Source organism: Pseudomonas sp. TE12508, from assembly GCF_056279485.1.
In genome coordinates this window covers 172557-228610 of record NZ_JBWCCN010000001.1, presented here as the reverse complement: position 1 = coordinate 228610, position 56054 = coordinate 172557, and the positions used below count along the sequence as shown (strand labels likewise).

58 protein-coding genes and 2 tRNA genes (2 of these 60 cut by a window edge) are annotated in these 56054 nt (G+C 58.4%); 30 read left to right on the top strand and 30 right to left on the bottom strand.

Translation table 11 applies throughout. The annotated features are described in order from the left end of the window. Together glnL and ntrC are read left to right on the top strand one after the other, a co-directional pair. Positions 1–1022, top strand: the 3' portion of a protein-coding gene (gene glnL, locus ACZ9IM_RS01010) for a nitrogen regulation protein NR(II) (protein ID WP_427625404.1). Its footprint begins 64 nt before the window's first position; only the last 1022 of its 1086 coding nucleotides appear in the window; its start codon lies beyond the left edge, outside the window; the stop codon is at positions 1020–1022. Next, entirely contained in the window at positions 1019–2455 is a 1437-nt protein-coding gene (gene ntrC, locus ACZ9IM_RS01005) for a nitrogen regulation protein NR(I) (RefSeq protein WP_007897405.1), read from the top strand. The genes glnL and ntrC overlap by 4 nt, the downstream gene beginning before the upstream one ends. Positions 2456–3152: 697 nt before the next feature. Here the strand turns inward: ntrC and ACZ9IM_RS01000 are convergent. Continuing rightward, complete coding sequence (locus tag ACZ9IM_RS01000) at positions 3153–3593, bottom strand: hypothetical protein (protein WP_476223199.1); 441 nt, start codon at positions 3591–3593, stop codon at positions 3153–3155. Between ACZ9IM_RS01000 and ACZ9IM_RS00995 the strand changes: the two genes are divergently transcribed. Continuing rightward, positions 3592–4047 carry a tRNA (cytidine(34)-2'-O)-methyltransferase gene (locus ACZ9IM_RS00995; RefSeq protein WP_008068783.1) on the top strand — a complete coding sequence of 152 codons (456 nt, stop codon included), beginning with the start codon at positions 3592–3594 and terminating at the stop codon, positions 4045–4047. The two genes, ACZ9IM_RS01000 and ACZ9IM_RS00995, sit on opposite strands and share 2 nt — an antisense overlap. A 205-nt stretch (positions 4048–4252) precedes the next feature. On the opposite strand, the gene secB is transcribed toward ACZ9IM_RS00995, so the two are convergent. From secB to ACZ9IM_RS00980, 3 genes are read right to left on the bottom strand one after another with little or no spacing between them, the layout of a single operon-like run. Then, a complete protein-coding gene (gene secB / locus ACZ9IM_RS00990; protein ID WP_007897410.1) occupies positions 4253–4738 on the bottom strand; it encodes a protein-export chaperone SecB in 486 nt (161 codons plus the stop codon). Between the two features lie 55 nt (positions 4739–4793). Next, complete coding sequence (gene grxC / locus ACZ9IM_RS00985; RefSeq protein ID WP_007939440.1) at positions 4794–5048, bottom strand: glutaredoxin 3; 255 nt, start codon at positions 5046–5048, stop codon at positions 4794–4796. Position 5049: 1 nt separating this feature from the next. Further along, positions 5050–5463 carry a rhodanese-like domain-containing protein gene (locus ACZ9IM_RS00980; protein ID WP_007897412.1) on the bottom strand — a complete coding sequence of 138 codons (414 nt, stop codon included), beginning with the start codon at positions 5461–5463 and terminating at the stop codon, positions 5050–5052. A gap of 154 nt (positions 5464–5617) precedes the next feature. Between ACZ9IM_RS00980 and gpmI the strand changes: the two genes are divergently transcribed. The 5 genes from gpmI (at position 5618) to ACZ9IM_RS00955 (ending at position 12164) form a co-directional block, all read left to right on the top strand. Next, on the top strand, positions 5618–7147 hold the full coding sequence (gene gpmI, locus ACZ9IM_RS00975) for a 2,3-bisphosphoglycerate-independent phosphoglycerate mutase (protein WP_427625408.1): 1530 nt from the start codon (positions 5618–5620) through the stop codon (positions 7145–7147). Positions 7148–7375: 228 nt separating this feature from the next. After that, positions 7376–8668 carry a murein hydrolase activator EnvC family protein gene (locus tag ACZ9IM_RS00970; RefSeq protein ID WP_427625409.1) on the top strand — a complete coding sequence of 431 codons (1293 nt, stop codon included), beginning with the start codon at positions 7376–7378 and terminating at the stop codon, positions 8666–8668. A 34-nt stretch (positions 8669–8702) separates the two neighbouring features. After that, positions 8703–10022, top strand: coding sequence for a S41 family peptidase (locus tag ACZ9IM_RS00965; RefSeq protein ID WP_427625410.1), 1320 nt, complete (start codon positions 8703–8705; stop codon positions 10020–10022). A 1-nt stretch (position 10023) separates the two neighbouring features. Beyond that, the gene (locus tag ACZ9IM_RS00960; protein ID WP_427625411.1) at positions 10024–10821 is read left to right on the top strand and encodes a divergent polysaccharide deacetylase family protein; all 798 of its coding nucleotides are present in this window, start codon (positions 10024–10026) and stop codon (positions 10819–10821) included. 104 nt (positions 10822–10925) lie between these two features. Continuing rightward, positions 10926–12164, top strand: coding sequence for a trypsin-like serine peptidase (locus ACZ9IM_RS00955; protein ID WP_476223198.1), 1239 nt, complete (start codon positions 10926–10928; stop codon positions 12162–12164). Positions 12165–12167: 3 nt separating this feature from the next. Here the strand turns inward: ACZ9IM_RS00955 and ACZ9IM_RS00950 are convergent, their stop codons facing one another. From ACZ9IM_RS00950 to ACZ9IM_RS00920, 7 genes are all read right to left on the bottom strand, one after another. Beyond that, positions 12168–12923, bottom strand: a complete 756-nt coding sequence (locus ACZ9IM_RS00950) for a substrate-binding periplasmic protein (RefSeq protein WP_123500040.1) — start codon at positions 12921–12923, stop codon at positions 12168–12170. A gap of 68 nt (positions 12924–12991) precedes the next feature. Then, positions 12992–13762: an imidazole glycerol phosphate synthase subunit HisF gene (gene hisF, locus ACZ9IM_RS00945; protein WP_007897430.1), complete on the bottom strand. Its 771-nt coding sequence runs from the start codon at positions 13760–13762 to the stop codon at positions 12992–12994. Between the two features lie 9 nt (positions 13763–13771). After that, positions 13772–14509 (bottom strand): 1-(5-phosphoribosyl)-5-[(5-phosphoribosylamino)methylideneamino]imidazole-4-carboxamide isomerase, encoded by a 738-nt coding sequence (gene hisA / locus ACZ9IM_RS00940; RefSeq protein ID WP_007939449.1) that lies wholly within the window; start codon positions 14507–14509, stop codon positions 13772–13774. Between the two features lie 42 nt (positions 14510–14551). Continuing rightward, positions 14552–14809, bottom strand: a complete 258-nt coding sequence (locus ACZ9IM_RS00935) for a DUF2164 domain-containing protein (protein WP_046045558.1) — start codon at positions 14807–14809, stop codon at positions 14552–14554. Next, a complete protein-coding gene (gene hisH, locus ACZ9IM_RS00930) occupies positions 14810–15448 on the bottom strand; it encodes an imidazole glycerol phosphate synthase subunit HisH (protein ID WP_008068774.1) in 639 nt (212 codons plus the stop codon). Next, positions 15448–16041, bottom strand: a complete 594-nt coding sequence (gene hisB, locus ACZ9IM_RS00925) for an imidazoleglycerol-phosphate dehydratase HisB (RefSeq protein ID WP_007939452.1) — start codon at positions 16039–16041, stop codon at positions 15448–15450. The genes hisH and hisB overlap by 1 nt, the downstream gene beginning before the upstream one ends. A 272-nt stretch (positions 16042–16313) precedes the next feature. Further along, positions 16314–17975 carry an OFA family MFS transporter gene (locus ACZ9IM_RS00920; protein WP_427625416.1) on the bottom strand — a complete coding sequence of 554 codons (1662 nt, stop codon included), beginning with the start codon at positions 17973–17975 and terminating at the stop codon, positions 16314–16316. 258 nt (positions 17976–18233) lie between these two features. On the opposite strand from ACZ9IM_RS00920, the gene ACZ9IM_RS00915 reads away from it, so the two are divergent. The 5 genes from ACZ9IM_RS00915 (at position 18234) to ACZ9IM_RS00895 (ending at position 22462) form a co-directional block, all read left to right on the top strand. Then, a complete protein-coding gene (locus ACZ9IM_RS00915; RefSeq protein WP_427625418.1) occupies positions 18234–18638 on the top strand; it encodes an acetyl-CoA sensor PanZ family protein in 405 nt (134 codons plus the stop codon). A 77-nt stretch (positions 18639–18715) separates the two neighbouring features. Continuing rightward, a complete protein-coding gene (locus tag ACZ9IM_RS00910; protein WP_427625420.1) occupies positions 18716–20950 on the top strand; it encodes an AsmA family protein in 2235 nt (744 codons plus the stop codon). Beyond that, positions 20947–22014 carry an A/G-specific adenine glycosylase gene (gene mutY / locus ACZ9IM_RS00905; RefSeq protein ID WP_427625422.1) on the top strand — a complete coding sequence of 356 codons (1068 nt, stop codon included), beginning with the start codon at positions 20947–20949 and terminating at the stop codon, positions 22012–22014. Before ACZ9IM_RS00910 ends, mutY begins: the two co-directional genes overlap by 4 nt. Continuing rightward, the gene (locus tag ACZ9IM_RS00900) at positions 22011–22283 is read left to right on the top strand and encodes an oxidative damage protection protein (RefSeq protein WP_007897448.1); all 273 of its coding nucleotides are present in this window, start codon (positions 22011–22013) and stop codon (positions 22281–22283) included. Before mutY ends, ACZ9IM_RS00900 begins: the two co-directional genes overlap by 4 nt. 103 nt (positions 22284–22386) lie before the next feature. Continuing rightward, positions 22387–22462, top strand: a tRNA-Phe gene (locus tag ACZ9IM_RS00895). 84 nt (positions 22463–22546) lie between these two features. Here the strand turns inward: ACZ9IM_RS00895 and ACZ9IM_RS00890 are convergent. After that, positions 22547–22996 carry a carboxypeptidase regulatory-like domain-containing protein gene (locus ACZ9IM_RS00890; protein ID WP_427625424.1) on the bottom strand — a complete coding sequence of 150 codons (450 nt, stop codon included), beginning with the start codon at positions 22994–22996 and terminating at the stop codon, positions 22547–22549. A gap of 262 nt (positions 22997–23258) precedes the next feature. On the opposite strand from ACZ9IM_RS00890, the gene ACZ9IM_RS00885 reads away from it, so the two are divergent. The 5 genes from ACZ9IM_RS00885 to ACZ9IM_RS00865 all read left to right on the top strand — a co-directional run bounded on the left by ACZ9IM_RS00885 (position 23259) and on the right by ACZ9IM_RS00865 (position 27948). After that, a complete protein-coding gene (locus ACZ9IM_RS00885) occupies positions 23259–24317 on the top strand; it encodes a PDDEXK nuclease domain-containing protein (protein ID WP_427625425.1) in 1059 nt (352 codons plus the stop codon). Continuing rightward, positions 24314–25996 (top strand): RNA-binding domain-containing protein, encoded by a 1683-nt coding sequence (locus tag ACZ9IM_RS00880; RefSeq protein ID WP_476223197.1) that lies wholly within the window; start codon positions 24314–24316, stop codon positions 25994–25996. Before ACZ9IM_RS00885 ends, ACZ9IM_RS00880 begins: the two co-directional genes overlap by 4 nt. Before the next feature lie 90 nt (positions 25997–26086). Beyond that, positions 26087–27028, top strand: a complete 942-nt coding sequence (locus ACZ9IM_RS00875; protein WP_427625448.1) for an alpha/beta hydrolase family protein — start codon at positions 26087–26089, stop codon at positions 27026–27028. A gap of 38 nt (positions 27029–27066) precedes the next feature. Then, positions 27067–27483 carry a hypothetical protein gene (locus ACZ9IM_RS00870; RefSeq protein WP_253547116.1) on the top strand — a complete coding sequence of 139 codons (417 nt, stop codon included), beginning with the start codon at positions 27067–27069 and terminating at the stop codon, positions 27481–27483. Between the two features lie 6 nt (positions 27484–27489). Further along, complete coding sequence (locus ACZ9IM_RS00865; RefSeq protein ID WP_063341864.1) at positions 27490–27948, top strand: hypothetical protein; 459 nt, start codon at positions 27490–27492, stop codon at positions 27946–27948. Positions 27949–28032: 84 nt separating this feature from the next. Here ACZ9IM_RS00865 and ACZ9IM_RS00860 read toward each other — a convergent pair whose 3' ends face one another. Both ACZ9IM_RS00860 and gabP read right to left on the bottom strand, forming a co-directional pair. Beyond that, positions 28033–28359 (bottom strand): hypothetical protein, encoded by a 327-nt coding sequence (locus tag ACZ9IM_RS00860; RefSeq protein WP_427625427.1) that lies wholly within the window; start codon positions 28357–28359, stop codon positions 28033–28035. A 364-nt stretch (positions 28360–28723) separates the two neighbouring features. Beyond that, on the bottom strand, positions 28724–30118 hold the full coding sequence (gene gabP, locus ACZ9IM_RS00855; RefSeq protein WP_427625428.1) for a GABA permease: 1395 nt from the start codon (positions 30116–30118) through the stop codon (positions 28724–28726). A gap of 552 nt (positions 30119–30670) precedes the next feature. Between gabP and ACZ9IM_RS00850 the strand changes: the two genes are divergently transcribed. The 7 genes from ACZ9IM_RS00850 to ACZ9IM_RS00820 all read left to right on the top strand — a co-directional run bounded on the left by ACZ9IM_RS00850 (position 30671) and on the right by ACZ9IM_RS00820 (position 36196). Continuing rightward, on the top strand, positions 30671–31444 hold the full coding sequence (locus tag ACZ9IM_RS00850) for an ABC transporter ATP-binding protein (protein WP_007897462.1): 774 nt from the start codon (positions 30671–30673) through the stop codon (positions 31442–31444). Positions 31445–31457: 13 nt separating this feature from the next. Next, the gene (locus tag ACZ9IM_RS00845) at positions 31458–32204 is read left to right on the top strand and encodes an ABC transporter substrate-binding protein (RefSeq protein ID WP_427625430.1); all 747 of its coding nucleotides are present in this window, start codon (positions 31458–31460) and stop codon (positions 32202–32204) included. A 78-nt stretch (positions 32205–32282) separates the two neighbouring features. Beyond that, positions 32283–32978, top strand: coding sequence for an ABC transporter permease (locus ACZ9IM_RS00840; protein WP_008068748.1), 696 nt, complete (start codon positions 32283–32285; stop codon positions 32976–32978). After that, positions 32975–33664: an ABC transporter permease gene (locus tag ACZ9IM_RS00835; protein ID WP_123498398.1), complete on the top strand. Its 690-nt coding sequence runs from the start codon at positions 32975–32977 to the stop codon at positions 33662–33664. The genes ACZ9IM_RS00840 and ACZ9IM_RS00835 overlap by 4 nt, the downstream gene beginning before the upstream one ends. Further along, the gene (locus ACZ9IM_RS00830) at positions 33645–34874 is read left to right on the top strand and encodes a methyltransferase (protein ID WP_427625432.1); all 1230 of its coding nucleotides are present in this window, start codon (positions 33645–33647) and stop codon (positions 34872–34874) included. The genes ACZ9IM_RS00835 and ACZ9IM_RS00830 overlap by 20 nt, the downstream gene beginning before the upstream one ends. Positions 34875–35218: 344 nt before the next feature. Next, complete coding sequence (locus ACZ9IM_RS00825; RefSeq protein WP_427625433.1) at positions 35219–36043, top strand: FkbM family methyltransferase; 825 nt, start codon at positions 35219–35221, stop codon at positions 36041–36043. A 77-nt stretch (positions 36044–36120) separates the two neighbouring features. Further along, positions 36121–36196: transfer RNA gene (locus ACZ9IM_RS00820), tRNA-Thr, on the top strand. Between the two features lie 290 nt (positions 36197–36486). On the opposite strand, the gene ACZ9IM_RS00815 is transcribed toward ACZ9IM_RS00820, so the two are convergent. The 3 genes from ACZ9IM_RS00815 to ACZ9IM_RS00805 all read right to left on the bottom strand — a co-directional run bounded on the left by ACZ9IM_RS00815 (position 36487) and on the right by ACZ9IM_RS00805 (position 38206). Beyond that, entirely contained in the window at positions 36487–36843 is a 357-nt protein-coding gene (locus ACZ9IM_RS00815; RefSeq protein ID WP_427625435.1) for a hypothetical protein, read from the bottom strand. Continuing rightward, positions 36809–37207 carry a carboxymuconolactone decarboxylase family protein gene (locus ACZ9IM_RS00810; protein WP_007939479.1) on the bottom strand — a complete coding sequence of 133 codons (399 nt, stop codon included), beginning with the start codon at positions 37205–37207 and terminating at the stop codon, positions 36809–36811. The genes ACZ9IM_RS00815 and ACZ9IM_RS00810 overlap by 35 nt, the downstream gene beginning before the upstream one ends. Before the next feature lie 249 nt (positions 37208–37456). Next, a complete protein-coding gene (locus ACZ9IM_RS00805) occupies positions 37457–38206 on the bottom strand; it encodes a hydroxypyruvate isomerase family protein (RefSeq protein ID WP_427625436.1) in 750 nt (249 codons plus the stop codon). A gap of 295 nt (positions 38207–38501) precedes the next feature. On the opposite strand from ACZ9IM_RS00805, the gene ACZ9IM_RS00800 reads away from it, so the two are divergent. After that, on the top strand, positions 38502–38825 hold the full coding sequence (locus ACZ9IM_RS00800) for a hypothetical protein (protein ID WP_427625437.1): 324 nt from the start codon (positions 38502–38504) through the stop codon (positions 38823–38825). Between the two features lie 66 nt (positions 38826–38891). On the opposite strand, the gene ACZ9IM_RS00795 is transcribed toward ACZ9IM_RS00800, so the two are convergent. After that, positions 38892–39602, bottom strand: a complete 711-nt coding sequence (locus ACZ9IM_RS00795) for an SDR family NAD(P)-dependent oxidoreductase (protein ID WP_427625439.1) — start codon at positions 39600–39602, stop codon at positions 38892–38894. A 42-nt stretch (positions 39603–39644) separates the two neighbouring features. Continuing rightward, positions 39645–39866, bottom strand: a complete 222-nt coding sequence (locus tag ACZ9IM_RS00790) for a tautomerase family protein (protein WP_007897514.1) — start codon at positions 39864–39866, stop codon at positions 39645–39647. Positions 39867–40527: 661 nt separating this feature from the next. On the opposite strand from ACZ9IM_RS00790, the gene ACZ9IM_RS00785 reads away from it, so the two are divergent. Next, entirely contained in the window at positions 40528–41454 is a 927-nt protein-coding gene (locus tag ACZ9IM_RS00785) for a LysR family transcriptional regulator (protein WP_218396915.1), read from the top strand. On the opposite strand, the gene ACZ9IM_RS00780 is transcribed toward ACZ9IM_RS00785, so the two are convergent. The 11 genes from ACZ9IM_RS00780 to ACZ9IM_RS00730 all read right to left on the bottom strand — a co-directional run bounded on the left by ACZ9IM_RS00780 (position 41371) and on the right by ACZ9IM_RS00730 (position 52451). After that, positions 41371–41688, bottom strand: coding sequence for an AzlD domain-containing protein (locus tag ACZ9IM_RS00780; protein WP_008068739.1), 318 nt, complete (start codon positions 41686–41688; stop codon positions 41371–41373). The genes ACZ9IM_RS00785 and ACZ9IM_RS00780 overlap by 84 nt on opposite strands. Continuing rightward, a complete protein-coding gene (locus tag ACZ9IM_RS00775; RefSeq protein WP_008068738.1) occupies positions 41667–42383 on the bottom strand; it encodes an AzlC family ABC transporter permease in 717 nt (238 codons plus the stop codon). Before ACZ9IM_RS00775 ends, ACZ9IM_RS00780 begins: the two co-directional genes overlap by 22 nt. Continuing rightward, positions 42380–42817, bottom strand: coding sequence for a GNAT family N-acetyltransferase (locus ACZ9IM_RS00770; RefSeq protein ID WP_427625440.1), 438 nt, complete (start codon positions 42815–42817; stop codon positions 42380–42382). The genes ACZ9IM_RS00775 and ACZ9IM_RS00770 overlap by 4 nt, the downstream gene beginning before the upstream one ends. A gap of 22 nt (positions 42818–42839) precedes the next feature. Further along, positions 42840–43586 (bottom strand): 2OG-Fe dioxygenase family protein, encoded by a 747-nt coding sequence (locus ACZ9IM_RS00765; protein ID WP_427625441.1) that lies wholly within the window; start codon positions 43584–43586, stop codon positions 42840–42842. 232 nt (positions 43587–43818) lie between these two features. Continuing rightward, complete coding sequence (locus ACZ9IM_RS00760; protein WP_476223196.1) at positions 43819–45105, bottom strand: OprD family porin; 1287 nt, start codon at positions 45103–45105, stop codon at positions 43819–43821. Between the two features lie 235 nt (positions 45106–45340). Continuing rightward, a complete protein-coding gene (locus tag ACZ9IM_RS00755) occupies positions 45341–45736 on the bottom strand; it encodes a nuclear transport factor 2 family protein (protein ID WP_063341875.1) in 396 nt (131 codons plus the stop codon). A gap of 17 nt (positions 45737–45753) precedes the next feature. Further along, positions 45754–46425, bottom strand: a complete 672-nt coding sequence (locus tag ACZ9IM_RS00750) for a DsbA family protein (RefSeq protein ID WP_476223195.1) — start codon at positions 46423–46425, stop codon at positions 45754–45756. A gap of 355 nt (positions 46426–46780) precedes the next feature. Continuing rightward, positions 46781–46993: a hypothetical protein gene (locus ACZ9IM_RS00745; protein ID WP_008068732.1), complete on the bottom strand. Its 213-nt coding sequence runs from the start codon at positions 46991–46993 to the stop codon at positions 46781–46783. A 245-nt stretch (positions 46994–47238) separates the two neighbouring features. After that, entirely contained in the window at positions 47239–48345 is a 1107-nt protein-coding gene (aguA, locus tag ACZ9IM_RS00740; RefSeq protein ID WP_476223194.1) for an agmatine deiminase, read from the bottom strand. Positions 48346–48348: 3 nt separating this feature from the next. After that, positions 48349–49227 carry an N-carbamoylputrescine amidase gene (gene aguB / locus ACZ9IM_RS00735; protein ID WP_008068730.1) on the bottom strand — a complete coding sequence of 293 codons (879 nt, stop codon included), beginning with the start codon at positions 49225–49227 and terminating at the stop codon, positions 48349–48351. Between the two features lie 311 nt (positions 49228–49538). Continuing rightward, complete coding sequence (locus tag ACZ9IM_RS00730; protein WP_476223193.1) at positions 49539–52451, bottom strand: aminotransferase; 2913 nt, start codon at positions 52449–52451, stop codon at positions 49539–49541. 178 nt (positions 52452–52629) lie between these two features. Here ACZ9IM_RS00730 and rfbC point away from each other — a divergent pair, with 178 nt between their 5' ends. From rfbC to ACZ9IM_RS00715, 3 genes are all read left to right on the top strand, one after another. Continuing rightward, complete coding sequence (rfbC, locus tag ACZ9IM_RS00725) at positions 52630–53175, top strand: dTDP-4-dehydrorhamnose 3,5-epimerase (protein ID WP_427624240.1); 546 nt, start codon at positions 52630–52632, stop codon at positions 53173–53175. Positions 53176–53281: 106 nt separating this feature from the next. Next, complete coding sequence (locus ACZ9IM_RS00720; RefSeq protein WP_427624239.1) at positions 53282–55090, top strand: sensor histidine kinase; 1809 nt, start codon at positions 53282–53284, stop codon at positions 55088–55090. Then, a protein-coding gene (locus ACZ9IM_RS00715; protein WP_427624238.1) for a sigma-54-dependent transcriptional regulator crosses the window boundary here: on the top strand, positions 55087–56054 show its 5' portion. The gene runs 427 nt beyond the window's last position; only the first 968 of its 1395 coding nucleotides appear in the window; its start codon is at positions 55087–55089; its stop codon lies beyond the right edge, outside the window. The genes ACZ9IM_RS00720 and ACZ9IM_RS00715 overlap by 4 nt, the downstream gene beginning before the upstream one ends.

Sequence of the window (56054 nt, the reverse complement as noted above, 5' to 3'; positions counted from 1 at the left end):
TCGACGCCGAACTGCGCCTTGAGTACATGAACCCGGCGGCGGAGATGCTGCTGGCCATCAGCGGCCAGCGTAGCCATGGGCAGTTCATCAGTGAGTTGTTCACCGAATCCACCGAAGCGCTGAACTCCCTGCGCCAGGCAGTCGAGCAGGCGCACCCGTTCACCAAGCGCGAAGCGATGCTCACCGCCCTCACCGGCCAGACCCTGACCGTCGACTACGCCGTGACACCGATCCTGAGCAATGGCAATACGCTGCTGTTGCTGGAGGTTCACCCGCGTGACCGCTTGTTGCGGATCACCAAGGAAGAGGCGCAGCTGTCGAAGCAGGAGACCAGCAAGATGCTGGTACGCGGCCTCGCCCATGAAATCAAAAACCCGCTCGGCGGGATTCGTGGCGCGGCTCAATTGCTCGCCCGTGAATTGCCGGAAGAGAGCCTGCGCGATTACACCAACGTCATCATTGAAGAAGCCGATCGCCTGCGCAATCTGGTGGATCGCATGCTCGGCTCCAACAAACTGCCGTCACTGGCCATGTGCAATGTCCATGAAGTGCTGGAACGCGTAGGTCAGCTGGTAGAGGCCGAAAGTCAGGGATGCATCACTTTGGTGCGTGACTACGACCCAAGCATTCCGGATGTGTTGATCGATCGCGAACAGATGATTCAGGCCGTCCTGAACATCGTGCGAAACGCGATGCAGGCTATCAGCAGCCAGAACGAGCTGCGCCTTGGCCGCATCAGCTTGCGTACCCGCGCCATGCGCCAGTTCACCATCGGCCACGTGCGCCACCGCCTGGTGACCAAGATCGAAATCATCGACAACGGCCCGGGGATCCCCGCCGAGCTGCAGGAAACCATCTTTTTTCCCATGGTCAGCGGTCGCCCGGACGGTACCGGGCTGGGCCTGGCCATTACCCAGAACATCATCAGCCAGCACCAGGGCCTGATCGAATGTGAAAGCCATCCAGGCCACACCACGTTCTCGATCTTTCTGCCACTGGAACAAGGAGCCACATCGACATGAGCCGTAGTGAAACCGTGTGGATCGTCGATGACGACCGTTCTATCCGTTGGGTCCTGGAAAAAGCCTTGCAGCAGGAAGGCATGACCACGCAAAGCTTCGACAGCGCCGACGGCGTGATGAGCCGCCTGGCGCGCCAGCAGCCGGACGTGATCATCTCCGACATTCGCATGCCGGGTGCCAGCGGTCTGGACCTTCTGGCGCGGATTCGCGAACAACACCCTCGGCTGCCGGTCATCATCATGACCGCTCACTCCGATCTGGACAGCGCTGTCGCGTCCTATCAGGGCGGCGCGTTTGAATACCTGCCCAAGCCGTTCGATGTCGACGAAGCGGTGTCGCTGGTCAAACGCGCGAACCAGCACGCTCAGGAACAGCAAGGCCTGGAAGTCCCGGTCGCCCTGACCCGTACGCCAGAAATCATCGGCGAAGCGCCGGCGATGCAGGAAGTGTTTCGCGCCATCGGGCGCTTGAGTCACTCCAACATCACCGTGCTGATCAATGGCGAATCCGGTACCGGTAAAGAACTGGTGGCCCACGCCCTGCACCGTCACAGCCCACGGGCGGCCTCGCCGTTCATTGCGCTGAACATGGCGGCGATCCCCAAGGATCTGATGGAGTCCGAGCTGTTCGGCCATGAAAAAGGCGCCTTTACCGGCGCGGCCAACTTGCGTCGCGGGCGTTTTGAACAGGCTGACGGCGGCACGCTGTTCCTCGATGAAATCGGCGACATGCCAGCGGACACTCAGACGCGCTTGCTGCGGGTATTGGCGGACGGCGAGTTCTACCGTGTCGGCGGTCATGTGCCGGTGAAGGTCGACGTGCGCATCATCGCCGCGACTCACCAGAATCTGGAAACCCTGGTGCATGCCGGAAAATTCCGTGAGGACTTGTTCCACCGCCTCAACGTAATCCGCATCCACATTCCACGACTGTCGGACCGTCGCGAAGACATCCCGACCCTGGCCAAGCACTTCCTCAGCCGCGCCGCGCAAGAACTGGCGGTGGAACCGAAGCTGCTGAAAAGCGAAACCGAGGAATACCTGAAGAATCTGCCGTGGCCAGGCAACGTGCGTCAGCTGGAGAACACCTGCCGCTGGATCACGGTGATGGCTTCGGGTCGCGAAGTGCACATCAGCGATCTGCCGCCAGAGCTGCTGAGCCTGCCGCAGGATTCGGCACCGGTGACCAATTGGGAGCAAGCACTGCGTCAATGGGCTGATCAGGCGTTGGCTCGCGGTCAGTCGAGTCTTCTGGACAGTGCCGTGCCAGCCTTCGAGCGGATCATGATCGAAACAGCCCTCAAACACACCGCCGGCCGCCGCCGCGATGCCGCCGTGTTGCTGGGTTGGGGCCGCAATACCCTGACGCGCAAGATCAAGGAATTGGGGATGAAGGTTGATGGTGGGGATGATGATGAAGGGGATGAGGGTTAAGCAGCCTTGATCGTTCCCACGCTCTGCGTGGGAATGCAGCCCGGGACGCTCTGCGTCCCTGCCGAAGCGGACGCAGAGCGTCCATTGAGGCATTCCCACGCAGAGCGTGGGAACGATCCTCACAGTGGGTTTTCAGTGTGTTCACTATTCTGTGAACACCATTGAACCCTGTGGGAGCGAGCCTGCTCGCGATGCTTTTGGAGCCATAGTGCACCGACTGAATGCACCATGAACCGCAATCGAGCACGACAACCGATCCAAAACCCCGTCTCCATCTGCAAGAAAAACCATATCGCAGAAATACAAAAGCCCCGAATTACGGGGCTTTCAGCGCTGCTGGGCGGCTTTCTGTTGCAACTTGTTAAAAACTGGCACGCCCCCTGCAATAGTCCATTCAGTGATTCGATTCACTACCCAGTTTCGGGGACCTTGGTACAGGCAGGCCGGGGATTCCCCTCTTTACACCGGGCTCATACCGCAATTGCGACGAGCCCATCCCGTTTTGGGGTCCTTGGTACAGGCAGGCCGGGGATTCCCTCTTTACACCGGGCTCACGCCGCAATGCGCGAGCCCTCCCGTTTTGGGAACCTTGGTACAGGCAGGCCGGGGATTCCCTCTTTACACCGGGCCCACGCCGCAATGCGCGAACCCTCCCGTTTTGGGAACCTTGGTACAGGCAGGCCGGGGATTCCCTCTTTTATTGCTCTCGGAGATGGATCTCCATCCGCCAGCGGTCATCGACCTCGCTACCGGCCCACTCGCCCTGCAGCGGCCGGGCCGCCACCACCGTCAGCAACAGTCCCCCGTCACTCAAACGCGTTCGCCAGTTCACGTCCTTGCCGTTGAGCTTGAGCTGACCTTTCTGTGCCTTGCCTTCAGCCTCGAACAACAGCGCCACGCTGCCGTCGACCAGCTCGCCGTGGGTTTTGGGTTCGTTGTTGAACCACACCACCAGCCCATCGTTCGTCACCTCGACTTGCTCTAAAACACTGGGGTCGGGCGCGGTCAGGCGACCGATCATCAGGCCCACCATCACCCCGACAATCGCCAGCGAAGCCATCACCCTTGGGAATAGTTTCGAACGAGGGTCCTTTGGCGGCGTAGAATGCCCGTCATCTTTACCTTCGGAGCCGTGCATGTTTCACGTCATCCTTTTCCAACCAGAAATTCCGCCGAATACCGGCAACGTTATCAGGCTGTGCGCCAACAGTGGCTGCCACCTGCATTTGATCGAACCGCTGGGCTTCGAGATGGACGACAAGCGTCTGCGCCGGGCCGGCCTCGATTACCATGAGTATGCCACCCTGCAACGCCACGCAGACCTCGCCAGCTGTCTGGAAAGCCTCGGCCATCCCCGGCTGTTCGCCTTTACCACCAAGGGCTCGCGGCCCTTTCACGACGCCAGCTTCGCCGAGGGCGATGCCTTCCTGTTCGGCCCGGAAAGCCGCGGCTTGCCGGCCGAAGTGCTCGATGCCCTGCCCAGCGAACAACGCTTGCGCCTGCCGATGCGCGAAGGCTGTCGCAGCCTGAACCTGTCCAACACCGTGGCCGTCGCCGTTTACGAAGGCTGGCGTCAGCTGGGGTTCAAATAACCCCGCGACTGATCGTTCCCACGCTCTGCGTGGGAATGCCTCAAGGGACGCTCCGCGTTCCAGCAGCACCACAGGCGTCGAGCCTGGCACCAGTGTGACGCGGAGCGTCACGGGCTGCATTCCCACGCAGAGCGTGGGAACGATCATCTCCCGCCCAAGAAAAAAGCGCCTGTTACGGCGCTTTTTTCGTTACTGCATCGAACGCTTACTGAACGGTTGGAGTCTCGCCAGCCGCCTGCATGCGCTGCAGTTCTTGTGCGTACAGCGCGTCGAAGTTCACCGGGGCCAGCATCAGGGCCGGGAACGAACCGCGGGTCACGAGGCTGTCCAGGGTTTCGCGAGCGTACGGGAACAGGATATTCGGGCAGAACGCACCGAGGGTGTGGCTCATCGAAGCATCGTCCAGGTTCTTGATCAGGAAGATCCCGGCCTGTTGCACTTCAGCGATGAACGCCACTTCCTCACCGTTTTTCACGGTGACCGACAGAGTCAGCACGACTTCGTGGAAGTCACCTTCCAGAGCCTTCTGACGGGTGTTCAGATCCAGACCGACACTCGGCTCCCACTGCTGGCGAAAGATCGCCGGGCTTTTCGGGGCTTCGAAGGACAAGTCGCGTACGTAGATGCGCTGCAAGGAGAATTGCGGTGCGGTTTCTTCTTCGCTAGCTGCAGTGTTCTGTTGGTCAGTCATCTCAGATCCTTTCTGATCTCGGGTCTTGTAGGGTTGGCTATTTCAAGTAAGGCAGTCAGGCCTTGAGCATGGCGTCGAGCTTGCCGGCGCGCTCCAGGGCAAACAAATCATCACAGCCGCCAACGTGGGTGCTGCCGATCCAGATCTGCGGCACGGACGTACGCCCGGCCTTCTGAGCCATCGCGGCACGCACCTGCGGCTTGCCATCGACCTTGATCTCTTCGAAGGCTACGCCTTTGTTCTCGAGCAGGTACTTGGCTCGCGAGCAATAAGGGCAGTAATCGCTGGAATAGACGACGACGTTGTTCATATCACTTCACCAGCGGCAGATTGTCGGCTTTCCAGCTGGAAATACCGCCGGACAGCTTGGCGGCGGTGAAGCCGGCTTTCATCAGTTCGCGGGCATGAGTGCCGGCAGTCTGGCCCATGGCGTCGACCAGGATAATGGTCTTGGCCTTGTGCTTTTCCAGTTCGCCGACGCGAGCGGTCAGTTTGTCGTGAGGAATATTCAACGCGCCAACAATGTGACCAGCGGTGAAATCCTTGGTCGAACGAATGTCGATTACCACGCCTGCATCTTTGTTGACCAGCCCGGTCAGTTCACCGGTGCTCAGGCTGCGGCCGCCGCCTTGCATCTGATAAGCGATCAGCAACGCCAGCAGTACGACGAAGATACCGACAAGCAAATAGTGGTTAGTGGCAAATTCAATCAGGTGAGCAACCATCGAAGGAGGTTCCAGGGCGTTAAAATGTCGGCCAGTATACACAGCCACTATGGTGGGCCAAACCCCGTCTGGCGGTGACGGCGCCGGAACTTCGCTTTAAACTGCCACTCCCTTTTCCATCGCCCTCTTTATAACTCAGCCACGAGTGGAATCCATGACTACCACGCCTAAACCTTTGGTCCTGATTATTCTCGACGGCTTCGGTCACAGCGAGAGCCCTGAATCCAACGCCATCTTTGCAGCGAAGAAGCCCGTACTGGACCGCCTGTGGGCTACCGTACCGAACGGCCTGATCTCGGGCAGCGGCATGGACGTCGGCTTGCCGGACGGCCAGATGGGCAACTCCGAAGTCGGCCACATGAACCTTGGCGCCGGCCGCGTGGTGTACCAGGACTTCACGCGCGTGACCAAAGCGATCCGCGACGGCGAGTTCTTCGAGAACCCGACCATCTGCGCCGCAGTGGATAAAGCCGTTGCTGCCGGCAAAGCCGTGCACTTCATGGGCCTGCTGTCCGATGGCGGCGTTCACAGCCACCAGGATCACCTGGTCGCCATGGCTGAACTGGCCTACAAGCGCGGCGCCGAAAAAATCTACCTGCACGCCTTCCTTGATGGCCGTGATACGCCACCGAAAAGCGCCCAGTCGTCGATCGAGTTGCTGGACGCGACCTTCGAAGCCCTCGGCAAAGGCCGGATCGCCAGCATCATAGGTCGCTACTACGCCATGGACCGCGACAACCGTTGGGATCGCGTGTCCCAGGCCTACAACCTGATTGTCGATGGCGCCAGCGAATTCAACGCCGCCACCGCACAGGAAGGCCTGCAAGCCGCTTACGAACGTGGCGAAAGCGACGAATTCGTCAAAGCCACCAGCATCGGTGAGCCGGTGAAGGTCGAGGACGGCGACGCCGTGATCTTCATGAACTTCCGCGCCGACCGCGCTCGCGAGCTGACCCGCGTGTTCGTCGAAGACGATTTCAAGGAATTCGATCGCGCTCGCCAGCCAAAACTGGCCGGTTTCGTCATGCTGACCCAATACGCCGCCAGCATCCCCGCGCCATCGGCCTTCGCCGCGAGCAGCCTGGACAACGTGCTGGGCGATTACCTGGCGAAAAATGGCAAGACGCAGCTGCGCATCGCCGAAACAGAGAAGTACGCCCACGTGACTTTCTTCTTCTCCGGCGGTCGCGAAGAGCCGTTCCCGGGCGAAGAACGCATCCTGATCCCGTCGCCGAAAGTCGCCACCTATGACTTGCAGCCCGAGATGAGTGCCCCGGAAGTCACCGACCGCATCGTCGATGCCATTGAAAACCAGCGTTATGACGTGATCGTGGTCAACTACGCCAACGGCGACATGGTCGGCCATAGCGGTGTATTCGACGCGGCAGTCAAAGCGGTCGAGTGCCTGGACCTGTGCGTCGGCCGCATCGTCGATGCGCTGGAGAAAGTCGGCGGCGAAGCCCTGATTACCGCCGACCATGGCAACGTTGAGCAAATGTCCGACGAAACCACCGGCCAAGCCCACACGGCCCACACCACCGAGCCGGTACCGTTCATCTATGTCGGCAAGCGTGATCTCAAGGTGCGTGATGGCGGCGTGCTGGCGGATGTCGCGCCGACCATGCTGATGTTGCTGGGGCTGGAAAAACCGGCGGAAATGACCGGGACATCGATTCTGGTGTAATCCGGCAGTCAAACGCAGCAAAACCCTGTGGGAGCGAGCCTGCTCGCGATAGCAATCTGACAGCCAACATCTGTGTTGAATGTACTGATGCCATCGCGAGCAGGCTCGCTCCCACATTGGTTTTCAGTGTTTTTCTGTCCAGTTATCACACAACCCCAATTGGGCATTTTTTTTGCTGCGCTTGGCGGGCATACTAGGCCGTCCCTTTCCCTGGTGTCGCCCGCCTCTATGCTTCGCGTCCTGATAGCCCTTGCCCTGACTTGCCTGCTTCAACCGGCCTTTGCCGACGAGCGCACGCAAACCCAACAACAGTTGGACGCCACGCGTCAGGACATTGCCGAGCTGAAAAAATTGCTGGGCAAACTCCAGGAAGAAAAATCCGGGGTGCAGAAAGACCTCAAGGGCACCGAAACCGAGATGGGCAAGCTCGAGAAGCAGGTCGAAGCCCTGCAAAAAGAGCTGAAGAAAAGCGAATCCGAGCTGCAGCGACTCGATGCCGAGAAAAAAAAACTCCAGAGCGCGCGCATTGAACAGCAACGACTGATCGCCATCCAGGCCCGCGCGGCTTATCAGAATGGCCGTCAGGAATACCTCAAGCTGCTGCTCAACCAGCAGAACCCGGAAAAATTCGCTCGCACCCTCACCTATTACGACTATCTGAGCCAGGCCCGCCTGGAGCAGCTGAAGAATTTCAACGAAACCCTGCGCCAACTGGCCAATGTCGAAAAAGACATCGGCCTGCAGCAGGCGCAATTGCTGGTGCAGAAAAGCAGCCTCGACAGCCAGCGCGACGAACTCGACAAGGTCCGCAAGGAGCGCCAGCAAGTCCTGGCCAAACTCAGCGACGACGTGAAGGCCCGCGATCAGAAACTGGCGGCGCGCGAGCAGGATCAGGCAGATCTGTCTAAAGTCCTTAAAACCATCGAAGAAACCCTGGCCCGTCAGGCCCGAGAGGCAGAAGAGGCGCGGCAAAAAGCGCTGATCGCCCAGCAGGAAGCCGAAAAAAAGCGTTTACGTGAGGCTCAGGCTGAAGCAGATGCCACTGACGCCCCACGCAAAACCGTTAAATCGACACCCGGCGCACTGGTTTCAAGTTCAGGCGAAACCTTTGGCGGCCCCTTTGCCTCCTCCCGCGGCAAACTTCCATGGCCGGTTGATGGTCGACTGCTGGCGCGCTTCGGTGAAAGCCGTGGCGACGATGCCCGTACCAAATGGGACGGCGTAATGATCAGCGCCTCCGCCGGCAGCCAGGTGCATGCCGTTCACGGCGGCCGCGTGGTGTTTGCCGATTGGTTACGAGGCGCCGGGTTGCTGGTGATCCTCGACCACGGCAACGGTTTTTTGAGTCTTTACGGTCACAACCAGACGCTGCTCAAGTCTGCGGGTGACGTGGTAAAAGCCGGTGAGTCCATCTCCACTGTCGGTAACAGTGGCGGACAGGACACACCAGCACTGTATTTCGCTATTCGTCAGCAGGGTCACCCGAGTGATCCGGCGCAATGGTGTCGCGCGCAAGGATAGGCGTTGAGTCACCTACATTAGGAGTTCGTTCGACATGCTGTATTTGTCCCGCCTTACCTCGCTGGCCCTGACGATTGCCCTGGTGATCGGCACACCGTTAGCGTTTGCCGCTGAGCCTGCCCCGGTGGTAGCACCTGCAGGCACTGCTGCGACCACCAAGGCGCCATTGCCGCTGGACGAGTTGCGCACTTTTGCCGAAGTCATGGACCGGATCAAGGCAGCCTATGTGGAACCGGTGGACGACAAGACCCTGCTCGAAAACGCCATCAAAGGCATGCTCAGCAACCTCGACCCGCACTCCGCGTACCTGGGCCCTGAAGACTTCGCTGAATTGCAGGAAAGCACCAGCGGCGAATTCGGCGGCCTGGGCATCGAAGTCGGCGCCGAAGACGGTTTCATCAAAGTGGTTTCGCCCATCGATGACACCCCGGCCTCCAAGGCGGGCATTCAGGCCGGCGACTTCATCGTCAAGATCAACGGCCAGCCGACTCGCGGCCAAAGCATGACCGAAGCCATCGACAAGATGCGCGGCAAGATCGGCCAGAAGATCACACTGACCCTGGTACGCGACGGCGGTGCGCCGTTCGACGTGACCCTGGTCCGCGCCATCATTCAAGTGAAGAGCGTGAAGAGCCAACTGCTGGAGTCCGGCTACGGCTACATCCGCATCACCCAGTTCCAGGTCAAGACCGGCGAAGAGGTCTCCAAGGCCTTGGTCAAGCTGCGCAAGGACAACGGCAAGAAGCTCAGCGGCATCGTCCTCGACCTGCGTAACAACCCGGGCGGCGTGCTGCAATCGGCGGTGGAAGTGGTCGACCACTTCATCACCAAAGGCCTGATCGTCTACACCAAGGGCCGTATCGCCAACTCCGAATTGCGCTTCTCCGCCACCGGCAAGGACGAAAGCGAAGCCGTGCCAATGGTCGTGCTGATCAACGGCGGCAGCGCCTCGGCCTCGGAAATTGTCGCCGGCGCCCTGCAGGATCAGAAACGCGCCGTGGTCATGGGCACCACCAGTTTCGGCAAAGGCTCGGTGCAGACCGTGTTGCCGCTGAACAACGAGCGCGCACTGAAAATCACCACGGCGCTGTACTACACGCCGAACGGCCGCTCGATCCAGGCTCAGGGCATCGTCCCGGACATCGAAGTGCGCAAGGCCAAGATCACCAACGAGCAGGACGGCGAATACTTCAAGGAAGCCGATCTGCAAGGTCACTTGGGCAATGGCAACGGCGGCGCCGATAAACCGACCGGTTCCGGTGGCAAAGCCAAGGCTATGCCGCAGGATGACGATTACCAATTGGCCCAGGCCCTGAGCCTGCTCAAAGGACTGAGCATCACCTCCGGCCGCTGAGATGCGCTTGCGGTTGCTCCTCGGTCTGCTGTGCTGTCTGGCGGGTGTCGCTCACGCGGCGCCTGCCACGACGGCGGCCACACCGGCGAAGGCTTATCTGAGCCTGATCATCGATGACCTGGGGCAGAACCTGCTTCAGGATCGCCGCGTGCTGGCGCTGCCCGGCCCGGTCACTGTGGCGATCATGCCCGACACCCCCCACGCCACCGAGTTCGCCCGCGAAGCCCATCGCGCCGGCAAGATCGTCATCCTGCACATGCCCATGGCCCCGGCCACCGGGCCGTTCGCCTGGCATCCCGAGTTGCCCATCGAAGAACTCGAGAAGCGCTTGAACGCGGCGTTCAAGGCTGTGCCGTATACCGCTGGTATCAACAACCACATGGGCAGCCGCATGACCTCCCAGCAACCGGCCATGGCCTGGCTGATGGCCGACTTGCAGCGTCGACACAAGCTCTTCGTCGACAGCCGCACCAGTGCACAAACCGTGGCCGCCGCCGAGGCGCAGAAAATCGGTTTGGCGAGCGTTTCGCGGGATGTGTTCCTCGATGACGAGCCCACTGAAACCGCGATTTTCACTCAGCTACAAACGGCTATCAGCCTGGCGCGCAAGCAGGGTTCTGCGGTGATGATCGGGCATCCGTATCCGCAGACATTGGCGGTGCTTGAACGTGAATTGCCCAAGCTCAAGGCTCAGGGCATTGACTGGATCGATATCCAACAAATGATCAGCGTGCGCGGCAATCGCGCGACGGCGGCACATGGCAAGGATGGCCAGTACCGCCTCCCGACCGCCCGGTAATTGCTCGCAGCCCACTCCATTTCGCGATAACTATTTATACCTGTCGGCACACAGACGCGTGCCACGATAGCGCTCACCCCGAATTTCATCACCAAGGAATGGACATGAAATATCTCAGCTTGTTTTGCTTCACCGGCCTGATTGGCCTGCTGGCTATTTCCGCCGGGCAGGCCCGCGACTTGGGCGAAGGTGCTGTCAACGACTCACCGTCAAGGGCACTGCAAAACAGCAAACATTTTTATGAAATCTGGAGCGGCGTGGGACGACTCAGTCTCCACTCGGGCGAGACTTGCAGCGCCGTTCTACTGGATACGCGAAACAGGCAAGGCCGAGCCACTGGCCCTGCTTACCTGCTCACCAGCGGTCATTGCGTATTCTTTGAGTACGGTTCGGCGCGGACCAATCTGCCTTTGAAAGCCAGCGTCACCTTCCGCTACTTTCATGACGTACCACAGCGTAAGCGCCAATACACCATCCGAACTGCCCGATGGAGCAGTCTGGTCGGGACCGATCTTGCAGTACTGGAGGTAGACGCAACATTGGCGTCGCTGATACAGGCCGGGATCAACCCGCTCAAGCTGGCCTCCCATCAAACCTACGAAAGTCAGGATGCGCTTAACGTTGGCGCGCCGGGCGGCTTTACCGAACAGGGGCTTCGATTGAGCGCCTGTGCTGAACAAACCGCCGGAACGTTTATCGATCACCCTGGGGTTTTCCCTTTGGCCATGAAAAACAGCTGCGATCTTCACGCTGGCAGCTCCGGTAGCCCGATGCTGAACCGCCGCACCAATGAAATCACCGGCATCGTCAGTAAAGTCGTGATCTCGCGCAATACCCCAGCGCCGCCCGATTGTGAGCACTCGACGTCTTGCAAGGCCGCCCGTTTCAACTACAGCTACTCGGCCAACTTCCTGCACAAGTGCTTTATTGATGGTGTCTTTACCCGCGATGGGGCGGAGTGTTCGTTGGAGCCGGTCGAACTGACTGTCATGGAGCCCTGGAAGCTCAAGTCATACGTTTATAGAACGCAAAATGCGGATGAGCAGATCGTATTGCCTACGTGGGACTTCAGGTTCTCCCTCGAGGCGCCCTTCTACCGCTACAAAACGGTCCACAACGCTCGGGATTGTCAGGCGCCACGCAACTATAGCGCCGCCATCCGCGCTGAAGATGCTTACATCAATACTGAAATCGGGCCACAAAGCGGCGCCTATGCGCTCTGTATTATCGGTGTCGCCTCACGGGAACAGCAGCTGACAAGGGCGACATTGAATAACGTGTTTACAAGTGCCATGTACTTGAGCGCGACGCCGGACGCTGCGTTTCAGACCCCATCGAGGTAATGGCTACAGATAGCGCCCCATGATGTCATCAACAATGCCTTCCTTGCGCAGTTGATCCAGCGCGGCTTGCAGCTTGGCGACAGTTTCGTCCGGCACGTCTTTGTTCAGCGCCAGGTAGAGCTCGGCGCTGTTGAAGCGCAGCACGGTCTTGAGCCCGTTCACGCCTTCCTGGCGCGCCAGGTAGCGGCCTGCCGGGTCACCCGTGGCCCACAGATCAATCTGGCCGTTGACCAGTTTTTTTGCATTATCTTGATCGCGCAGCACAACAATCGGTTTCAATCCTTGCTTGGCCAGTGTCTCGGCAATCGCATCGCCCTTGTAGGCGCCGATCTTGTATTTGCGTGCCTGCTCCAGCGACTCGAGGGTGATCTTGCTATCGGCCTTGGCCAGCAGGATCCAGTCGTCCGGGCCGATAGGGCCAACCCACTTGAAGAGTTTCTCGCGGTCCGGCAACCGTGCCATCACGAACACGCCATAACCAGGTTTTTCCAGGGCGAGTTTGTAGATTCGCTCCCAAGGGAAACGCAGTGTCAGGCTGTAAGTAATGTCGGCGCGTTTGAACATCTCGCGGACGATATCCACGGCGATGCCATTGATATTCTCGTCCTGAGCAAAATTCTTGCCGTTCTTCGCCATGTTGTACGGCGGGAAGTTTTCCGTCAGCAACACCAGACCGGTGCCGGGATTTTCTTCGGCGTGAACTCCGTTGATGAACAACAGGGAAGCACTGGCGAGGACAAGAAGAAGACGTTTAAGCATGTCGGGCTACCGGAATCCATGGCGTGCCCAAGAGTGCCTTGAGCCCGCCATACTGTCCACTGGCCTGTTTAACGCATCACGATGCCGCGATGAGCCATGTAAGCCTTGGCTTCCTGCACGGTGTATTCGCCGAAGTGGAAAATACTCGCCGCCAGCACCGCGCTGGCGTGGCCTTCGAGGATGCCGTCGGCCAAGTGCTGCAAGTTGCCAACACCGCCGGACGCGATCACCGGAATCCCCAGCGCATCACTGATGGCGCGGGTGACACCCAGGTCGAAGCCGTTTTTCATGCCGTCCTGGTCCATGCTGGTCAGCAGGATTTCGCCGGCCCCCAAGCCTTCCATCTTCTTCGCCCACTCAACGGCGTCGAGGCCGGTTGGCTTGCGACCGCCATGGGTGAAGATTTCCCAGCGCGGGGTTTCACCCGGACCGGACACTTTCTTCGCGTCGATGGCGACGACGATGCACTGCGAGCCGAAATGCTGGGCTGCTTCGCCGACGAATTCCGGGTTGAACACTGCTGCGGTGTTGATCGAGACCTTGTCCGCACCGGCATTGAGCAAGTTACGGATGTCCTGCACGGTACGCACGCCGCCGCCAACGGTCAGCGGGATGAACACCTGGCTGGCCATGCGTTCGACGGTATGCAGCGTGGTGTCGCGACCGTCGACGCTGGCGGTGATGTCGAGAAAGGTAATCTCGTCGGCACCTTGCTCGTCGTAACGACGGGCGATTTCCACCGGGTCGCCGGCGTCGCGAATATTCTCGAACTTGACGCCCTTGACCACCCGGCCGTTATCCACGTCCAGGCAAGGGATGATGCGTTTGGCCAGCGCCATGGTGAGTCCTCAGCCTTTGTACGAATCGCAGAAAGCTTGCGCTTCAGCGACATCGAGGGTGCCTTCGTAGATCGCCCGGCCGGTGATGGCGCCGATGATGCCTGGCGCCTTGGCGTCGAGCAGCGACTTGATGTCACCCAGATTGTGGATACCGCCGGAAGCGATCACCGGAATCTTCGTCGCCGCGGCCAAAGCGGCGGTGTACGAAACGTTGCAGCCCTGCATCATGCCGTCTTTGGCGATGTCGGTATAAACGATCGCGGACACGCCGTCGGCCTCGAATTGCCTGGCCAGGTCGATCACCTGAACGGTGCTGATTTCAGCCCAGCCGTCGGTGGCGACAAAACCGTCTTTGGCATCCAGACCGACGATCACTTTGCCTGGGAACGCGCGGCAGGCCTCGGCAACGAAAGCCGGATCTTTCACGGCTTTGGTGCCGATGATCACGTAGCTCACGCCCGCTTTCACGTAGTGTTCGATGGTTTCCAGGGAGCGGATACCGCCGCCGATCTGAATCGGCAGGTTCGGGTAGCGCTTGGCGATGGCGGTGACTACTTCGCCGTTGACCGGCTGGCCTTCGAAAGCACCGTTGAGGTCGACCAGATGCAGACGGCGGCAACCGCCTTCCACCCACTTGGCAGCCATGCTCACCGGGTCATCGGAGAACACCGTGGAATCTTCCATGCGGCCCTGGCGCAGACGAACACAGGCACCGTCTTTGAGATCGATAGCGGGAATAATCAGCATCTGGCAAACCTTCAAATTCGAGTGTTCAGCTTGGCTCGGAAATCAGTTTTTCTCGAGCGCCCACAGGTCGCTTTCGATGCTTTCGAACCTCTCTTTGAGGTGCGTCTGCACATCGAAAATCGCCCTGTTGTAATAGTGCGGAGCAATTTCGCGGGTAAACAGCTCAAGGATTTCAGCCGCCTCGAACGAACCCAGGTCCAGTTCGAAGCGGTCTTCCATGAAGCGTTTGATCTTGTGATTGGCCTCGTTCTCCTGCTCGGGAGTGAGGGTCAGGATCGGCGGCTTCTTTTTGGCAGCCATTTACCAGCGACCATCCCACGCAGCGAAGTTCTGCAGCAATTGCAGGCCATGGGTGTGGCTCTTCTCCGGGTGGAACTGCACGGCGAAACGCGAGCCATCGGCCAGCGCCGCGGCGAAATCGACACCGTAGTGACCGCTACCCACCACCTGCCGCGCATTGCCGGCAGCGATGTAGTAGCTGTGCACGAAGTAGAAACGCGCCAGGTCCGGAATGTTGTGCCACAGCGGGTGTTCTACCGTCTGCTTCACTTCGTTCCAGCCCATGTGTGGCACTTTCAAGTGTTCGCCGTCTTCGTGCAAATCCTTGCCGAAGAACTTCACCTGACCCGGGAACAGGCCAATGCAGTCCACGCCGTTGTTCTCTTCGCTGCTGTCGAGCAAGGCTTGCATGCCCACGCAGATGCCAAGGAACGGGCGGTCCTGGCTGACTTCACGCACCAGCGAGTCGAAGCCCAGGCGACGGATCTCCGCCATGCAATCGCGAATCGCACCAACGCCGGGGAAAACCACCCGGTCGGCTTCGCGAATCACATCGGCATCGCTGGTGATCAGCACCTTGCCGGCACCGACGTGCTCGAGGGCCTTGGCCACCGAGTGCAGGTTGCCCATGCCGTAATCGATAACCGCGACCGTCTGCATTACAGAACGCCTTTGGTCGACGGCATTTGCCCGGCCATGCGGTCATCCAGCTCCACAGCCATGCGCAGGGCGCGGCCGAAAGCCTTGAACACGGTTTCGATCTGGTGGTGGGTGTTGTGCCCACGCAGATTGTCGATGTGCAGGGTGACGTTGGCGTGGTTGACGAAGCCCTGGAAAAATTCCTGGAACAGGTCAACGTCGAAACCGCCGACGGTCGCGCGGGTATAAGGAACATGCATCTGCAGGCCAGGACGGCCGGAGAAGTCGATCACCACACGCGACAGCGCTTCATCGAGCGGCACGTAGGCGTGGCCGTAGCGACGAATGCCTTTCTTGTCGCCGATGGCTTTGGTGAAGGCTTGACCCAGGGTGATACCGACGTCTTCCACCGTGTGGTGGTCGTCGATATGCAGGTCGCCCTTGCTGACAATATCCAGGTCGATCAGCCCGTGACGGGCGATCTGGTCCAGCATGTGCTCAAGAAAAGGTACACCGATATCAAATCGGGCCTTTCCGGTGCCATCCAGGTTGATCGAGGCTTTGATCTGGGTTTCCAGAGTGTCGCGCTCGACAGACGCCATACGTTCGGCCATCACCAGCTCCGCAAAAATCATTGGGGCGAAAAAGGCAGCCATTATAGGGTCGCGGGCGCTAAACAGAAACACGAGAGGTGATATGACTGACGGAGTGAATCCAGTGCTACCAGCGATGTACATGTCAGTACAAGCATCCCAAGACCACTGATCGCTCCCACGCTCTGCGTGGGAGTGCAGCCCTGGACGCTCCGCGTCCGCTCTGACTGTGACGCGGAGCGTCACGGGAGGCATTCCCACGCAGAGCGTGGGAACGATCAGAGTCAGGGGATTTAGTGGAACAGTACTGCCGTTTTCTGCAGCGTCACCCAAACACCCCATGCCAACGGAATGCCCACAACCAGCCATGCAGCCACTGCCAAAGGCTTGGTACCCGCATCCGCTTTCCACTCCAGCACAGTGCTGGCGTCAGCACCTTTGTCGTGGCCCAGCGCTTGTTCGGCGGCCAGTTCGGCCTCGGTCATGAAGTACTTGTCGGCCACCGGACGCACCAGCAGGTTGCAGATGAAACCCAGTACCAGCAGGCCCGCGAGGATGTACAGGGTGATGTCGTATGCCGCTGCGCGTTCAACGCCGATGCTCAGCTGATATTCACGCAGGTAGTTCACCAACACCGGCCCCAACACACCTGCCGCCGCCCACGCCGTCAGCAGACGACCGTGGATCGCGCCGACCATTTGCGTACCGAACAAGTCAGCCAGGTAAGCCGGCACCGTCGCAAAACCACCGCCGTACATCGACAGGATGATGCAGAACGCCGCCACGAACAGCGCGACGTTGCCCAGGTGACCGAGGTTCGGGATCAGCGCGTACAGCGCGAAACCGAGGGCGAAGAACACGAAATAAGTGTTTTTGCGACCCAGGTAGTCCGAGAACGAGGCCCAGAAGAACCGGCCACCGATGTTGAACAGGCTCAGCAAACCGGTGAAACCGGCCGCAATCGCTGCGATCGAGGCCAGTTGCCCGGCGTCCAGCTGACCAAACGTCTGATCGGTGCCGAGCAATTTACCGGCGAAGACTTCCTGCAACAGCGGCGAAGCCATGCCGAGGATGCCGATACCCGCAGAAACGTTCAGGCACAACACCAGCCACACCAGACGGAACTGGGGGGTCTTCCAGGCCACATTCACGTGCACGTGACGGTGAGTGATCATCGCGTTCGAGGCTTTTTTTGCCGGAGCAGTCCAGCCTTCAGGCTTCCAGCCGGTTGGCGGAACGCGGTAGGACAGCGCGCCACCGATCATGAACACGAAGTAGATCGCGGCCATTACCAGGAAGCTCTGCCATACGCCCACGCTGGTTGGCGAAGCGAAGTGCCCCATCAGCGCTGCAGCCAGTGGAGCACCAACCATCGCGCCGCCACCGAAGCCCATGATCGCCATGCCTGTTGCCATGCCGCGCTTGTCCGGGAACCACTTGATCAGGGTCGAGACCGGCGAGATGTAACCCAGCCCCAGGCCGATACCACCAATGACCCCGGAGCCGATCCACATCAGCCAGATCTGGTGGGTATAGACCCCCAGCGCCGAAATCAGCAGACCACCACACCAGCACAGTGCCGATACCACACCGGCCTTGCGAGGACCTGCGTGTTCCAGCCAGCCACCCCAGATCGCTGCCGAGCAGCCAAGGAAGATGAAGAACAAGGTGTAGATCCAGCCGAGCATCGAGATCGGCCAGTCGCATTGAGACGAAAAGACCTGAGCGATGAAGCTCATGTCTGGCGCGCAAGTCACGGCCTTGGTGACGCCCAGGGCTTTGGACAACGGCAACCAGAACACCGAAAAGCCGTAGGCCATGCCGATGCACAGGTGGATGGCCAGAGCGGCCGGTGGTACCAGCCAACGGTTGAAACCGGGCCTGGCGATGATGCGCTCCTTGGACAGGAACGCGGGCTGGTCGGCAAAGTCGTCCGCCGTGATGCTCGTAGTCATGGTGTTTCCCCCAATTATTAGTATTGTTCGCCAGCCGTACTTCACCCCCAGCCTTAATGCACGCAGGCATGACCTTTTTTAGGTGAAGCTCCATTTTGGTGCGACATCACGTCGCAGAAGGGACGGACGAACGGGCAGAGGTTACCATTTGCAGGTGACAGAAAAACCAAACTGATATCACCTTTTTGTATGTCGTCTGTTCTCGTACAACCCAAGAAAATACATTTTCACGCGGATTAACTTTTCAAAGGAGGCGCCATGCCGATCATTGTCGAGCTGCTGAACCAAGCCACTTACCAGGATCAGCAAGATCTGCAGAAGATCTACCGCGATGCTCCGGACTGGTTGTTTACCCCATTCACCGGGGATTTGCAGCTGATCGAAAGCTGCCTGCTGGACGGCTCGCTGATCGCTGGCCGCTTCAATGATCGACTGTTAGGAGCGGCACGCCTGCAACGGCACCAGGATGTCTGGCACCTGTCCCAACTATGTGTACGAAAAATCACCCGTCGCCGTGGCGTTGCCGAGCGTCTGGTGAACGAAGCGCAGAAAATGGCGTCGCAATCAGGCGCGACATTACGGCTGTTGGCGCCTGCCGGGCACCTCGAAGCTCAAGCGCTGGCGGCTAAGCTGAAGGTGCCGCTGGATGAGCTCCCGACGTGATCGCTGACCGGTCGGCCACTTCGGAGCGCTATACTCCCCGGCTAAATTTCGAATTCGACTAATACAAGGACTCGCCCATGAAAGCGTTCGGCAAAATCCTGGGTCTGGTACTTCTCGGGCTGTTGCTGATCATTGTGGCGCTGGGCTTTGCCCTGACCCACCTCTTCGATCCCAACGACTATAAAGACGAGATTCGCCAGATTGCCCGCGACAAGGCCCACATCGAGCTGACGCTCAATGGCGATATCGGCTGGAGCCTGTTTCCCTGGCTGGGCCTGGAATTGCACGAAGCCAGTGTTGCGACCCTGGCCAAGCCTACTGAACCGTTCGCCGACTTGCAGATGCTCGGCCTGTCGGTCCGCGTGATTCCGCTGCTGCGCCGCGAAGTGCAGATGAGCGATGTGCGCGTCGAAGGCTTGAACCTGCGCCTGAACCGCGACAAGGATGGCCACGGCAACTGGGAAGACATCGGCAAGGTCCCGGCGCCTGCCACCCCGAGTACCTCGGCCACGCCGCCCGCCGCCACCGGCGAACCCGCGCCAACGACTACCGCTCAAGCAGAAAAACCGGCCCAGCCGATCCGCCTGGACATCGACAGCCTGACCGTTAACAACGCCCGCGTTGAATACAGCGATGAGAAAACCGGCAAGCAGTTCAGCGCCGAAAGCATCCAGCTGAGCACCGGCCCCGTGCACGACTCGACCAACATCCCGGTCAAACTCACCGCATTTCTCGGTACCAACCAACCGGTTCTGCGGGTGCGGACCGAGCTGGCCGGCGAGTTACGTTTCGAGCGGGCGCTGCAGCGCTACAAATTCGAAGACATGAAACTCTCCGGTGAAGTCGCAGGCGATCCGCTGCAAGGCAAGACCATGACCTTCGCCGCTCAAGGTCAGTTGCTGCTGGATAAGGCCGCCAACGTCGCCGAATGGACCGGCATCAAAATCTCCGCCAACCAGCTGCGCGCCTTGGGTGAACTGAAGGCCAACGACTTGGACAAGACCCCGCAAATCAGCGGTGGCCTGTCGATTGCCCAGTTCGATCTGGCGAAATTCGTCGACAGCATCGGCCAGAAACTCCCGGCGATGGCCGAAGGCAGCCTGAGCAAAGTCGAACTGGCCAGCCAGGTTGCCGGCACACCGACCAGTTTGTCCCTCGACAGCCTCAACCTGAAACTCGACGACAGCACTTTCAGCGGCCGCATCGCTGTCGAGGACTTCGCCAAGCAATCGCTGCGACTGAACCTCAAGGCTGACACCTTCAACGTCGATCGTTACTTGCCGCCAAAATCCGCCGAAGCCGACAGCGCGAAACAGGTGCGTCAGGCCGAAGTAGCCAACACCGAGAACGAGGCCATGGCCGGCGCAGGCAGCTCACCGCTGCCACCCTCACCGACCAAAGGCCCGTGGAGCACCGAACGTCTGTTGCCGGTGGAGCGTCTGAGCAAACTCGATGTGAACGCCGACCTGACCTTCGGCCAGCTGACCCTCGACAAAATGCCGATTCAGAATGCAGCACTCAAGGCCACAGGCCTTGGCGGCCTGCTGACGCTGGAGAACCTGCGCGGCGACCTGTACGACGGCAACTTCGAAGCCAAAGGTACCCTGGACGTGCGCCAGCAAGTGCCGGCGCTGAACATGCAGACGCGCATCAGCAAAGTGCCTGTAGAAAAAATCCTCGAAAGCCAGGGGAAAAATCCCCCGGTTCAAGGCCTGGTTACGCTCGATAGCGCGCTGACCAGCAGCGGCAATAGCCAGAGCGTGCTGATCGATAACCTCAACGGCAATGCCAGTTTCGTTATCAACAATGGCGTACTGCTCAATGCCAATCTTGAGCAGCAACTGTGCAAAGGCATCGCCACCCTGAATCGCAAAACCCTCACCGGCGAGCCACGAGGCAAGGACACACCGTTCGAAGAGCTCAAGGGCAACCTGATCTTCCACAACGGCGTGGCCAGTAACCAGGACCTGAAAGTGCGCATCCCGGGCATGACCGTCAACGGTAACGGCGACATCGACCTGCGGGTGCTGGGCATGGATTACCGCGTCGGCGTGATCGTCGAAGGCGACAAGAGCGACATGCCGGACCCGGCCTGCCAGGTCAGCGAGCGCTTCGTCGGCATCGAGTGGCCACTGCGCTGCCGTGGTCCGCTGGAACTGGGTGCCAAGGCTTGCCGTCTCGACAACGAACGCATGGGACAAGTCGCGAGCAAACTGGCCGGCGAGCGGATCAGCGAAAAAATCGACGAGAAGCTTGGCGATAAAGTCAGCCCGGAACTGAAAAACGCGCTCAAGGGGCTGTTCAAGCGATGAGAGCCGAGCAGTTTTCAACGGCGGTGCTGGATTGGTACGACCGCCACGGCCGCCACGATTTGCCTTGGCAGCAGGGCATCACCCCTTACCGGGTATGGGTCTCGGAAATCATGTTGCAGCAAACCCAGGTCAGCACTGTGCTGAACTACTTCGACCGTTTCATGGCGTCATTGCCGACGGTCGAAGCCCTGGCCGCCGCGCCGGAAGACGAAGTGCTGCACCTGTGGACCGGCCTCGGTTATTACACCCGCGCGCGCAACTTGCAGAAGACCGCGAAGATTGTCGTTGCCGAATACGGCGGAGAGTTTCCCCGTGATGTGGAAAAGCTCACCGATCTGCCGGGTATCGGCCTGTCCACGGCCGGCGCAATTGCCAGCCTGAGCATGGGCCTGCGGGCGCCGATCCTCGATGGCAACGTCAAACGGGTGCTGGCGCGCTTTACCGCGCAAGAGGGTTATCCGGGCGAGCCCAAGGTTGCCAAACAGCTGTGGGCCAACGCTGAGCGCTTTACGCCATACGATCGGGTCAACGCCTACACCCAGGCGATGATGGACCTGGGCGCCACGCTCTGCACCCGCAGCAAACCGAGTTGCCTGCTCTGCCCGCTGGAAAAGGGCTGCGAGGCGCACATGCTTGGCCTGGAAACCCGCTACCCGATCCCCAAGCCGCGCAAAGCCGTGCCACAGAAGCGCACGCTGATGCCGATGCTCGCCAACGGTGAAGGGGCAATTCTGCTTTACCGTCGCCCTTCCACGGGCCTGTGGGGCGGTCTCTGGAGCCTGCCGGAACTCGACGACCTCGACGACCTGCAACATCTGGCTTCGCAGCACTCGCTGGAACTGGGCAGCCAACAGGCACTGCCGAGCCTGGTGCACACCTTCAGCCACTTTCAGTTATCCATCGAACCCTGGCTGGTTCAGGTCCAGGAGGCCGGCCATCACGTGGCCGAGGCCGACTGGCTCTGGTATAACCTCGCCACCCCGCCGCGCCTGGGCCTTGCCGCCCCGGTCAAAACCTTGCTCGAACGCGCGGCCGTCGTATTGAACGCAGGAGAGTCGTCATGACCCGCACCATCATGTGCCGCAAGTACAAAGAAGAATTGCCCGCCCTGGAGCGCGCCCCGTTCCCAGGCGCAAAAGGCCAGGATATTTTTGACCACGTCTCGGCCAAGGCGTGGGCCGACTGGCAGAAACACCAGACCCTGCTGATCAACGAAAAGCGCCTGAACATGATGAACGCCGAAGATCGCAAATATCTTCAAGGCGAGATGGACAAGTTCTTTTCCGGCGAGGAATACGCCAAGGCCGAAGGCTACGTTCCGCCGGCTGAATAACCCCGCTTTTTCGGGGGGTGGATCGTAAGCGACGGTAATAATTAAAATTTTTTTGAAAACTTTCTTGACGACCCCCTGAAAAACCAGTTTAATGCGCCCCGTTGCCCAGATAGCTCAGTCGGTAGAGCAGGGGATTGAAAATCCCCGTGTCGGCGGTTCGATTCCGTCTCTGGGCACCAAATACCGAAAACCCTGAATCGCAAGATTCAGGGTTTTTTTATGCCTGGGATTTGATCAGACATCGTGCAAGTCGTCCTTCCTTGCTAGTTTTCACCACCCCAGTGGAAAACCAGATTGCGAGCAGCACCGCTGCCTACATCCGCTGTATCACGCCGCACCTCTCCCTTATGTGTCGCGACAACGGTGTACTTGCCGGCAGGCAGCTGAACGTAAACCAGCGGCCCAGCCTCACTCAGCGTCAGCACGGGTTGCCCTGCGGCTTTTTGAATGACCACATCCACATCGGGAACGTATTCATCCTTAGGCCCGGTAGAAAAGGTCATGTGCAGGTTATAGCCCTGCGTTTGTTGGATAGCTTTAGCCTCATCCTCTCCAATACCGCCGGACAGGTAGGTAATCCCGTTTTGCTGTTGCTGCTGGACTTGCACGCCTGAGGGATCGATCGGTTCAAGACTGGCGGCGTTAAGCACGACTGGAAACATCAGTACGCCGACGGCGGCGATGGGCAGCATGAATGAATGGACGTTCTTCATGATGGCGACTCCCGGGTTACGCAGAACCCAATCGTTACTCTTTTTAGATTTGTTACCGAATGTTCAAGTTTTAGATCGATTCGCACTTGGGCTCACTGCGAATCGGACTACGTGATGCGCTCCTCCTGCATGGGTTTCCGTCGGCCCGGTCCTGCAAAACAAACTCGCCTTTCCTTCCGATTTACCAGCAACGCCCGGCATCGCGGACTATCACTCCCTTGCCATCCTCTTGCGCCTGTTTCCTTCAGCTGCGGAAAATGTCATGAGCCCTCTCAAACCCGATAACACTCAAGATTCACAGATCACTTCACTGCTCGGCAATCTTGGCGAATTGATCCGTGAAGCGCGTCAGAAGGTGCTGCGAGCGGTCGATACCGTTCAGGTGCAAACCTGTTGGCAAATCGGACGGCATATTGTGGAGTTCGAGCAGGAAGGCGCTCGGCGCGCGGTTTATGGCAAGCAACTGCTATCGACGCTGGCGAAAGTACTGACGTCGGAGTTTGGGAAAGGCTTCGACGCTTCCAACCTTCGCTACATGCGCCAGTTCTATCAAGCATTCCCAATTCGTGACGCACTGCGTCACGAATTGAGCTGGACCCACTACCGCAGACTGCTGCGAGTCGACAACGACAGCGCTCGCCACTGGTACATGAACGAATCAGCTCTGCAGAACTGGTCAAGTCGCGCCCTCGAGCGCCAGATCAATACCCTCTATTACGAACGCCTGCTGGCGAGTCGCGACCGGTCCGCCGTCAAACAGGAAGCCGACACCAACATCCAGCAAATGAACGCCAGCCCTCGGGAATTCATCCGGGACCCCGTGCTACTGGAGTTTCTCGGCCTGCCCAATGCGGGCTTGGTCCAGGAAAGCGAACTTGAACAAGCCTTGATCGATCAACTTCAGGGCTTCCTGCTCGAACTGGGCAAAGGCTTCGCCTTCATCGCTCGCCAGCAACGCATCAGTACCGAGAGCAAAGACTTCTACATCGACCTGGTGTTCTACAACTACCTGCTCAAGTGCTTCGTCATCTTCGACCTCAAGCGCGGCGTACTGACACACCAGGATGTCGGCCAGATGGACATGTACGTGCGCATGTACGACGACCTCAAGCGCGGACCGGAGGATAGCCCCACCGTCGGCCTCATTCTCTGCGCGCAGAAAGATGAATCGGTGGTGCGCTATTCAGTGCTGCAAGGTAACGAACAACTGTTCGCCAGTACCTACCGGCTGGTGCTGCCGAGCGAGGAGGAACTTCGCACAGAACTGGATCGGGAATGGGCGGTGCTTGAGGAGCGGTTGCGTGGCAGGGTAATCCGGTGAACGAGTTGGCCCTTCAAAACTACCTACGCAGCAAATACCCCAAGGAAAACACTGCCTGCGAGTGGAAGGAGTTCAAGAACCTTACTCATGCCGTGTCCGGACGCAAAGGTGCAGATATTGCGAGTTATCTATCCGCCATCGCAAATATGGCCGGAGGTCATTTGGTGATCGGCGTCCAGGATTGTTCGCTACACATTGTCGGAGTCCAGCAGTTTCATGACTACACACCTGAAAACATTCGCCAGCGTTTGCTCGGGCGTTGCTGCAATCTGAACTCGGAAGGTTTTTGCATCGAAAGTTTCACTACCAGCGATATCGGCAAGACCGTCTGGGTGTTTCATATTCCCAGGCATAGGCCGAGGCTGCCGGTTTATGCGCACGATAAAGCATGGCAGCGGTTGGACGATGTATTGATTGAGATGCGGCAGGAACGGCTAGAGGCTATTTTGAATGAGCCAATCGACATACAGGATTGGTCGGCTCAGACGGTATTAGGCGCGACCCACGCCGACCTTGATGAACAGGCGGTCGACGTAGCACGACAGAAGTTTGCGGAGAAACACCGCAATGCTTCATTTGCTGAAGACATTCAAACCTGGGATCTGGCGACTTTTCTGGACAAAGCGAAGCTGACTATTCAGGGGTGCATCACGCACTCCGCTTTGTTGTTGGTGGGCAAACGAGAAGCCAGTCATTTTCTGCCAACCCTGGCACAAATCACCTGGAAACTCGCAGGCGAAGAACAGGCATACGAACACTTTGGCCTACCGTTTTTACTGACGACGACTCAGGTGCTGCATCGCATACGTAATATTGACTACAAGCTTTTTCCACAAAACCAATTACTGGCCACCGAAGTCAGCAAATATGACACTCGCGTCATCCTGGAAGCCTTGCACAACTGCATTGCCCATCAGGACTATCAACTGCGCTCACGCATCATCGTCATCGAGCGCGTCGACAGATTGGTATTCGAAAATGCTGGAGGTTTCTATGAGGGTGAACCTGAGGACTACTTCAGCGGCGAGCATACGCCAAGCCGCTACCGTAACCCTTGGCTCACCCAAGCGATGGTCGGCTTGAACATGATCGACACCATGGGTTTCGGAATTTCCACCATGACTCTGTCCCAACGTAGCCGATACTTCCCACTGCCGGACTACAGCAAGTCCAAGGAAAACAAAGTTGTGCTGGAGATTTACGGGAACGTGATCGACGAAAACTACACCCGTCTACTGTTGGAAAATCAGGATCTGCCATTGAACACAGTCATGCTGCTGGACAGGGTGCAGAAAAGACAACCCATCACAGAAAATGCCGCGGCCTTGCTGCGCAAGCAAGGGCTTATCGAGGGGCGAAAACCGAATTATTACGCTGCCGCCCAAGTGGCGCGCAGCACGGGAAACCAAAGCGACTATATTCGCAACCGGGCTTTCAATGATGGCTACTACAAAGATCTGATTCTCGATTATTTGAGGCAATATGGGTCAGCATCACGCCTTGAGCTAGTCGCGCTAATCCTAGATAAACTATCGGATGCTTTAGACGAAAAACAAAAGCAGAACAAATTTCGCAATTTGCTGCACTCGATGTCGACACGTGACCAAAGTATTGAAAAATCGGGCAGTTTGCACAAAGGCCGCTGGATTCTCAGGCGTTTTACTGACGCCATACCGTAGACAAACTCTAGACAAACTTTCTCGCTCTGAATGGGCCCGGTTAGCAACGGAGCACCAATGAGACAACAAATCCTGCTCACGCAATTTCCAATGCTCCAATTCGGAAAACGCCCCTCCAATGCCGCCGGAGAGCCGTTCAACGAACCCGCCGCCGACGGCTTCATCCTTGGCGGCTTCACCTGGCGGCATGCGAATCAAGACCCAACCCGTCCTGTGGTGATTATCAACGCCGCTACTTCAGTCCGTTGCCGACACTACTCGCGCTTCGCCGATTACCTGTTCGCCAATGGCTTCGACGTGATCACCTATGACTACCGCGGCATCGGCGAGTCGCGCCCCGCGTCGTTGAAAGGACTTGAAGCCTCATGGTCCGACTGGGGCGCGCTGGATTTCGAGGCGATGCTGCAAAGAGCGCAACGCGAGTTTGCAGAACAACCCATCAATGTCGTCGGCCACAGCTTCGGCGGCTGTGCGGCAGGGTTGGGCGCCTCGGGGCATGTGATCCGACGCCTGGTGACGGTGGGTGCGCAGTTCGCTTACTGGCGCGACTATGCCCCCGCCCATCGCTGGCGAATGTTTGGGAAGTGGCACGTGACGATGCCATTGATGACCCTGCTTTATGGCTATTTTCCCGGCAAACGCCTCGGCTGGCTCGAAGACACCCCGGCCGGTGTAGTCCGCGACTGGAGCATGCCCACCGCCCGATACGAGAAACGCCCCAGCGGTCGTGTCATCCACGCCAAAAACGGTCAGCTCCCCTTCGCCAATGTCACCGCCCAAACCCTGGCGATCAGCCTCAGCGACGATCCCTATGGCACCATTGCGGCCATCGAACGCCTGCTCGGCTACTTCACTGGCAGTACAAACACCCACCTGCGAATCACCCCTGAAGATATCGGTGAAGAAGAAGTCGGACATTTCGCCTTTTTTCGTAGCGCATACCAAGCCACACTATGGCCCATTGCATTGTCCTGGCTGCGAACCGGCGAGCTGGCCCCCGATACACCCGGGCGGCGAGTGCCACGCAGTTGATGGATGCGCCCCCCTCAACGAATTACGGAACGACGCCCATGGCCTCCGCCAACAAGCAAAACAAACGCGCCTCCCGCGCCAAAGCCAAGGCCAAGCAGAACCGCACCCAGCGGGCCGCTGCGCCGGTCGAGCTGGACCCGAACGACGATCGCATCGACTTCGAATCGGTGGACCTGACCGAACTGTTCAAGAAAATGATCGACGCTGAAAAAACCAGTCAGCAAGCGATGTGTGCAGCCTTCCTCGAAGACCCGCTGCTGGAACTGGTGTACGAGCAGGAAGGCGAAGAAGGCGCAATGGACTTCATCCTCGCGGCACTGATCGAATACCGCCAATGGTCCACCGAGACCGACGAAGCCGGCGCCCTGGCGTGGATCGAATCTGCGGCCTTCCAGGCTGACTACGTGGCGGCGTCCGACGCCATCGCGGCCCAAACCCAACAGAAACCAGACTGAGTTCCCATGGCATCCCTGAACAAGCAACAGAAACGCGCCAAACGCGCCAAGATCAAAGCCAAGCAAATCAATATCCACGGCAGAAAACCCGCCGCGCTGGACGATGATCTGGGCGACATCGGTGAGCCGATCCCGGAATACACCCTGGCGATGTTCAGCAAAATGCGTGACGCCGAGGCTACCAGCCGCAACGACATGCTGCTGACCCTGCTGTCGAACCTCGCCGAAATCATCAGCGATCATCCAGAACTGCTGGACATGGAAAACGCCGACAACGAAGCCATGGCCGCCACACATTTGGCCGCCGACATGCTGATCGACTACCGCATGTGGGCCGACGGCATGGACCGCGACGCCGCCCAGGCCTGGCTGACCGACCCGCAATTCATCACCGACTTTGGCGATGCGCTGGACAGTTATCGTCAGTCGCTGGACGAAGGCGAGTCAAAGGGCGAATCAGTCTGAAAACTGAAACCCGGGCAAACAAAAAACGGGCGCAATCATCACTGATTGCGCCCGTTTTTTGTTTGCCACCCGAAAATTCAAATCTTAGCCAGCGACAGCTTCCAGACGTGGAATTTCCATGCCGATCTTCGCGCTCACATAGCTCAGGTCGCCGCTGGCGATGGATTGAGCTTTGTAGCCGGAACCGATCAGGTCACGCACGTAGAGTTTGTTGTAGATGAACATGAACACGATGTTGCTGAGGCCGAAGGTGAAGCAGGCCACAATGAACATGATCGCTGCCCATTTGATATCACCACGGAACAGTGGCGGAAAAAAGCCAAAGAAAAACACCGTCCACGAGAAGCCGATTGGCGCTTCTTTCATGGCACCGGTGTTAGGGTTTTTGAACACAACCGATGTAAACGCCATGCCTGTCTCCTTGATGCCCTAATGGGTTGGCTGAACGGCCGGGCTATCTCCATGCAGCGCTGACTCTGACCTGCCGTCATAAACAACAGGTACACGCAAATGCATCTGTGAACACTCTTCAGATGAGGGAGCAGGCAAGAAAGGCTCGGGGGGCTTTAGCCAGGAAGGCTGGGGGCATCGAACAATCCGTGTCCTGAAACTCCATCGCATCCCGGAAACACCGAAATGCACATTCGCCAAGAAGGCTACTATTTAGCCATCACTCTGTCCATGAGATAGCCAACCGAAAAAGCAAAAACGACCGTGATCATTTCTGATGACGGTCGTTCGGTGTTTCTACCGCGTTTACTTTGAGTCAGAACACTCAGCGCGCTATCGCTGCGGTCAACTTCTCGTTGCGACGACGTCGAGCTACCAGCAACCCCGCCGCCACCACGAGTGCGCTTAGCAAACCGGTCGCGAGAATCTCCACGCGATGGGCTTCCTGGAACAGCATGATGGTCAGGGCCGCGACAATGAATACGATCACGGCGTAGGTCAGGCCCGGGAACAGCCACATGCTGAAGGCGATTTTTTCACCGCGAGCCATACGCTGTTTGCGCATACGCAGTTGCGAAATCGCGATCACCAGGTACACCAGCAACGCGATGGCGCCCGAGCTGGCCAGCAGGAATTCGAATACAGCGGCCGGGGCCACGTAGTTAGCGAACACTGCAAGAAACGCAGCAGCGGTCGACAGCATCACAGCCCAGTAAGGTGTGCCGCTGCTGTTGGTGCGCTGGGAAACGGCCGGCGCATCGCCACGTTTGCCCAACGAGAACATCATGCGCGAAGCAGTGTAGAGCGCCGAGTTCAGGCAGCTGGTTACCGCAACCAGAACCACAATATCGACGATCAGCTTGGCATTCGGGATACCCATGCGCTCCAGCACGGTCTGGTAGGAACCGACACTGGCCAGAATCGGGTCATTCCATGGCACCAAGGCCACAACGATGAAGATGGAGACGAGGTAGAACAAGCCAATCCGCCAGATCACCGAGTTGGTAGCCTTGGAAATCTGCTGGCCAGGGTTCTTCGATTCCGCGGCCGCAATGGTCACGATCTCAGTGCCCATGAAGGAAAACATAGTGGTCAGGATGGCACCCAGCACCGCGCCCATGCCGTTTGGCAGGAAGCCTTGAGTGTCAAACAAATGCGACACGCCGCTGACCTGGCTGGTCGGCAGGAAGCCGAAGATTGCCAGAATGCCAAGACCGATAAAGCCGATGATCGCTACGACTTTGACCAGGGCGAACCAGAACTCGAACTCTCCGTAGTTCTTCACACTGAACAGGTTGGTCACGGTCAGCAGCAAGGTGATAACCAAGGTGAAGGCCCAGATCGCCACGTTCGGGAACCAGGCATGCAAAATGGTCGCGGCAGCGTTAGCCTCCAGCGGGATAACCAAAACCCAGAACCACCAGTAGAGCCAGCCGATGGTGAAACCGGCCCAGTGACCAATCGCGCGATCGGCGTACGTCGAGAAGGAACCTGTGTCTGGCGATGCAACGGCCATCTCGCCGAGCATTCGCATGACCAGAACCACTAGGGCACCGGCGGCCGCATAAGCCAACAGCACGGCCGGGCCAGCAGCGGCAATGGCGTGACCGGAGCCGACGAACAGGCCGGCGCCGATTACTCCGGCGATCGACAGCATGGTCACATGACGCGGTTTTAGCCCCTGTTCAAGGCCATTGGAGGAGCTTTGGCTACTGCTCATTAAAACTACCTTTGCAAGTAAAGCGATGACGTCGGCCCGGTCTGACATCCCTTCTCGTAAAAAGAATCCAACAGGGCGTTTCTTATTCTGCACGCAATAATTGCGCCAAAATGTTTCACGCGCCCGTTACACGGGGCCTGCACGCAGATCGAGCAGTTATCGCAAGTCATTGAGATTAATGGCATTTCGCCAGAGCGTTACCCTGCCACCCACTTCAGTAACGAATCTGCGCACCAAAAAGACATCAAGAAATACAGGCGCGCACAATAAAAGTGCAGTTCGGGTACGTTTGTCCGGTTAGCGCTTCCAACACCCCGCCAAAGCTGGCAACATCGCGCCTTTTTTTACGCGACAGCCACGTCCAAGCGTGTTCAAACGGCTGTTCGGTTGTTGATGGGGCGACAGTCTGCTGTGCCGATGCGACAACCTGCCACATGCCACCCGTTTACCGTCCGTAGCGCTGTTGGCTGCCATTCGAACGCTATGCTAGCTTGGCCGCCTCGCCAGGAAGGCCGCCAATAGCAGGAGCGCAAAACACTATGAGGAACGCACATGGCTGAGGCCACGCCCGCGCTTGAAATCCGCAACTTGCACAAACGCTACGGACAGCTTGAGGTGCTCAAAGGCATCTCGCTGACCGCCCGCGACGGCGATGTGATCTCGATCCTGGGTTCCTCCGGTTCCGGCAAGTCCACGTTCCTGCGTTGCATCAACCTGCTGGAAAACCCGCATCAGGGCCAGATCCTGGTAGCCGGCGAAGAACTCAAGCTCAAAGCCGCCAAGAACGGCGAATTGGTCGCTGCCGACGGCAAGCAGATCAATCGCCTGCGCAGCGAGATCGGTTTTGTATTTCAAAACTTTAATCTCTGGCCGCACATGAGCGTGCTCGACAACATCATCGAAGCCCCGCGCCGCGTACTCGGCCAAAGTAAGGCCGAAGCCATTGAAGTCGCCGAAGCCTTACTGGCCAAGGTCGGCATCGCTGACAAGCGCCACGCCTACCCGGCGCAACTCTCCGGCGGCCAGCAGCAACGCGCGGCCATCGCCCGCACCCTGGCGATGCAGCCCAAGGTCATTCTGTTCGACGAACCCACCTCCGCCCTTGACCCGGAAATGGTCCAGGAAGTACTTAATGTCATCCGCGCATTGGCCGAAGAAGGCCGCACCATGCTGCTCGTGACCCATGAAATGGGCTTCGCCCGTCAGGTTTCCAGCGAAGTGGTGTTCCTCCACCAAGGCCTGGTAGAAGAGCAAGGATCGCCACAGCAGGTGTTCGAAAACCCGCTTTCGGCGCGCTGCAAACAATTCATGTCCAGCAACCGCTAACGGAGCTACCCGCATGCAGAACTACAAAAAAATCTTCCTGGCCGCTGCCGTCACCCTGGCCTTCAGTGCCGGTGTCGCCGCCGAGACCTTGAAGATGGGCATCGAAGCGGCCTACCCGCCGTTCAACAACAAAGATGCCAGTGGCAATGTCGTCGGCTTCGACAAAGATATCGGCGATGCCCTGTGCGCCAAGATGAAAGTCGAGTGCACCGTGGTTACGTCCGACTGGGACGGCATCATCCCGGCGCTGAACGCCAAGAAGTTCGACTTCCTGATCTCCTCGATGTCGATCACTGACGAGCGTAAGCAAGCAGTGGACTTCACCGCCCCGTACTACTCCAACAAGCTGCAGTTCATCGCACCGAAAAACGTCGACTTCAAGACCGACAAGGCTTCGTTGCAAGGCAAGGTTATCGGCGCTCAACGCGCGACCCTGGCCGGTACCTGGCTGGAAGACAACATGGAAGGCGTCGAAATCAAACTCTACGACACCCAGGAAAACGCCTACCTGGACCTGACTTCGGGTCGTCTGGACGGCATCCTGGCCGACAAATACGTCAACTACGAGTGGCTGAAAAGCGACGCCGGCCGTGCTTACGAATTCAAGGGCGACCCAGTGGAAGAAAGCGACAAGATCGGTATCGCTGTGCGCAAGAACGACCCGATTCGCGAGAAGCTGGACGCTGCGCTGAAAGAAATCGTCGCTGACGGCACCTACAAAAAGATCAACGACAAGTACTTCCCGTTCAGCATCTACTGATTCTGAGCTGCCTGGCCGGCGCCGTTCTCTGACGGTGCCGGTCCTTCGCATTGCCTGCCGCGATTTGAATAGAAATCCATGATTATCGACCTCTACGGATTCGGCCCGGCGCTCGCCGCTGGTGCACTGATGACTGTGAAACTGGCACTCTCGGCCTTGTGCCTGGGGCTGGTGCTCGGTCTGCTCGGCGCCTTGGCCAAGACTTCCCCGTACAAGCCGCTGCAATGGCTTGGCGGCACTTATTCCACGCTGGTTCGCGGCATCCCGGAATTGCTCTGGGTGCTGTTGATCTACTTCGGCACGGTCAACCTGATGCGTGCCCTGGGCGAGTTCTTCGGCAACCCCGACCTCGAACTCAATGCCTTCGCCGCCGGCGTAATTGCGCTGGGACTATGCTTCGGCGCCTACGCCACGGAAGTGTTTCGTGGTGCGATTCTGGCGATCCCCAAGGGTCATCGTGAAGCCGGCGTGGCCTTGGGCCTGTCGAAATTTCGCATCTTTACCCGGCTGATCATGCCGCAGATGTGGCGCATCGCCCTTCCCGGCCTGGGCAACCTGTTCATGATCCTGATGAAAGACACTGCGCTGGTCTCCGTCATCGGCCTGGAAGAAATCATGCGTCACACACAAATCGGCGTGACGATATCCAAGCAACCGTTCACCTTTTATATGGTGGCCGCCTTCATGTATCTGGGTCTGACCATTCTGGCCATGACCGGCATGCACTTTATGGAACGACGTGCCGCTCGCGGCTTCGCCAGGAGCACCCAATGAACTGGGAAGTCATCATCAAGTGGCTGCCAAAACTGGCTCAGGGCGCGACGCTGACCCTGGAGCTGGTGGCCATCGCCGTGATCGCCGGGTTGCTGCTGGCGATTCCGCTGGGCATCGCTCGCTCGTCACGACTCTGGTACGTGCGGGCATTCCCCTACGGCTACATCTTCTTTTTCCGTGGTACACCATTGCTGGTTCAGCTGTTTCTGGTCTACTACGGTCTGGCGCAGTTCGACGCGGTGCGTAACAGCTCGATGTGGCCCTACCTGCGCAGTCCGTTCTGGTGCGCCACCGCGACCATGACCCTGCACACCGCGGCCTATATCGCCGAAATCCTGCGCGGCGCGATCCAGGCGATTCCTCCGGGCGAGATTGAAGCGGCGCGGGCGCTGGGCATGTCCCGGGCCAAAGCCCTGTTCTACATCATGCTGCCGCGTGCGGCGCGCATCGGCCTGCCGGCCTACAGCAACGAAGTGATCCTGATGCTCAAGGCCAGCGCCCTGGCCAGCACCGTGACCTTGCTGGAATTGACCGGCATGGCTCGCACCATCATCGCCCGCACCTACTTGCCGGTGGAGATCTTCTTCGCCGCGGGCATGTTTTATCTGCTGATGGCTTACGTGCTGGTTCGTGGCTTCAAGCTGCTGGAGCGCTGGCTGCGCGTCGATGCCTGCCAAGGGCGTTGATTCCTGCGTGCTGACGGGCGAGGCCCTGCTCGCCCGTTTCACCGCGCTGGATGCTTTTCTGATCGAGCATCAGGCGCTGTGGAAGCCTCGACCGTTTACCCATCTGCAACTGCCTTGGGAAGCGTCCTACCCGGAGTTGGCGTTTTGGCTACGCGGCCGGTCGCTGGAGGATGCGGAAAGCAGTCATAACCAACCTTGTTTGCTCGATGCGCCGGAGCCATTTGCTTCATTGGCGGCGATGTCTGCTGAACTGAGCACGGTGGGTGAATTACCAGCTCGTACACTTGAAGCGGCAGGTCATCGATTGAATGTGGATGTGCCGGGACGCAAATGGCAGCAGATTGAAGCGTTCGCCGGTCGCCTGCAATTTGCTCATGCACCGACACATTGGCTGGATTGGTGTTCGGGCAAGGGCCATTTGGGGCGGCGCCTGTTGCAAACCGGGCAACAACTGACCTGCCTGGAGTTCGACCCGGCGCTGGTCGCCAGCGGCCAGGCACTCAGCCAGCGTCATCAGTTGCATGCGTTGCACGTCGAGCAGGATGTGCTCGCGCCAGGCGCAGCCTCCTTATTGAACGCCGATCACACGCCCGTAGCGCTGCACGCCTGCGGTGATCTGCATGTGCGACTGATCCAGCTCGCCAGCGCCGCCGGTTGCAAACAACTGGCCATCGCACCGTGCTGCTACAACCGGATCAGTCCGTACACCTATCAGCCGCTTTCCCGCGCGGCTGAGCGCTCCGACCTACGTCTCTCCGTTGATGATCTTGCGCTGCCGATGAGCGAAACCGTCACCGCCGGCGCTCGCGTCCGACGCCAGCGCGACACCTCCATGGCCCGGCGCCTGGCGTTCGACTTGCTGCAACGGCAACTGCGCGGCGTCGACAAATACCTGCCAACCCCTTCCCTGCCCAGCGCCTGGCTGGACAAGCCTTTCGCCGATTACTGCCGCGATCTGGCAGCACTCAAAGACTTATCCACAGTTGGTGCCCCAGATTGGACTACACTCGAAACCGCCGGTTGGCAGCGATTGGCTGAAGTCCGCAATCTGGAGCTGCTACGAGGCCTTTTCCGACGGCCGCTGGAGCTGTGGCTGGTACTTGATCGGGCACTTTTCCTCATTGAACAGGGTTACGCCGTTCGTCTCGGCACCTTCTGTAAAACTCCACTCACGCCGCGCAATTTCCTACTCCTGGCAGAACGTCCTTAAATAGCCACAGCCTGTGGATAACTCTGTTGATGGAATTATCGTGGATCCAATATCCGCGCCGTTTTACGCCTTAAACACTACTGGTCATTTTTTGTTCACCCTTATAAAAAACCGGTAAAACAGGCATTTGCAGACAAATGAGAACGAGTTCACAAAATCGTAATGAACAGGCCATCGCCCCTGCTCCATTGTGCATAAGCATTTAATCAAAACGACATAACCGCCGAACACCGGACATCCATAGCGCAAAATTGCGCCTTGCAACGTCCCTTGCTATACACGCATACAAGGACGCCGACAGTGCGGCCCATGAACAAGAAAAATCTGACCGACAGGATGCGACCGTGACGTTCATTTCTTACGCCCAGAATTTCGAAGACATCCGCCTGTGGCGCGCCCTCAAATACGTCGAAAATGGCTTTTATATCGATATCGGGGCCAACCACCCCACCCAAGACTCCGTCACCAAGGCCTTCTATGACCGCGGCTGGACCGGCATCAACGTCGAACCCATGCCAAATTATTACGACGCCCTGTGCGAACAACGCCCCAACGACATCAACCTGCAATGCGTGGCCGGCGAAAGTGCCGACGACCTGACCTTCTACGGCATCGCCGGCACCGGCCTGTCGACCCTCGACCCGGCCCTGGCCCAGCAACACAAAGACGCCGGCATGGACGTGCGCAGCCAAACCGTCAAATCCCGCACCCTGGCCTCCATCTGCGAACAACACGCCGGGAACCGTCCGATTCACTTCCTGAAAATCGACGTCGAAGGCCACGAAGAAACCGTCCTGCGCGGCATGGACTTCACCCGATGGCGACCGTGGATCATCCTCATCGAAACCCCATGGGAACGCGACCAGACCTGGGAAACCCTCGTCACCGGCGCCGGCTACCAGCCCATCCTGTTCGACGGCATCAACACTTATTACCTCGCCGAAGAGCACCTGGCCCTCAAACCCGCCTTCGACATTCCGCCATGCAACCTGGACGACTTCCAGTTCTGCCGTGGCCACAACTTCAGCCACCCCGTCACTGACGCCGAAAACCACCTCGCCGCCGCCCTGCAACGCGCCGAACACGCCGAAGCGCAGTTGCGGGCGATGCAAAACAGCCGAACCTGGCGCGCCCTCCAGAAACTCAAGAACGTACTGCTTCGCGCCTGACCGAACGCCTGCGCAAAAATAGTCTGAATTCAGGGGTTTACAGAACCAACCCAATCGCTATAATCGTCGCCCAACACGCCGGTATAGCTCAGTTGGTAGAGCAACTGACTTGTAATCAGTAGGTCCCGGGTTCGACTCCTGGTGCCGGCACCATACAAAACAAAGCCCTCGCAGCAATGCGAGGGCTTTGTTGTTTCTGGGGTTGGAGAATCTGCTTCCATCCGACCTTGATAGCCCCACCAAATTCGCCTGCGCGCCTGCCGTTACACATTCGCTTCAGCATGACGTTGACGAGCGACTGCCCCACCTGAAATGCACACCAATACACCCGTCAAGCCTAGGTTGACGTTGTCAGCATGCTCAAATCGTGCGGGGCTTTTTTGCTCGAACCAGGGATACGACGATTTGCATCTGGGAAAATAAAGTTGTCCCTTTTCCACTTCTCAGGGGTTGTTGTTCCCGGATGCCGCTCCTGCCTGGGGCCCTTTGCCGAGCAAGGGGGCGGTTTCCACTTCCAGCATCAGCAGCACCATTTCCGTCAACTCGGCGTCGGACTTCTGTCCGGCATAGAGGTCATGGAGTGCTTTGGCGAAGGGGATGCGCAGGTCTTGGTTTTCTTCGCGGGCGGTATCGCTGTATTGCATTAGTTCGCTGATGGCTCGCAGCACAGCCGCTTGCCACCGAGCGGTGGTCCTGGGACCATCGCTGGTGATTGCAATCAACTTATCCTTCGTCAGCTGGCGAAGGGCAGGTTCGCGCAACGGCTTAAGCGGCTTTGGGTTGCGAGTGATCTTTGACATACCGGACGATACTCAGCGTTTCCTGCCGGAACTGCTCGTAGTCGATCTGCTGGGCGTTAATAAAGGTGCTGCCCATCATGGTCAGCGAGCCCATAAAGCTGGCTTCGGAAATTTCCTCGTCGCTCGCGCCAAACAAGCGCGCGGCTTCGGTATGGAACAGGGCGCAATACTTGCAACGGGTCGCCCCGGACACCGCCAGACCTATCAACTCCTTGTACTTATTAGGAATCTTGGTATCCGCCAGCCAGAAGTCCCGGGCCACGCCCCAGAATCCGATCGCTCCGCCTTCCGGCATCTGCTTGATCCACTCCGGTACCAGACCCAGGGTCTGCTCAATTTCCTGATAGGTATCACGAATAGCCATTTGACACCTCCTTACCTCTGGAGAGACATCTGCTACAGAGATACAACTAGTTTAGTTCGCTGGCGGCCATGCCAGAGCCGGCAGCAGCACGACTCCAGCAATGAATTCTTAAACATCGTAGAAACAACAGGATGGATTTAGTTTTTTTGGGCGCAATGACGTACCACTAAGAACCTGAAGTTATAGAACTTGGCGGGTTGGCTCAGAACGCTCGTATGTGAAATGCGAATCCCGTCCGCATCGCAAGCGCTAAGCACTTAGCTGTTTAATCCAGTCAAGGCTCGCAACGGTGGAACCGGAAGGACGGTATTCACACCCGATCCATCCTGTGTAGCCACGCTGCTCCAGCGCGACGAACAAAGCTGCGAAGTCGATGTTCCCTGTTCCCGGTTCGTGACGACCCGGGCAGTCGGCAATTTGCACATGGACTGTTCTGTCATAAAACCGAGCCAGAACATCTGCCGCATCTCCGGTCAAAAGCTGAGCATGGTAAAGATCGAGAATCAGCCCGACACTCGGGAAGGTCTCCAGCACCTGTTGCGCCTTGCTGAAGTCGGACATGTAATAGCCCGGCATCTCTTGCGTACAAATTACTTCGATAAGCGGCCGCAATCCCTGATCCTCGAAGTACTTGACGGCATACTCCAGGTTGCCTCCGAAGATAGGTCCTGCGTCATCCTGCGTCGTAACGCCAGACATGATGTGGACATCCGAACATGTCAGCGCCTTTGCATAGCGGGCGGCCTGGAGCAAACCGTGGCGAAACTCTTCTTCCTTGCCCTGCAAGGCAGCGATGCCTTTGGTAACGCCCGCCGGTGCGGCGAACTGAATCAACGGCAGACTGTATTGCGCCAGGTGGTCTGCCAGGAGGCTCGCGTCGAATTCATAGGGCGACGGGAACTCCACTGCCCGAAAACCCGCTGCGGCGGCGGCTTCGATGCGTTGCAGAAAAGGCAATTCATTGAATTGGAAACCGAGATGAGCGTTGAACTTGAGCATTAGGTAAATATCCATCCTTGGGAAGAAATGAAATCATCAGCCTGGAGCATCCTTCGCAGCTCCAGCACTGCATCAAAACAAAGCCCTCGCAGAAATGCGAGGGCTTTGTTGTTCCTGGGGTTCGTGGGGCCAACAGCATTGGCCTGAGCAGTCAGCACAAGAAATCTCTCAGCTACTAACGAGCAGATCTCCCTCTGCTACGCTTCACAAGCCACGGCTTTCCTCAGTTGTGATTTCCGGTAAGTACGTGGCACCACACGACCGAAAGAAACACCAACGAGTAAGGAACACTCCCATGCCTCTCCATAAAATAACCTTGGCCGGTGCGCTGTTGTTCACTCTGGCCGGCTGCAACTCCATCGCCAGCAGTACCAACACGCTAACCGATGAGCAGATCAAATCTCAGAGCGCCGGCGCGTTGGGCTATTCACCTTCTGACTTGAGTATTGTCAGCCGTCGTACTGAAGGCACGAATACTTATGTCGCGCTGAAAACCAATGATAACCAGCAGTTCAACTGCATCATTAACGGCGGCAACCTGCTGACGCTGGGTATGACCAATCCGCCGTCATGCGCGAAAAAGGGTGAACCGATCAAGGTAGCGCCGTTCGGAGGTTAATGAATCAAGGATGAGAGCGCTGGTCGTCGTCCTTGCTGTGAACAGCGCCCTACTCCTGAACCGCTCTCAGTGCCCCGCACTCTGCCCACCATCAACATGCAAGATCTCGCCGGTGACAAAGTTGGCGCTGTCCAGATACACCACAGCCTGAGCAATATCGCTGATCTCTCCCATGTGCCCAACCGGGTGCAAACTTCCCAGTGCTTCGTGGGTTTCCTCACCATGCATCGGCGTCTTGATGATGCCCGGGGAAACCGCATTCACCCGAATGCCACGCTTGGCGTACTCAATGGCCAAGGATTTGGTCGCCGCGTTCAAGCCACCTTTGGTTAACGAAGCCAATACCGACGGCACACCGTCTATAGCGTGATCCACCAGGCTGGTGGTGATGTTGACGACGTGGCCGCTGCCTTGTTTTTCCATCTCGGTGATCGCGAGTTGGGTGATGTAGAAGAAACCATTCAGGTTCACCGATAAGACTGCGGCGTAGTCTTCGGGGGTGTAGGCGGTGAACGGCTTGGCGACGAAGATCCCGGCGTTGTTGACCAGGGTATCGATACGGCCGAAACGTTCGGTCGCTTCACGGATGACGTGCTGGGCGATCGCCGGGTCGCCGATGTCGCCGGCAACGGTGAGGATGTCCGGGTCGGTGGATGGCTGGATCGAACGCGAAGTGGCGACAATCCGGTAATCGAGATCACGGAAGGCCTTGACCATGCCTGCGCCGAGACCTTGAGAGGCGCCAGTAATAACGATGACTTTTTTCGAATTGCTCATGATGAACCCTCCACTACTAAATGATGGTTTTGATGGACGCGGTCATGACTGCCCCTGCGCCTCAGCCAGTTGCTTGCGGTACTGGGTAGTGGTGATCCCGGCATAGCCCCAGTTATCGGTGTCGACTTCTTCGATCACGATGTGGGTCAGGTCCGGGCGTTTGTTGAGGACGCGTTCCAGGGTTTCAGTGATTTCGGCGATCACCTGAGCTTTCTGCTCTGAGGTAACGCCATCGCGGGTGATGCGTACGCTTACGAAAGGCATGAGGAATCTCCAGTGACCCTCTCATCGGAATGATGGGGAGGCGTTGGAGAGGAATGTATGAGGTTGGGTCAGGGGGATAAAGGTGGGGACGGGAACATCATTAGTGACGTGATGTAATAAGTTGCCGGGAGCATCATTATGCGCAGACTATTGAAAAGAGATTTTCCGCCCCCCCAAAAAGACGCCGACACACGGTCAAAAACACCCGTTGACACCCGCGTCACACGGGAAGAAAATTTAATCGAGAGCGCGAAACCGACTGCCTTCAGGTGGCGATAGTCGATGTAGGAGCCCCGTTGATGACCTGAAAATCAGCGCTCGGGTAAACCTCTCCTCCCCTGCTTGAGGGAGCACAATATCAAGCACCTATTCATGAAAGCAGCCTGATCAGGCTGCTTTTTTTTGCCTTGGAAAAAGATTTCGCTGCTTCCAAAAAAAGCTCACACCTCCCCCATCCAGGTCTTTTTTGCTCCCTGATCACCTACCCTCCACCAAAACCCCGATCCTGTGTAAGCCTCAAACCATCGGACGCAGAATCATTTCGCTACTAAACTCGGGACAAGCATGCTCAGGTGCAGGATCATAGCCAGCACGCGACCGACGCCCACCCGGCGGCCAGGTACACAACAATAGCCAGCCCACTTTAGAGGGCATTACCCAAATGGATAGCAGAACCTTACGTAACCTCATGCGCATTGTGCAGACCGGCTCATTGTCGGCAGCGGCAGAGCATTCCTGTTTGACCGTGCAGGCATTGGCCGCGCAGTTGAACAAGGTTGAAGAGCAGTTCGGTTTTCGGTTGTTTCGTCGCTCCAACAAGGGGCTGACCCTGACAACGCAGGGCACGGAGCTCACGCCCTACATGGACAAAGTGTTGGTCGCCACGCGGCAACTGGAAGAAAAAGTCGCCGCGCTGAAGGTGCCTGGGCAGCGCACGCTCAAGGTTGCACTTAACACCACGCTCTCGGCCGACTTCAACCGGCGAATGATCGGGCGCCTCATTGAGGTGTTTCCTGATTATCAACTGGAATTCAGCTACGCCGAGTCGATGGAAAACCTCAGCAAATTGAAGAATGAGGATTTCGACCTGGCCGTGCTGATCGGCCCGCAACAACCGGGGTTACCCAGCATTGCCCTGCCCCATGTACAGGTGCAGGTGGTCGGTGCCCATTGCGGTCAGGAAAACGATCCGCTGATGCTGCTCGGCAACAAGTTTCAGGTTCGTCCTGCCGATGATTGTCCGTATTCCCACAGCTTCTTGCGCTTTCTCGACGCCGGCCTTGGTAATTACGAGTCAGGTAAGCGGATGATCTATTCCTGCAGCGAGACCCTGACCCTGTCGTTGATCACACAAATGGACGGCCTTGGCATGGTTTCCCGTGAAGCGGCGCTGCGTAACGGCCTGACCATTTTCCCGGGTTTCGAGGATTCCCTCGAAGTGCGGTTGGCGGTCAATAATCCCGAGTTGTCGGGTCAGGCCTTGAACGACGTGGTCGCTCTGTCGCTACATGAACGACCCGAGCGCAATGTACGCAGCCGTCCCAACCGCCACACTGAGAAAGAGGTTTTTGCTGAAATACGCACATAACAACGTCGGAATCGCTGCATAGAATTCCGGGCGATCGAGCTGCACCTGCTGATCCTTGATCAACAGCGGCGTAAGGCTGATGGCAGCGACGATCGCCACCGGCAGGTATTCCAGCGCCCTGGCGACGAAGGGCGGCCAATGGTCGGTGTTCACTTGCAGCGGCAACGCACGCGGCAGGAACGTCACGGCCATCATTAGCACGACGACCAGAATCAGGAACGTTTGGTCAGGCATACGCCCACCCCGCAGCCCACGAATGTGGCGATGAATACGTTGAAGGGTGAGCTGCCGATCAGGCTCAGGACACCCATGCAGGCGACCGCGGCCAGTGCGGCGATCAGTTTATTGCGGGTGTTGCACAGCGATACCAGGACGTAGAGCATCATCGCGGTCAGCGCATAGTCGAGCTGATATTTGATCAGGTGCGCTGCGTACTGCGCGCAGATTGCTCCCAGCAAACCACCCAGTACCCACGACGTGTGGCAATACAGATTGAAGCCAATCAGATAACGCACATTGACCGGCGTGCCCTTGCCCAGTTTGACGCTGTGGAAGGCGAACGATTCATCGGTCAGCCCGCCGGCATAACACCAGCGCTCGAGACGACTGAGCCCCATCGCCTGCAAGGCCTTGGCCATGTAGACCGACATCAGCATGTGCCGCGCATTGATCAGAAACGTAGTGAGGATGATGGTGGTCAGCGACGCGCCGCTGGAGATCAGCGCCAGGGCGGCGAACTGCGAGGCACCGGCATAGACGAACAGGCACATCGCGACCGGCAGCCACACGGGCAATCCGGCATTGACGGCCATCAAACCGAACACAAACGACACCGTGAAGTAGCCCGCAATCACCGGGCTGGCTTCAGCAAACGTGCGCGAGGGCTGGGGCTCGACCATCAGCGGCTGGCTGCTGGACGTCTCATTCATAAGTCCCTCTCAAAGGTCGTTTCGCCACGCGGCTCGCAAAAGCCCTGGGCACTCCAAAAACGTTTGCCGGCAAGGTTAGCATCGTCAACGAACAGGAACATCCGCAGCACACCGACCCGTTTCATGTCTGCCGACGCCGCTTCCACCAGGCGCTGACCGACGCCCTGGCTGCGATACACCGGGCTCACCGCCAAGTGATTGATGGTGCCACGGCTGCCGAGCATGCCGCCCAACACCGCGCCGACTACTTCGCCACGGATATCGAGCGCGAGGAACGCAGCAGTGGTTTTTTGCACCAACACACCGCGCAGGCATTTGGCGTCCTGCCATTCACAGAACGACACTTCTTCGAATTGCCGAAAGAAGCGTTCCAGGCGCTGGGCATCCTTGGCCGTCGCGCGCTGCAGCATCACCGGTGCAGGGCACTCGGCCATGTTCATCATGGGATCTAGCTGTTCAGCGAACAATGTCGAAAGCGGTCCCGGGCCGCGAGAAGGAAATGGCCAAAATCTGCCGATAGGCCATTTCGTGAGCGTGAGTGTTGCGTGCCGGTGTCACGTAGTGACGCATCTCGCGATCGAGGAAGTAGGTGGTGTCGAGGATTTCCAGATAGGTCGTCGCTGCCAATTGTTCCTCTTGGGCTGAATACAAACGGCTCTCCGCCCCGTCCACGTTGTTACGGCCCCAGAAATGCACACCGCTGAACGGATAACCGTCGCAGTGAATACCTTCAGGGGTAATTTCCAGTTGCTTGCCTGGCTTGATTTCGATGCGGATCTGATGGATCTGGCATTGCCAGATTTCGTCGTGCAACTCTGGCGGCAATACGTTTTTGTACACCTCGAAATCCGCATCGATGAGGCTGCGCATCACCGGCGAATTGATGACTTCGTTGGAGAAATCCTGGAAGTGCCGCTCCAGTCCGCCGACGTAGCTGTTGTTGGCCTTCGATTGCACGTAGGCGCGGTGTTCCAGCTGCGTCAAGTCACGGGTGACCGGGTTGTATTCGAAATCGCTGTAACGACGGAAACGCATGCCCGCATCGGCTTGGCCGTAATAACTGTCCGGCTCCATGCTTTCCCAACTTTTGGTCAATCTGACGAAGTCGGAAAAATGACCGAAGAGATTGAAGTCGGCTCCCTGGACGTTGACATACTTGTCGCGCCGTAGCGATTCGCCAACTTCTCTGTTCAAAACGATCATTACTAGGTCTCCACTGCATTTAGCGGCTCAATCTAGTAGGTGCGGCATTTGCAGCCCATGAGAAAGAATTTCAGGCATATCAAGCGTTGATTGAAACGCGGTATGAAGTTGCTTTAATTCGACTTTTTACGATCGAAAACAGCCATTTTTCGTATTTTCTTACGGTCATGAGGCGAAAAAAAACCCTGAACCAGTCAGGGTTTTTATCGAGTCTGAACAACTCAGCCGATCATCAGAAGATGTTGATCGGGTAATCCACGAATACGCGCAGTTCATTGCCGCTGACGTTGTACTCGCTGGATTTGTGCGACACGCGCAGGATCGAGCTGCGCACCTTCACGCTCAGGTCTTTGGCCGGGCCACTTTGCACGACGTACTTGAACTGGTTGAAGATCTCGCGCTCGGTGCCGCCTTCGCTGGTGGAGGTGGTGATGTTGTCACCGCGCACATAGGCAACGTTGTAGCTCAGGCCAGGAACGCCGAAGGCGCTGAAGTCCAGACCGTAGCCCAACTGCCAGCTGCGTTCGTCTTCAGCGTTGAAGTCAGACCAGTAGGAATTCGCCAGATAGATGGTGTTGCCACCGTCGCCGACGCGACCTTGATCCTTCTGGTAGCCACCGTAGGCGTAACCCAGGTTGCTGTCGCCGGTGCTGCGTTGGTGAGCGAGTGTGAACGAGTGCGGGCCGGTGGCGAAGGTCGCTGCCAGGCTCCAGATCTTGTTGTCGTCGCCGGTAGCACCGCTTTCGCGGACGTAGGAATCGTCCAGCTTGGTGCGGTAGCCGTTGAAGTCCAGCGTCAGGGACTGCTCCTTGTCGATCGGGAACACGTAGTTGGCGTTCACGTACTGCTTCTTCAATACATCTTCGACGTCGGACGCGTACAGCGCAGCCTTGAACTGTTCGGTGAACTGGTAACTACCGCCCAACACGTTGATCGACTTCAAGCCACCGCTGTCACGGCCTTCAGCACTTTTGCGCGATTCGGCGGTGAAGCGACCGGCGTTCAGTTCCAGACCTTTGATCTCCTTGGAGGTGATCAAAGTGCCGGTGTAGCTTTCTGGCAGCAGGCGCGAGTTGTCGTAGTTCAGCACTGGCAAGGCCGGCATCTGGTCGCCATAGGTCAGCGTGGTGCTGGAGAGACGGAACTTGACGGCCGCGCCACCCTTTGACAGGTCATCCGCCGCGTTGCCGCTGTCGCCCTGTTTGAAAAAGTCGATACCACCGGCGCCGCTGCGGCCTTTGCCGCCGTCCAGACGCAGAGCGTACAGACCGAAAGCATCCACACCCACACCAACGGTGCCTTGGGTGAAGCCGGACGAGAAAGTACCGATGGCCGCTTGGCCCCACTCGGCTTTGTCCTGTCGGCCGTCCTTGTAGTCACGATTGATGTAGGCGTTGCGCAGCAGCACTTTGAGGCTGCTGTCTTCAACAAAACCCTTGGATTCGGCCTGGTCGTTAGCCATAGCCTGAGTGGCGCTCAACATCCCCAATGCGATCAGGCTGATTCGCTTGTTCAACATGTTATTTTCCTTATTACGGGTTGATACGCGCTGTGCCGTACAACTGAAACGGCGCTATCGCGCTCTTTTTTCACCCAAAAACAAAAAGGCCCGCCCACGAAAATTCGCGGCGGGCCTTTTATTGTTTTGTGAGTCATGGCGGTTAGCCACAGGCGTGGGGCGCATCCTATCTGCGCCCTTAATAAGGTGTCAATTTCAGGAATCGTCTGTGAATAGGCGAAAATCGTCTAAGAAATCACTTGTCAGCGATAGCCAATTGCACGGTGTGGCTGTCGACGAATTGTTCGAAATGCGTGACTTTGCCATCGGCCAGGGTCCACAAGTGAGCGACCCGAGCATTCATCGGGCGGCCGGTGGCTTTGTAGATTCCGCTGTAATTGCCGTAGGCAAACACCTTGTCGCCCTGTGCAACGTAGTGCTCGACCTTGAACTGAAAATCTTCCCACTCGGTGGCCAGGCGCTTGAAGACGTTTTCGACGATAGCGTCGAAACCGACATAGGTCCCGGCGTACGGGAAACCTGCGGCCTCAGTCCAGCGAGCGTCATCGGCCAGCGCCGCAGCGGTATTGCGAGCGTTCTCCTGGGAGTTGGCGCCTTCGTAGGTGCTTTTAATCAGGCTCAGGTTATCCATGGTGACTCCAGGTGAATTCAATGGGCGCAGCCGTCGAGGCCACAGGCTTGAAACGCGGATGAAGACTCTTTTGCCGCCAATGACTGGCTCAACCATTGAGCGAAGGCTTGCGGTTTGCCGAGCCAAGGGCCGATGTCGACCAGGGTGAATTGGCCATCCTGTTCCAATGCGAAAGTCGGAAAACCCTGTCCACCGACCTTGGCCAGGAGTGCGCGGCTGTCCTTGATATGGCGCTCGGTGTCAGCTTCATTAAATGCCTGTTGGAACGCCTCGGGTTCAAGGCCGGTCTGTGTGGCGAGTTCCAGCAGCACGGCGTTATCAGCGATGCGTCGACCTTCCACGTAATGAGCCATCTGCAAACGCCCCAGCAATGCTAGCCCGCGGCCAGAGATCTGCTCGGCTGCCAGCACAGCGGCAATCGGTGGCGCGGAATCGAACACTGCCGTCTCATCGCGCAGCAGACCCTCAAAATACGCCTCGCCAAACGGCTGGCCGGTGTACTCGGCGATGCGTCGGTCATGGGGCATGACGTAATTGCGCAGTTGTGGCGAAACGGTCTGGCGGTTGGCGCCGGTCATCATGCCGCCACCGTGGGCGATGACAGGCAACACCGCTTGGGCGGCTTGCACCAATGGTTTGGCGCCGTAGCACCAACCGCACAATGGGTCGTAAATATAGTGAAGGATCATGGGAAGACTCCGGCAACAAAGTAGGAAAACTCAATGCCGGCAGGTTAATCCCCAGGCAGTTTCGGAAAAACGCTGGAATGGCTTTCAGTCTGTTTCATGAATCGGTCGAATACTTTCTGTTTCCGCCAGGTTATGGCCAATATGACCGGAACCTATATCTTCTAAACAATGCAAAACCTTGTGGGAGCGGGCTTGCTCGCGAAGGGGCCATCATGTTCAACCTCTTCATTGACTGGCATATCGCTTTCGCGAGCAAGCCCGCTCCCACATTTGATCTCCAGTGATCATAAAAATCTTCGCCCATAAAAAAGCGCCGCCTTCCCGGCAGCGCTTTTATCAATCCGTTGTTTTCTTCTTATCCTTCCATCACATCCCACAGTGCTTCCAGTTCCGCCTCGCTGAATAAACCAGCGGGGTAGCGCTCGATCATCATCCGGCGCGGATCAGGTTCTCTGATCTGACGCGTTCCATTGGACTTCAACCATTGCGCCAAGACTTGGAGCGATTCGCTATTAACTGCCAGGGGATGCATTGCCCGCTCGCTCACGACGTTCATTTCGGCGTTCATCTCAGCGCTCTCTCCTGGTTTGTGAGCGGCTAACTTATCCAAGGTTTATGACAGAACATCGAAGTTCTCTCCCTCCCCATGTTGCGCCATCGAAGATACAAGAGCTGTGCCAATGTTTTCGAAGTGTCGACAAGTGGATACAAAAAAGCCCGCAGTCCTGATGGGCTGCGGGCTTTCTGTGAAATAACGACGCTAAATCGTTGCTCAATCGATTCTTCAATCAACTCAAGCTGTTACGACCTCACTCACTCCTTGTGCGGGGCGGGTTGTTGTTGGGTAAGGCAGTGGATGTTACCGCCCCCCAGTAACAGTTCGCGACCCGGCACCATGACCACTTCATGCTGCGGGAACAAAGTCTGCAAAATCTCTTTGGCCGGACCGTCCAACGGATCGTCGAAGCTCGGCGCGATGATGCCGCCATTGACGATCAGGAAGTTCACATAAGAGCCGGCCAGACGAACAGTCGGATTGCGTTCCTGAGTGCCGTCCACCGGATCCACGCCAGCGCACTCGTCTTCGGTCGCATACAGCGGCCCAGGAATCGGCATCTTGTGCACCGTGAATGGGCGCCCTTTGGCATCGGTGCTGTTTTGCAGCACGTTCATTGCCGCCTGGCAGCGCGGGTAGTTCGGGTCCTGCGGGTCATCGGTCCAGGCCAGCAGTACTTCGCCCGGACGCACGTAGCAGCAGAAGTTATCCACATGGCCGTCGGTTTCGTCGTTGAACAAACCGTCCGGCAGCCAAATGATTTTATCCACAGCCAGATTTGCACTGAGCACCGCTTCGATTTGCGCACGGTCCATGTGCGGGTTGCGATTGCGGTTGAGCAGGCACTCTTCGGTGGTAATCAGGGTGCCTTCACCATCGACATGGATCGAACCGCCTTCGAGCACAAAACCTTCGGTGCGGTAGCGGGGGCTGCGCTCGATTTCGAGGATCTTGCCCGCCACTTGCGAGTCACGGTTCCACGGCGAATAAAGACCACCGTCGAAACCGCCCCAGGCATTGAAATCCCAATCCACACCACGGACTTCGCCGCGGTTGTTGATGACGAACGTCGGGCCAGTATCCCGAACCCAGGCGTCATCGCTGGACATCTCCACCAAACGAATATTCGGCACGTCGAGACGGGCCCGAGCATTTTCGTACTGGCCGGCGGAAACCGCCACGGTCACCGGTTCGAAACGCGCGATGGCCTTGGCCACCGCCACATGCGCAGCTTGTGCCGGTTTGCCGCCCAGGCGCCAGTTGTCCGGGCGCTCGGGCCAGACCATCCAGGTCTGGGTCTGTGGTGCCCATTCGGCTGGCATGTAAAAGCCGTCGGTGCGAGGGGTGCTGTTCAAAGTGGTCATGGTTCAGGACTCCAGGGAACCGTCGAGGGTTTTGATCGCGCCGTACAGGTTCGGGCGACGGTCACGGAATGAGCCCCATGCGCTGCGGATGTGCTCCAGCTCATCGAGGTCGAAACTGTGAACCAGAATGCCTTCTTCTGTTTCATTCAGCTCCTGGACTTTCTCGCCAAACTGGTTGGCGATGAACGACGAGCCGTAGAAGGTAATGTCGTAGCCGTCCTGCTCTTCGTTGCCGATGCGGTTGCTGGCAATCAGCGGCATCAGGTTGGCGCCGGCATGGCCTTGCTGCACGCGCTGCCAATGGTCGCGGGACGAAATGGTCTTGTCGTGTGGCTCGCTGCCGATGGCGGTCGGGTAGAACAGGATTTCCGCGCCTTGCAGCGCCATGCTGCGGGCGCACTCAGGGAACCACTGATCCCAGCAGATGCCCACGCCGATTTTCGCGTAACGGGTATTCCAGACTTTGAAGCCGGTATCGCCCGGGTTGAAGTAGTACTTTTCGTGGTAGCCAGGACCATCCGGGATATGGCTTTTACGATAAATCCCGAGGTTGCTGCCGTCGGCATCGATGATCGCGATGCTATTGAAGCGTGCGCGGCCGGCCAGCTCGTAGAAGCTGATTGGCAGAACAACCTGCAATTCTTTGGCGACCTTCTGGAAATGCTTGATGGCGACGTTGTCTTCGACCGTCGTGGCCAGCTGCAGGTAATCAGGGTTGGGTTTCTGGCAGAAGTACGGCGCCTCGAACAGCTCCTGGATCAGGATGATTTGCGCGCCTTTCGCCGCAGCCTCACGGACCAGCTTCTCAGCGGTCTCGATGTTGGCTTCAAGGTCCCAGGAACAGGCCATCTGGGTAGCGGCGACGGTAACGATACGGCTCATGAATCATCTCCTGGGCAAGTGTTGAGGGTCGAGGGTGGCATCGACCGATGACAGAAAGAGGCAGCACCGGGCGTGGCTCATCCACACCGTGGGCAGTGGCGACTTTATAGCCGATAAAAATCGGCTTTTAAAGCGATAAATATTCTTTCCGTCGAAAACAACTCACTCAAAGCCGATAACAATCGGTATTTCGCGATTCCAATGTAGGAGCTGCCGAAGGCTGCGATCTTTTGATTTTTGGCATTGGTGATATCGCTAAAGATCAAAAGATCGCAGCCTTCGGCAGCTCCTACAGGGGTCAGCGGTGCTGCTTATAGGCCCTCATCCAAGGCTTTGGACAGCATGTCGACAAAGAAATCCACGCTCTGACGCGACGTAACCATCGGCGGCTTGATCTTGAGAATGTTCAGGTAATCACCCGTCGGCTGCATGAAAATCCCCAGCTCACGAAGGCGATCGCACAACGCCGTGGTTTCTTCGGTCGCGGGCTCCAGGGTTTCTCGATTGCGGATCAACTCCACGCCCAGATAGAAGCCGGAACCATGCACCGCTCCCACCAACGGATGCTGGTCAATCAACGCTTCAAGACGTTCTTTGAAATACCCGCCCACAACCTGCGCGTTCTCCCAGAGTTTTTCTTCTTCCATCACATCCAGCACCGCCATGCCAATCTGGCAACTGACCGGGCTGCCACCGGCAGACGAGAAGAAGTAACCCTCGGCCTCCAGCGCTTCGGCAATTTCCCGTCGGGTAATGACTGCGCCCAACGGTTGGCCGTTACCCATGCCTTTGGCCATGGTGATGATGTCCGGCACTACGCCCTGCTCTTCGAACCCCCAGAAGAATTTGCCCATGCGGCCGTAACCGACTTGCACTTCATCGGCGATGCACACCCCGCCCTGAGCGCGGACCAGCGCATAGACCTGCTTCAAATAGCCCGGTGGCAGCGAGATACCGCCGGCATTGCCGTACACCGGCTCACAGATGAAACCGGCCAGTTGGCGTTTCTGTTCGGCAATTTTCGCCAGGTTATGTTCGACGCTGCGCACGTAATCCGGTGCACTGTCGATGCCACGAAATTCACCGCGATAGGTGTTCGGCGCTGTCACTGGATGCACCCAGTCCGGACGGCTACTCAAGGCCTTGGGGTTGTCGGCAATCGAGGTCGAAACCGCGTCCGCCGCCACTGACCAACCGTGATACGCCTCCAGCACGCTGAGCATGTCGCGACCGCCGCTGTAGGCCCAGGCAAGACGGATCGCCAGGTCATTGGCCTCGGTGCCGCTGTTGACCAGAAATACGCGATCCATGTTATCCGGCGCCAGCTTCAGCAAACGCTCGGAAAACTCGGCAATCGCCGCGTAGTGAAAACGCGAATTGGTGTTGAGCAATGACCACTGCCGGCTGGCGACGGCAGCCATGCGCGGATGGCCATGACCCAGGACCGCGACGTTGTTGAGCATGTCGAGGTAAGAGCGACCCTGCATGTCGATCAGGTGATTGCGCCAGCCGCGTTCGATGCGCGGCGGGTCGACATAATAGTGTTTCTGGGAGCGAGCGAAACTCGCGTCACGGCGGGCGAGCAATGTCTGCGGGTCGAGCTCTTCTTGCGCATCACAGGCCAGGCCCAGCAACACGGCAGGTGAAGGACATAACGCCTGCCAGGCTGCGGCGCGCGATGGCGTACAAAACAATGGCGCGTCGAGCTGAGCACTTCGGCACAACTGCACGATCAACGGCCCGCTGACTGAGCCCAGCACCTGGCCTTTGACCAGCGCCGCGCTACTGCGTACCGATGGAGCCACACCCCACAATCGGACGCTGAGCTCTGGGCCGTCCAGTTGCAGCAGATTCTCCCCTTCAATATGGATAACGCCGGCAAACGGCGCTTCGACCGCCGTGCCATCGGGCACTCGCAACGCAACGTGTAGCGGGAAAGTATCGGGTTCGCTGGCACAGTCCGGGCGAGTGCGGGACAGACGATACTGGCCATATCGACTGGCCGCCAGACCGTGAGCCTCGGCGGCTTGCGTCAACAAACGCAGATCGATCCCTTGCTGCTCCCAGTTACCCGCCTCGAAATGCGCACTGAGCACGCCCAGATCGATCAACGCAAATTCACGCCCCACCAGACTCGGCAACAATGGCGCGAAGTCTTCACTGCCGATGCTCGGCAGGCTTTGACCGACTGCCGTAAGAATCGCCGCCTCCATCAACGCCAACGGCACCGATGTGGCAACACGGAAAATCTCCCACTCATGGGTCAGGTTGTCACGACTGTACTCATTGCCCGGATCAATGCTGACCTGCTGCTCGCCACTTAGCACCAGCACTGCCGAGCGGGCGACGATCAGCGGCCAGAGTGCCAGCAACTCTTCATGCTGCAACGGATTGACCGCGTGATAAGCCCGAACCGCCGGCAAAATGCAGAACGGATCGCCATCGGCATGGTGCAGCAGCGCGGCGCAGGTCACCGACAGATCGGTGATCCGCCAGGTACGGACCAGGTCGCCGAAATCGATCACGCCCTGCAACTGCCATTGGCGCTGCGAATCCCGCTGCCAGACTACGTTGTCGTCGGTGATGTCCATGTGAATCGCCTGCACCGGCAGCTTGTCCACCAAGGGCTGCAAATGGCGCTCGGCCTGTTCGGCGGCTTCAGCAATCAACGCTCGTTGCCGCTCATCCTTGATCACCGGCAGCAAATGCGCGATTAACGCGTTGGCATGGCGAGCGTCCCATTGCAGGGTGCGCTCAAGGCCCGGATGATCGAAACCGGCCAGCGCCAGGTCCATTTCGCCGCAGAGCCGACCGAAACCGACGACCACTGAATGGCTTAGATGATCGAGGTGCGTCAGGGATTGGCCGTCGATGTAATCAAGCAAACGCACGTGCACCGCTTGGCCCCCAACTTCAAGGGAAAGCAGGTCTGCGCCATTTTTGGCAGGAATCACTCGCGGCACCGGCACGCCGGAATGTTCAGCCAGATGCTTGAGTCCTGCGTGTTGGGCTTGCAGTTCCAGCGCCGAGTAATCGCCACGGCAGATTTTCAGGACAAAACGCTCCTGCTCGCTGTCGACGCGGAAATTGAGATCCTGCTGGCTCCCAAGAGCCTGCAACCGCCCGCTCAGCCCGTAATGCTCTTTCAGCAGCTCAAGCGCTTGCGCCGCAGACACCTGCGGGCTGGGCAGACTGGCGCGGTGAATCAACGTGGCGAGCGGCATACAACGACCCCTGAAATTTTATTAGGCGCTTATATCGCCACTGCTTGGGGCGATACGCAACCCCCTTCCTGGTTGGCGCGAATCAAATGCCCGCGCAACTCTCTTCACCGCCCCACTCGCACCCGCCGCCACTTTGCGTAAGAATGTCGGCCATCACGCCTATTGCCGGAGAAACACCATGAATGTAGTCACCACCGACCTGCCCGGTGTTCTGATCATCGAACCCAAGGTATTTGGTGACGAGCGCGGTTTCTTCTATGAGAGCTTCAACGCCAAGGCTTTCGAAGAGGCAACCGGCCTGAACACCCGGTTCGTTCAGGACAACCATTCCCGCTCGCAAAAAGGCGTACTGCGCGGCCTGCATTACCAGTTGGAAAACACCCAGGGCAAACTGGTTCGCGTCACCGCCGGTGAGGTGCTGGACGTGGCGGTGGATATTCGCCGCAGCTCGCCGCATTTCGGCAAATGGGTGGCGGTACGCCTGTCCGCCGACAACCATCGCCAACTCTGGGTACCGGAAGGTTTTGCTCACGGTTTCGTGGTACTGAGCGATTTCGCCGAGTTCCTCTACAAAACCACCGACTACTACACTCCGTCGGCCGAGCGCAGCATTCGCTGGGACGATCCTGACCTGGGCATTGACTGGCAGCTGGACGAAGCACCGAAACTGTCCGCCAAGGATCAGTCCGCCGCGTTCTTCAAGGACGCTGAAGTCTTTTCCTGAATTCCTGTGTGAATTTTCACCGCCAGCGCGCACTTGATCCCAGGTGCGCAGACTGCGCCCGCAAGCCTAGGCATAATGCGTCTATACCCATAGGCGCTTGATGCTCATGACACCAACTCTCCCCCGCAGACCCCGCTGGCGCAGCCTGGCGCTACTCGCGTTGTGCCTGGCGCCCTTGCTTTGGCCTCTGGAGCATTTGGCCGAGCGTTACTACCGCAGCGAACTGGCCGGACAGAACCGTCAGACCCTCGACCTCTACGTCGCCAACCTGCTGGGCACTCTGCATCGGTATGAAGTGTTGCCGCAGATTCTCGGCGAGCTGCCTGCTCTGCGTGCGACATTGGCTGCACCCGACGAGGGCGTGATTCAGGGCAATGCCAATCGCCTGCTGAAAAACATCAGTGCCCAGACCGGCGCCGAAGTCATGTACCTGATGGACACCACCGGCAAGACGCTGGCGGCCTCCAATTGGGACAAACACGACAGTTTCGTTGGCCGCAATTTCGCTTTTCGTCCTTATTTCAGTGAAGCCATGGCTGGGCGTCTGGGACGCTTCTTCGGCCTGGGCACCACCTCGGCCAAGCGCGGTTACTTCTTTGCGGCGGCGATACGTGATCGCGAAAAAATCATCGGCGTGCTGGTGATCAAGGTCGACCTCGACCACACCGAAAGCCTCTGGGGTAAAACCCCGGAACAACTGTTAGTCACCGACCACAATGGCGTGGTCATCCTCACGTCGCGGCCAGAGTGGCGCTTCCGCTCGACCCGCCCATTGAGCGACCCGGAGCGCGAGGCCATCACCGCGATTCAACCCTATCCAACCCGCGATCCCAAGCCGTTGAATCTCGACGCCAACGCCTGGCTGACGCAAACCCGGCAGATCGAAGAAACCGGTTGGAGCGTCAGTATCCTTGCGCCGCGTACCCTGATCGATCGTCCGGTACGCACCGTCGTGGCCATTGGCGGCGCAACGCTGCTGGTATTGATGCTGCTGCTGGGCTTGATGATGCAGCGCCGACGCCATTACCTGGAGCGGATCGCCTTCGAAGGCAAGGCCCGCCACGAACTGGAAGGCCGGGTCGCCGAACGGACCAGCGACCTCGAAGGCCTCAACCGTCGACTCAAGCAGGAAGTGCTGGAGCGCGAACACGCTCAGCAGGAACTGGTGCGCGCGCAGGATGACCTGGTGCAGGCCGGCAAGCTCTCGGCGCTGGGGACGATGTCGGCGAGCATCAGCCATGAACTCAACCAACCGCTGGCGGCAATCCGCAGCTACGCGGAAAACGCTGAAGTGCTGCTTGATCATCAGCGCACCGAGGATGCTCGCGGCAACCTCAAGCTGATCAGCGAATTGACCGGGCGCATGGCATCGATCATCGCCCACCTGCGCGCCTTCGCCCGGCGTGATCGCCACGCCCCGGAAAGTGTTGCCCTGCAACCGGCACTGGACGACGCGCTGGCGTTACTGGCCAAGCGTCGGCGCAGCATGGAAGTCGAGCTGATCCGTGACCTGCCGGCTGCCACCCTATGGGTCGAGGCCGGGGAAACCCGTCTGCGCCAGGTACTCGGCAACCTGCTGGCCAATGCCCTCGATGCCCTGACGGAAAAAGGCCCGCCGCGTAAACTCTGGTTGAGTGCCGAGTCCACCGCCGACGGCGTCAATCTGTACATTCGCGACAACGGCCCCGGGTTCTGCCTGGAAGCGCTGGGTCGTGCCGGCGAGCCCTTCTACACCACCAAGACCCGTACTCAGGGGCTTGGCTTGGGGCTGGCGATTTGCGACACCCTGATGCGCGCCTTCGGTGGTGAATTGTCGTTCTCCAACCACAAGGAAGGTGGCGCCCTGATTACCCTGAAATTGCGCGCAGGCGCACCGGGCGTGAGCCTGCAACCGTCCGAGGACCGAAGTGCATGACCATCGACAACCGCATCCAGGTCGTGTTGATCGACGACGATCCCCACCTGCGCCAGGCCCTGAGCCAGACCCTGGACCTGGCCGGCCTGAAAATCCTGCCGCTGGCTGAAGCCAAAGGCCTGGCCGGGCAACTGGAGCGTGACTGGCCGGGCGTGGTGGTCAGTGACATCCGTATGCCGGGCATGGACGGCCTCGAACTGCTGACCGAACTCCACGCCCAGGACCCGGAGCTACCCGTGCTGCTGATCACCGGCCACGGCGATGTGCCGCTGGCCGTTCAAGCCATGCGTGCCGGAGCCTATGATTTTCTGGAAAAACCTTTCGCCAGCGACTCCCTGCTCGACAGCGTACGTCGTGCCCTGGACCTGCGCCGGCTGGTGCTGGACAACCGCAGCCTGCGTCTGGCCCTGAGTGATCGCAACGAACTGAGCGCTCGACTGGTAGGGCAATCGGCGCCGATGCTGCGCCTGCGTGAGCAGATCGGTGCATTGGCGGCGACCAAGGCCGACGTGCTGATCCTCGGCGAAACCGGTGCGGGCAAGGAAGTGGTGGCGCGCGCGCTGCACGACCTGTCGAGTCGGCGTAACGGCCCATTCGTGGCGATCAACGCCGGGGCCCTGGCCGAGTCGGTGGTGGAAAGCGAGCTGTTCGGTCACGAGCCCGGTGCGTTTACCGGCGCGCAGAAGCGTCGCATCGGCAAGTTCGAATTTGCCAATGGCGGCACGTTGTTCCTCGATGAAATCGAAAGCATGAGCCTGGACGTGCAGGTGAAACTGCTGCGCTTGCTGCAAGAGCGGGTCGTCGAGCGCTTGGGTGGCAACCAGCTGATCCCGCTGGACATCCGCATTATCGCTGCGACCAAGGAAGACCTGCGTCAATCCGCCGATCAGGGCCGCTTCCGTGCCGACTTGTATTACCGCTTGAACGTCGCACCGCTGCGCATTCCGCCGCTGCGTGAGCGAGG

Coding starts and splice junctions, on each gene's coding strand:
- ntrC (WP_007897405.1), top strand. CDS start 1,019: ATGAGCCGTAGTGAAACCGTGTGGATCGTCGATGACGACCGTTCTATC.
- ACZ9IM_RS00995 (WP_008068783.1), top strand. CDS start 3,592: ATGTTTCACGTCATCCTTTTCCAACCAGAAATTCCGCCGAATACCGGC.
- ACZ9IM_RS01000 (WP_476223199.1), bottom strand. CDS start 3,593: ATGCACGGCTCCGAAGGTAAAGATGACGGGCATTCTACGCCGCCAAAG.
- secB (WP_007897410.1), bottom strand. CDS start 4,738: ATGACTGACCAACAGAACACTGCAGCTAGCGAAGAAGAAACCGCACCG.
- grxC (WP_007939440.1), bottom strand. CDS start 5,048: ATGAACAACGTCGTCGTCTATTCCAGCGATTACTGCCCTTATTGCTCG.
- ACZ9IM_RS00980 (WP_007897412.1), bottom strand. CDS start 5,463: ATGGTTGCTCACCTGATTGAATTTGCCACTAACCACTATTTGCTTGTC.
- gpmI (WP_427625408.1), top strand. CDS start 5,618: ATGACTACCACGCCTAAACCTTTGGTCCTGATTATTCTCGACGGCTTC.
- ACZ9IM_RS00970 (WP_427625409.1), top strand. CDS start 7,376: ATGCTTCGCGTCCTGATAGCCCTTGCCCTGACTTGCCTGCTTCAACCG.
- ACZ9IM_RS00965 (WP_427625410.1), top strand. CDS start 8,703: ATGCTGTATTTGTCCCGCCTTACCTCGCTGGCCCTGACGATTGCCCTG.
- ACZ9IM_RS00960 (WP_427625411.1), top strand. CDS start 10,024: ATGCGCTTGCGGTTGCTCCTCGGTCTGCTGTGCTGTCTGGCGGGTGTC.
- ACZ9IM_RS00955 (WP_476223198.1), top strand. CDS start 10,926: ATGAAATATCTCAGCTTGTTTTGCTTCACCGGCCTGATTGGCCTGCTG.
- ACZ9IM_RS00950 (WP_123500040.1), bottom strand. CDS start 12,923: ATGCTTAAACGTCTTCTTCTTGTCCTCGCCAGTGCTTCCCTGTTGTTC.
- hisF (WP_007897430.1), bottom strand. CDS start 13,762: ATGGCGCTGGCCAAACGCATCATCCCTTGCCTGGACGTGGATAACGGC.
- hisA (WP_007939449.1), bottom strand. CDS start 14,509: ATGCTGATTATTCCCGCTATCGATCTCAAAGACGGTGCCTGTGTTCGT.
- ACZ9IM_RS00935 (WP_046045558.1), bottom strand. CDS start 14,809: ATGGCTGCCAAAAAGAAGCCGCCGATCCTGACCCTCACTCCCGAGCAG.
- hisH (WP_008068774.1), bottom strand. CDS start 15,448: ATGCAGACGGTCGCGGTTATCGATTACGGCATGGGCAACCTGCACTCG.
- hisB (WP_007939452.1), bottom strand. CDS start 16,041: ATGGCCGAACGTATGGCGTCTGTCGAGCGCGACACTCTGGAAACCCAG.
- ACZ9IM_RS00920 (WP_427625416.1), bottom strand. CDS start 17,975: ATGACTACGAGCATCACGGCGGACGACTTTGCCGACCAGCCCGCGTTC.
- ACZ9IM_RS00915 (WP_427625418.1), top strand. CDS start 18,234: ATGCCGATCATTGTCGAGCTGCTGAACCAAGCCACTTACCAGGATCAG.
- ACZ9IM_RS00910 (WP_427625420.1), top strand. CDS start 18,716: ATGAAAGCGTTCGGCAAAATCCTGGGTCTGGTACTTCTCGGGCTGTTG.
- mutY (WP_427625422.1), top strand. CDS start 20,947: ATGAGAGCCGAGCAGTTTTCAACGGCGGTGCTGGATTGGTACGACCGC.
- ACZ9IM_RS00900 (WP_007897448.1), top strand. CDS start 22,011: ATGACCCGCACCATCATGTGCCGCAAGTACAAAGAAGAATTGCCCGCC.
- ACZ9IM_RS00890 (WP_427625424.1), bottom strand. CDS start 22,996: ATGAAGAACGTCCATTCATTCATGCTGCCCATCGCCGCCGTCGGCGTA.
- ACZ9IM_RS00885 (WP_427625425.1), top strand. CDS start 23,259: ATGAGCCCTCTCAAACCCGATAACACTCAAGATTCACAGATCACTTCA.
- ACZ9IM_RS00875 (WP_427625448.1), top strand. CDS start 26,087: ATGCTCCAATTCGGAAAACGCCCCTCCAATGCCGCCGGAGAGCCGTTC.
- ACZ9IM_RS00870 (WP_253547116.1), top strand. CDS start 27,067: ATGGCCTCCGCCAACAAGCAAAACAAACGCGCCTCCCGCGCCAAAGCC.
- ACZ9IM_RS00865 (WP_063341864.1), top strand. CDS start 27,490: ATGGCATCCCTGAACAAGCAACAGAAACGCGCCAAACGCGCCAAGATC.
- ACZ9IM_RS00860 (WP_427625427.1), bottom strand. CDS start 28,359: ATGGCGTTTACATCGGTTGTGTTCAAAAACCCTAACACCGGTGCCATG.
- gabP (WP_427625428.1), bottom strand. CDS start 30,118: ATGAGCAGTAGCCAAAGCTCCTCCAATGGCCTTGAACAGGGGCTAAAA.
- ACZ9IM_RS00850 (WP_007897462.1), top strand. CDS start 30,671: ATGGCTGAGGCCACGCCCGCGCTTGAAATCCGCAACTTGCACAAACGC.
- ACZ9IM_RS00845 (WP_427625430.1), top strand. CDS start 31,458: ATGCAGAACTACAAAAAAATCTTCCTGGCCGCTGCCGTCACCCTGGCC.
- ACZ9IM_RS00840 (WP_008068748.1), top strand. CDS start 32,283: ATGATTATCGACCTCTACGGATTCGGCCCGGCGCTCGCCGCTGGTGCA.
- ACZ9IM_RS00835 (WP_123498398.1), top strand. CDS start 32,975: ATGAACTGGGAAGTCATCATCAAGTGGCTGCCAAAACTGGCTCAGGGC.
- ACZ9IM_RS00830 (WP_427625432.1), top strand. CDS start 33,645: ATGCCTGCCAAGGGCGTTGATTCCTGCGTGCTGACGGGCGAGGCCCTG.
- ACZ9IM_RS00815 (WP_427625435.1), bottom strand. CDS start 36,843: ATGTCAAAGATCACTCGCAACCCAAAGCCGCTTAAGCCGTTGCGCGAA.
- ACZ9IM_RS00810 (WP_007939479.1), bottom strand. CDS start 37,207: ATGGCTATTCGTGATACCTATCAGGAAATTGAGCAGACCCTGGGTCTG.
- ACZ9IM_RS00805 (WP_427625436.1), bottom strand. CDS start 38,206: ATGCTCAAGTTCAACGCTCATCTCGGTTTCCAATTCAATGAATTGCCT.
- ACZ9IM_RS00800 (WP_427625437.1), top strand. CDS start 38,502: ATGCCTCTCCATAAAATAACCTTGGCCGGTGCGCTGTTGTTCACTCTG.
- ACZ9IM_RS00795 (WP_427625439.1), bottom strand. CDS start 39,602: ATGAGCAATTCGAAAAAAGTCATCGTTATTACTGGCGCCTCTCAAGGT.
- ACZ9IM_RS00790 (WP_007897514.1), bottom strand. CDS start 39,866: ATGCCTTTCGTAAGCGTACGCATCACCCGCGATGGCGTTACCTCAGAG.
- ACZ9IM_RS00785 (WP_218396915.1), top strand. CDS start 40,528: ATGGATAGCAGAACCTTACGTAACCTCATGCGCATTGTGCAGACCGGC.
- ACZ9IM_RS00780 (WP_008068739.1), bottom strand. CDS start 41,688: ATGCCTGACCAAACGTTCCTGATTCTGGTCGTCGTGCTAATGATGGCC.
- ACZ9IM_RS00775 (WP_008068738.1), bottom strand. CDS start 42,383: ATGAATGAGACGTCCAGCAGCCAGCCGCTGATGGTCGAGCCCCAGCCC.
- ACZ9IM_RS00770 (WP_427625440.1), bottom strand. CDS start 42,817: ATGGCCGAGTGCCCTGCACCGGTGATGCTGCAGCGCGCGACGGCCAAG.
- ACZ9IM_RS00765 (WP_427625441.1), bottom strand. CDS start 43,586: ATGATCGTTTTGAACAGAGAAGTTGGCGAATCGCTACGGCGCGACAAG.
- ACZ9IM_RS00760 (WP_476223196.1), bottom strand. CDS start 45,105: ATGTTGAACAAGCGAATCAGCCTGATCGCATTGGGGATGTTGAGCGCC.
- ACZ9IM_RS00755 (WP_063341875.1), bottom strand. CDS start 45,736: ATGGATAACCTGAGCCTGATTAAAAGCACCTACGAAGGCGCCAACTCC.
- ACZ9IM_RS00750 (WP_476223195.1), bottom strand. CDS start 46,425: ATGATCCTTCACTATATTTACGACCCATTGTGCGGTTGGTGCTACGGC.
- ACZ9IM_RS00745 (WP_008068732.1), bottom strand. CDS start 46,993: ATGAACGCCGAAATGAACGTCGTGAGCGAGCGGGCAATGCATCCCCTG.
- aguA (WP_476223194.1), bottom strand. CDS start 48,345: ATGACCACTTTGAACAGCACCCCTCGCACCGACGGCTTTTACATGCCA.
- aguB (WP_008068730.1), bottom strand. CDS start 49,227: ATGAGCCGTATCGTTACCGTCGCCGCTACCCAGATGGCCTGTTCCTGG.
- ACZ9IM_RS00730 (WP_476223193.1), bottom strand. CDS start 52,451: ATGCCGCTCGCCACGTTGATTCACCGCGCCAGTCTGCCCAGCCCGCAG.
- rfbC (WP_427624240.1), top strand. CDS start 52,630: ATGAATGTAGTCACCACCGACCTGCCCGGTGTTCTGATCATCGAACCC.
- ACZ9IM_RS00720 (WP_427624239.1), top strand. CDS start 53,282: ATGACACCAACTCTCCCCCGCAGACCCCGCTGGCGCAGCCTGGCGCTA.